General features: G+C 69.6%; 42 protein-coding genes and 2 tRNA genes (1 of these 44 running past the window's edge). 24 read left to right on the top strand and 20 right to left on the bottom strand.

All coding sequences use genetic code 11. The annotated features are described in order from the left end of the window. Positions 1–61 precede the first annotated feature (61 nt). The gene (locus FHT38_RS07085; RefSeq protein WP_310737355.1) at positions 62–2,002 is read left to right on the top strand and encodes a propionate--CoA ligase; all 1,941 of its coding nucleotides are present in this window, start codon (positions 62–64) and stop codon (positions 2,000–2,002) included. Positions 2,003–2,007: 5 nt separating this feature from the next. Here the strand turns inward: FHT38_RS07085 and FHT38_RS07090 are convergent, their stop codons facing one another. Further along, the gene (locus FHT38_RS07090) at positions 2,008–2,856 is read right to left on the bottom strand and encodes an HAD family hydrolase (RefSeq protein ID WP_183490928.1); all 849 of its coding nucleotides are present in this window, start codon (positions 2,854–2,856) and stop codon (positions 2,008–2,010) included. Between the two features lie 80 nt (positions 2,857–2,936). On the opposite strand from FHT38_RS07090, the gene mdtD reads away from it, so the two are divergent. Then, positions 2,937–4,400, top strand: coding sequence for a multidrug transporter subunit MdtD (gene mdtD / locus FHT38_RS07095; protein ID WP_183490930.1), 1,464 nt, complete (start codon positions 2,937–2,939; stop codon positions 4,398–4,400). 82 nt (positions 4,401–4,482) lie between these two features. Here mdtD and FHT38_RS07100 read toward each other — a convergent pair whose 3' ends face one another. The 3 genes from FHT38_RS07100 to FHT38_RS07110 form a co-directional block, all read right to left on the bottom strand. Then, positions 4,483–6,207 (bottom strand): PhoH family protein, encoded by a 1,725-nt coding sequence (locus tag FHT38_RS07100; RefSeq protein WP_183490932.1) that lies wholly within the window; start codon positions 6,205–6,207, stop codon positions 4,483–4,485. A 372-nt stretch (positions 6,208–6,579) separates the two neighbouring features. After that, positions 6,580–7,059, bottom strand: a complete 480-nt coding sequence (locus tag FHT38_RS07105; RefSeq protein WP_091723931.1) for a peroxiredoxin — start codon at positions 7,057–7,059, stop codon at positions 6,580–6,582. A gap of 156 nt (positions 7,060–7,215) precedes the next feature. Then, entirely contained in the window at positions 7,216–7,590 is a 375-nt protein-coding gene (locus tag FHT38_RS07110) for an Mth938-like domain-containing protein (RefSeq protein WP_091723934.1), read from the bottom strand. Positions 7,591–7,706: 116 nt separating this feature from the next. Here FHT38_RS07110 and FHT38_RS07115 point away from each other — a divergent pair, with 116 nt between their 5' ends. From FHT38_RS07115 to moaD, 5 genes are read left to right on the top strand one after another with little or no spacing between them, the layout of a single operon-like run. Further along, positions 7,707–8,933, top strand: coding sequence for a pyridoxal phosphate-dependent aminotransferase (locus FHT38_RS07115; RefSeq protein WP_147242076.1), 1,227 nt, complete (start codon positions 7,707–7,709; stop codon positions 8,931–8,933). Between the two features lie 29 nt (positions 8,934–8,962). Continuing rightward, positions 8,963–10,273: a homoserine dehydrogenase gene (locus tag FHT38_RS07120; RefSeq protein WP_183490934.1), complete on the top strand. Its 1,311-nt coding sequence runs from the start codon at positions 8,963–8,965 to the stop codon at positions 10,271–10,273. Next, on the top strand, positions 10,270–11,679 hold the full coding sequence (thrC, locus tag FHT38_RS07125) for a threonine synthase (RefSeq protein ID WP_183490935.1): 1,410 nt from the start codon (positions 10,270–10,272) through the stop codon (positions 11,677–11,679). The genes FHT38_RS07120 and thrC overlap by 4 nt, the downstream gene beginning before the upstream one ends. Further along, complete coding sequence (gene glp / locus FHT38_RS07130) at positions 11,672–12,955, top strand: gephyrin-like molybdotransferase Glp (RefSeq protein ID WP_255488624.1); 1,284 nt, start codon at positions 11,672–11,674, stop codon at positions 12,953–12,955. Before thrC ends, glp begins: the two co-directional genes overlap by 8 nt. A gap of 52 nt (positions 12,956–13,007) precedes the next feature. Beyond that, positions 13,008–13,259, top strand: coding sequence for a molybdopterin converting factor subunit 1 (gene moaD, locus FHT38_RS07135; protein ID WP_183490937.1), 252 nt, complete (start codon positions 13,008–13,010; stop codon positions 13,257–13,259). Positions 13,260–13,266: 7 nt separating this feature from the next. On the opposite strand, the gene FHT38_RS07140 is transcribed toward moaD, so the two are convergent. The 3 genes from FHT38_RS07140 to FHT38_RS07150 all read right to left on the bottom strand — a co-directional run bounded on the left by FHT38_RS07140 (position 13,267) and on the right by FHT38_RS07150 (position 17,097). After that, the gene (locus FHT38_RS07140) at positions 13,267–14,913 is read right to left on the bottom strand and encodes an FAD-dependent oxidoreductase (RefSeq protein WP_183490939.1); all 1,647 of its coding nucleotides are present in this window, start codon (positions 14,911–14,913) and stop codon (positions 13,267–13,269) included. Then, complete coding sequence (locus tag FHT38_RS07145) at positions 14,895–16,421, bottom strand: polyamine aminopropyltransferase (protein WP_255488755.1); 1,527 nt, start codon at positions 16,419–16,421, stop codon at positions 14,895–14,897. The genes FHT38_RS07140 and FHT38_RS07145 overlap by 19 nt, the downstream gene beginning before the upstream one ends. A gap of 169 nt (positions 16,422–16,590) precedes the next feature. Further along, positions 16,591–17,097, bottom strand: coding sequence for a GNAT family N-acetyltransferase (locus FHT38_RS07150; protein WP_183490943.1), 507 nt, complete (start codon positions 17,095–17,097; stop codon positions 16,591–16,593). 243 nt (positions 17,098–17,340) lie between these two features. Between FHT38_RS07150 and FHT38_RS07155 the strand changes: the two genes are divergently transcribed. Further along, positions 17,341–19,278, top strand: a complete 1,938-nt coding sequence (locus FHT38_RS07155; RefSeq protein WP_183490945.1) for a diguanylate cyclase domain-containing protein — start codon at positions 17,341–17,343, stop codon at positions 19,276–19,278. A 22-nt stretch (positions 19,279–19,300) separates the two neighbouring features. Here the strand turns inward: FHT38_RS07155 and FHT38_RS07160 are convergent, their stop codons facing one another. Beyond that, on the bottom strand, positions 19,301–20,161 hold the full coding sequence (locus FHT38_RS07160; RefSeq protein WP_183490947.1) for a metallophosphoesterase: 861 nt from the start codon (positions 20,159–20,161) through the stop codon (positions 19,301–19,303). 229 nt (positions 20,162–20,390) lie between these two features. Here FHT38_RS07160 and FHT38_RS07165 point away from each other — a divergent pair, with 229 nt between their 5' ends. The 5 genes from FHT38_RS07165 to FHT38_RS07185 all read left to right on the top strand — a co-directional run bounded on the left by FHT38_RS07165 (position 20,391) and on the right by FHT38_RS07185 (position 29,040). Beyond that, positions 20,391–22,499: a type VI secretion system Vgr family protein gene (locus tag FHT38_RS07165; RefSeq protein WP_183490949.1), complete on the top strand. Its 2,109-nt coding sequence runs from the start codon at positions 20,391–20,393 to the stop codon at positions 22,497–22,499. Between the two features lie 13 nt (positions 22,500–22,512). After that, entirely contained in the window at positions 22,513–24,054 is a 1,542-nt protein-coding gene (locus tag FHT38_RS07170) for a hypothetical protein (RefSeq protein WP_183490951.1), read from the top strand. Then, positions 24,051–28,157 carry an RHS repeat-associated core domain-containing protein gene (locus FHT38_RS07175; RefSeq protein WP_183490953.1) on the top strand — a complete coding sequence of 1,369 codons (4,107 nt, stop codon included), beginning with the start codon at positions 24,051–24,053 and terminating at the stop codon, positions 28,155–28,157. The genes FHT38_RS07170 and FHT38_RS07175 overlap by 4 nt, the downstream gene beginning before the upstream one ends. Before the next feature lie 7 nt (positions 28,158–28,164). Next, positions 28,165–28,644 carry a hypothetical protein gene (locus tag FHT38_RS07180; protein WP_183490955.1) on the top strand — a complete coding sequence of 160 codons (480 nt, stop codon included), beginning with the start codon at positions 28,165–28,167 and terminating at the stop codon, positions 28,642–28,644. A 99-nt stretch (positions 28,645–28,743) separates the two neighbouring features. Further along, positions 28,744–29,040: a hypothetical protein gene (locus tag FHT38_RS07185; RefSeq protein WP_183490957.1), complete on the top strand. Its 297-nt coding sequence runs from the start codon at positions 28,744–28,746 to the stop codon at positions 29,038–29,040. 42 nt (positions 29,041–29,082) lie between these two features. Here the strand turns inward: FHT38_RS07185 and FHT38_RS07190 are convergent, their stop codons facing one another. The 3 genes from FHT38_RS07190 to FHT38_RS07200 form a co-directional block, all read right to left on the bottom strand. Continuing rightward, the gene (locus FHT38_RS07190; protein ID WP_183490958.1) at positions 29,083–29,484 is read right to left on the bottom strand and encodes a response regulator; all 402 of its coding nucleotides are present in this window, start codon (positions 29,482–29,484) and stop codon (positions 29,083–29,085) included. A gap of 146 nt (positions 29,485–29,630) precedes the next feature. Next, positions 29,631–29,707, bottom strand: a tRNA-Arg gene (locus FHT38_RS07195). A 172-nt stretch (positions 29,708–29,879) separates the two neighbouring features. Continuing rightward, positions 29,880–31,865 (bottom strand): OPT family oligopeptide transporter, encoded by a 1,986-nt coding sequence (locus tag FHT38_RS07200; RefSeq protein ID WP_183490960.1) that lies wholly within the window; start codon positions 31,863–31,865, stop codon positions 29,880–29,882. Between the two features lie 376 nt (positions 31,866–32,241). On the opposite strand from FHT38_RS07200, the gene FHT38_RS07205 reads away from it, so the two are divergent. Beyond that, the gene (locus tag FHT38_RS07205; protein ID WP_221213984.1) at positions 32,242–33,687 is read left to right on the top strand and encodes a bifunctional diguanylate cyclase/phosphodiesterase; all 1,446 of its coding nucleotides are present in this window, start codon (positions 32,242–32,244) and stop codon (positions 33,685–33,687) included. Positions 33,688–33,774: 87 nt separating this feature from the next. On the opposite strand, the gene FHT38_RS07210 is transcribed toward FHT38_RS07205, so the two are convergent. From FHT38_RS07210 to FHT38_RS07220, 3 genes are all read right to left on the bottom strand, one after another. Next, positions 33,775–33,851, bottom strand: a tRNA-Pro gene (locus FHT38_RS07210). Positions 33,852–33,933: 82 nt separating this feature from the next. After that, complete coding sequence (locus FHT38_RS07215) at positions 33,934–35,016, bottom strand: phosphotransferase family protein (protein WP_091723979.1); 1,083 nt, start codon at positions 35,014–35,016, stop codon at positions 33,934–33,936. A 70-nt stretch (positions 35,017–35,086) separates the two neighbouring features. After that, on the bottom strand, positions 35,087–35,791 hold the full coding sequence (locus FHT38_RS07220; RefSeq protein ID WP_091723982.1) for a Crp/Fnr family transcriptional regulator: 705 nt from the start codon (positions 35,789–35,791) through the stop codon (positions 35,087–35,089). A gap of 237 nt (positions 35,792–36,028) precedes the next feature. On the opposite strand from FHT38_RS07220, the gene FHT38_RS07225 reads away from it, so the two are divergent. Further along, the gene (locus FHT38_RS07225) at positions 36,029–38,116 is read left to right on the top strand and encodes a FimV family protein (RefSeq protein WP_183490964.1); all 2,088 of its coding nucleotides are present in this window, start codon (positions 36,029–36,031) and stop codon (positions 38,114–38,116) included. 34 nt (positions 38,117–38,150) lie between these two features. On the opposite strand, the gene FHT38_RS07230 is transcribed toward FHT38_RS07225, so the two are convergent. From FHT38_RS07230 to lptF, 5 genes are all read right to left on the bottom strand, one after another. Then, positions 38,151–39,320 (bottom strand): pyridoxal phosphate-dependent aminotransferase, encoded by a 1,170-nt coding sequence (locus FHT38_RS07230; RefSeq protein WP_183490966.1) that lies wholly within the window; start codon positions 39,318–39,320, stop codon positions 38,151–38,153. A gap of 97 nt (positions 39,321–39,417) precedes the next feature. Further along, positions 39,418–40,362, bottom strand: a complete 945-nt coding sequence (locus FHT38_RS07235) for a CysB family HTH-type transcriptional regulator (RefSeq protein ID WP_091723991.1) — start codon at positions 40,360–40,362, stop codon at positions 39,418–39,420. A gap of 19 nt (positions 40,363–40,381) precedes the next feature. Further along, the gene (locus FHT38_RS07240; protein ID WP_183490968.1) at positions 40,382–40,807 is read right to left on the bottom strand and encodes a sirohydrochlorin chelatase; all 426 of its coding nucleotides are present in this window, start codon (positions 40,805–40,807) and stop codon (positions 40,382–40,384) included. Between the two features lie 88 nt (positions 40,808–40,895). Beyond that, a complete protein-coding gene (gene lptG / locus FHT38_RS07245) occupies positions 40,896–42,059 on the bottom strand; it encodes an LPS export ABC transporter permease LptG (protein WP_091723996.1) in 1,164 nt (387 codons plus the stop codon). Then, positions 42,056–43,255, bottom strand: a complete 1,200-nt coding sequence (lptF, locus tag FHT38_RS07250; RefSeq protein WP_091723999.1) for an LPS export ABC transporter permease LptF — start codon at positions 43,253–43,255, stop codon at positions 42,056–42,058. The genes lptG and lptF overlap by 4 nt, the downstream gene beginning before the upstream one ends. 28 nt (positions 43,256–43,283) lie before the next feature. Here lptF and FHT38_RS07255 point away from each other — a divergent pair, with 28 nt between their 5' ends. The 9 genes from FHT38_RS07255 (at position 43,284) to FHT38_RS07295 (ending at position 57,399) form a co-directional block, all read left to right on the top strand. Beyond that, entirely contained in the window at positions 43,284–44,744 is a 1,461-nt protein-coding gene (locus tag FHT38_RS07255; protein ID WP_183490970.1) for a leucyl aminopeptidase, read from the top strand. Positions 44,745–44,788: 44 nt separating this feature from the next. Further along, positions 44,789–45,217 carry a DNA polymerase III subunit chi gene (locus FHT38_RS07260; protein WP_183490972.1) on the top strand — a complete coding sequence of 143 codons (429 nt, stop codon included), beginning with the start codon at positions 44,789–44,791 and terminating at the stop codon, positions 45,215–45,217. Positions 45,218–45,559: 342 nt separating this feature from the next. Next, the gene (locus FHT38_RS07265) at positions 45,560–46,702 is read left to right on the top strand and encodes a branched-chain amino acid ABC transporter substrate-binding protein (RefSeq protein ID WP_091724007.1); all 1,143 of its coding nucleotides are present in this window, start codon (positions 45,560–45,562) and stop codon (positions 46,700–46,702) included. Positions 46,703–47,145: 443 nt separating this feature from the next. After that, positions 47,146–48,525 (top strand): TIGR03013 family XrtA/PEP-CTERM system glycosyltransferase, encoded by a 1,380-nt coding sequence (locus FHT38_RS07270; RefSeq protein ID WP_147241889.1) that lies wholly within the window; start codon positions 47,146–47,148, stop codon positions 48,523–48,525. Positions 48,526–48,608: 83 nt separating this feature from the next. Further along, positions 48,609–50,747, top strand: a complete 2,139-nt coding sequence (gene prsK / locus FHT38_RS07275) for an XrtA/PEP-CTERM system histidine kinase PrsK (protein WP_091724012.1) — start codon at positions 48,609–48,611, stop codon at positions 50,745–50,747. Positions 50,748–50,820: 73 nt separating this feature from the next. Then, positions 50,821–52,188: a PEP-CTERM-box response regulator transcription factor gene (prsR, locus tag FHT38_RS07280; protein ID WP_183490974.1), complete on the top strand. Its 1,368-nt coding sequence runs from the start codon at positions 50,821–50,823 to the stop codon at positions 52,186–52,188. A gap of 63 nt (positions 52,189–52,251) precedes the next feature. Then, positions 52,252–55,128 (top strand): XrtA/PEP-CTERM system TPR-repeat protein PrsT, encoded by a 2,877-nt coding sequence (gene prsT, locus FHT38_RS07285; protein ID WP_183490976.1) that lies wholly within the window; start codon positions 52,252–52,254, stop codon positions 55,126–55,128. A 76-nt stretch (positions 55,129–55,204) separates the two neighbouring features. Then, entirely contained in the window at positions 55,205–56,509 is a 1,305-nt protein-coding gene (locus tag FHT38_RS07290; protein WP_183478885.1) for a GNAT family N-acetyltransferase, read from the top strand. After that, positions 56,506–57,399, top strand: coding sequence for a serine protease (locus FHT38_RS07295; protein ID WP_091724022.1), 894 nt, complete (start codon positions 56,506–56,508; stop codon positions 57,397–57,399). Before FHT38_RS07290 ends, FHT38_RS07295 begins: the two co-directional genes overlap by 4 nt. A 4-nt stretch (positions 57,400–57,403) precedes the next feature. Here FHT38_RS07295 and FHT38_RS07300 read toward each other — a convergent pair whose 3' ends face one another. Further along, positions 57,404–57,671 carry the final stretch of an MFS transporter gene (locus FHT38_RS07300; protein ID WP_183490978.1) on the bottom strand. 1,178 nt of this gene lie beyond the right edge of the window, so the window shows 268 of its 1,446 coding nt (coding positions 1,179–1,446); the start codon falls outside the window, past its right edge; its stop codon occupies positions 57,404–57,406.

Here is a 57,671-nt window from a genome sequence, read left to right on the forward strand (position 1 = left end):
ACAGGCCCTCCGCCAAACGTTGTGAACGAAAGTTTCAGCAAAGCTCGCGGTGCGAGGATCCGTGCGGAAGTCGCGCATTCGACATGAGGAGACCCCGATGACTGACAGCTATGCGGCGATGTACCGGCGCTCGATCGACGATCCGGACGGCTTCTGGACCGAGCAGGCCAGGCGCATCGACTGGGAACGCCCGTTCGACCAGGTCTGCGACACCAGCCACCCGCCCTTCGCGCGCTGGTTCGTCGGCGGGCGGACCAACCTGTGCCACAACGCGGTCGATCGCCATGCCGCCACGCGGCCGGGCGACGCGGCGCTGATCTGGGTCTCCAGCGAGGTCGGTCAGGAGCGGGTCTACACCTTCTCCGAGCTCCAGGCCGAGGTCGAGGTGATGGCCGCGATCCTGGCCGGGCAGGGCGTGCGCGCCGGCGATCGGGTGCTGATCTACCTGCCGATGATTCCCGAGGCGGCGTTCGCGATGCTGGCCTGCGCCCGCCTCGGGGCGGTCCATTCGGTGGTGTTCGGCGGCTTCGCGAGTCATGCGCTGGCCAACCGCATCGACGACGCCGAGCCGGTGCTGATCGTCAGCGCCGACGCCGGCAGCCGCAACGGGCGCATCGTGCCCTACAAGCCGCTGCTGGACGAGGCGATCCGCCTGGCCGCGCACAAGCCGGCGAAGGTGCTGATGATCGACCGCGGCCTGAGCCCGTTCGAGCGCGTCGCGGACCGTGACCTGGATCACGCCGCGCTGCGGGAGCGCCTGTGGGGCACGCGCGTGGCCTGCGAGTGGCTGCCGTCGGACGCGATCAGCTACACGCTCTACACCAGCGGCACGACCGGGCGGCCCAAGGGCGTGCAGCGCGATGTCGGCGGCCATGCGGTCGCGCTGGCCACCAGCATGGCGCTCATCTACGACGGCCGCGCGGGCGAGACCTTCTTCTCGACCAGCGACATCGGCTGGGTCGTCGGCCACAGCTACATCGTCTACGGGCCCTTGATCGCCGGCATGGCGACGCTGATGTACGAGGGCACGCCGGTCAGTCCCGACGCGGCGGTCTGGTGGCGGCTGGTCGAGCAATACCGGGTGACGGTGATGTTCAGCGCGCCCACCGCGGTGCGGGTGCTCAAGAAACAGGACCCGGCCTGCCTGACGCGGCACGACCTGTCCTCGCTGCGGGCGCTGTTCCTGGCCGGTGAGCCGCTGGACGAGCCCACCGCGCGCTGGATCGCCGACGCCATCGGCAAGCCCGTCGTCGACAACTACTGGCAGACCGAGACCGGCTGGCCGATCCTGACGCTGGCGCGTGGCGTCGAGCCGGCGGCGCCGAAGTTCGGCTCGCCGGGCGTGCCGATGCCCGGCTACCGCGTGCAGCTGCTGGACGAGCAGACCGGCGCGGTGCTGGAGGCGCCGAATCAGAAGGGCCTGCTCGCGATCGCGTATCCGCTGCCGCCGGGCTGCATGCAGACCGTCTGGCGCGACGACGAGCGCTTCGTGCGCACCTACTGGTCGAGCGTGCCCGGCCGGCAGGTCTACTCGACCTTCGACTGGGCGCTGCGCGACGAGGACGGCTACTACTTCATCCTCGGCCGCAGCGACGACGTGATCAATGTCGCGGGCCATCGCCTCGGCACGCGCGAGATCGAGGAGTGCATCGCCGGCCATCCGGCGGTGGCCGAGGTCGCGGTGGTCGGGGTGGCCGATGCGCTCAAGGGCCAGGTCGCGATGGCCTTCGCGGTGCTGAAGGATCCGGCGCGCGCCGCGACGCCGCAGGCAGCGCTGGCCCTCGAGGGCGAGATCCTCAAGCGCGTCGACCAGCAGCTCGGCGCGGTGGCGCGGCCCTCGCGGGTGCGCTTCGTCCAGCTGCTGCCCAAGACCCGCTCGGGCAAGCTGCTGCGGCGCGCGATCCAGGCGGTGTGCGAGCAGCGCGATCCGGGCGACCTCATCACACTGGACGATCCCGCCGCCCTGCAACAGATCCGCGAGCTGGTCGCGGGCGCCGGCTGACCGCGTCAGCGGCCCGGCAGGGCGCGCCAGTCCTCGCGAATGAAATGCACCACGGCGTCCTCGTGATGCGCACCGATGATGCGGTGGGCGGCCAGCTTCACGTCGTCGCTGGCATTCGAGACCGCGATCGCATGGTGCGCTGATCGCAGCATCGTCAGGTCGTTGACCTGGTCGCCGAAGACCACCAGCTCGCGCTCATGCAGCGCGTAGCGCTGCGCCAGCGATGCGATCGCCTGGTCCTTGCTGGCGCGGCGGTCGTGCACGTTCAGCCAGGGCCAGCCCGGCATGTAGATGTCCTCGGCCAGGTGCGTCGTCACCAGGTCGCCGCAGGTGGCGAGGATCTCGGCCTGCAGCGCCTCCAGCGGCTCCGCGCGACCGACGACGAGCAGCGTCACCAGCGGGTCCGCCAACTGGTCCTGCAGCCGGTCCACATGGCGCAGCCGCGGGTCGGCGTTGCGCTGGCGCTCGGTGACGAAGCGCTGCTGGCCCTCGTTCTGGACCTCCTGCCAGAACAGCTGGTCGCCCTTGGCGCCGTGCGTCGCGATGAAGGGCATCAGGCCGTGGCGGCGCACCAGCGCGAAGATCGCCTGGCCGAGCGCCGGCTCCATCGCGTTGACCAGTTCATGGCGGCCGGTGCGCAGGTCGCTGATGTAGGCGCCGTTGGACGAGACCACCGGCAGCGAGATCGGCAGCCCCTCGAGGATGCGGGCGATCGAGACCACGTGCCGCGCGCTGGCGACGGTGAAGGCCAGGCCTTCGGCCAGCAGCTCGGTCAGGCCGGCCCGGGTGGTGTCGGAGAGCCGGGCCTGCGGATCGAGCAGGGTGCCGTCGAGATCGGAAACGTAGAAGCGCATGGGTCGTGGGCGGCCGGATGAGCGCCGCGATAGGCGCACATCCTACGCTGGCCCGGTTCGATACTTGCCGGATGCCGCCCATGCCTCCCACCTCGACGACACCGCTGGACGCGCTCGGCCGACCGGTCCTTGACGACGCCACGCGCCGCTGGCTGCCGTGGGTCGTCGCGCTCGCGTTCTTCATGCAGACGCTGGACACGACCATCCTCAACACCGCGTTGCCCGGCATGGCCCGCGACCTCGGCGAGGACCCGCTGCGGATGCAATCCGCCGTCGTGGCCTACCTGCTGACGGTGGCCCTGCTGATCCCCGCTTCGGGGTGGCTGGCGGACCGCTTCGGGACGAGGACGGTGTTCCTGTGGGCGATCGGGCTGTTCAGCCTGGGCTCGCTGGCCTGCGCGGTGTCGCCCAGCCTGCACGTGCTGGTCGCGGCGCGGGTGGTGCAGGGCGTCGGCGGCGCGCTGCTGGTGCCGGTGGGGCGGCTGGTGGTGCTGCGGGCCTTCCCGAAAGGCGAGTTCCTCGCGGTGATGACCTTCATCAGCCTGCCCGGGCTGGTGGGGCCGCTGCTGGGGCCGACGCTGGGCGGCGTGCTGACCCAGTACGCCAGCTGGCACTGGATCTTCCTGATCAACCTGCCGGTCGGCGTGGCGGGCGCCTGGGCCTGCCAGCGCTACATGCCGCAGATCAAGGGGCCGCTGGGCCGGCGCTTCGACTGGGGCGGCTACGGGCTGTTCAGCGTGGGGCTGATGCTGCTGTCGCTGGCGCTGCAGGGCTTCGGCGAGCACGTGGTCAGCGTGGCCGTGTGCTTCGTGATGCTGGTGGCGGGCGTGGCCTGCATGATGGCCTACTGGCTGCATGCGACGCGCGCCGACGAGCCGCTGTTCTCGCCCGCGCTCTTCGCCGTGCCGACCTTCCGCATCGGGCTGCTGGGCAATGTGTTCGCGCGGCTGGGCAGCGGTGCGACGCCCTTCCTGACGCCGCTGTTCCTGCAGGTGGGGCTGGGCTTCTCGCCCAGCGAGGCCGGCTTGTCGATGATCCCCTCGGTGCTGGGCGCGATGTTCACCAAGACGCTGGCCATCCGCCTGATCAAGCGCGCCGGCTACCGCCGCGTGCTGATCGTCAACACGCTGCTGCTGGGCGTGCTGATCGCCAGCTTCGCGCTGATTCCGCGCGGCGTGGGGCATGTCTGGCTGGCGATCCACCTGGGCCTGTTCGGCATGGTCAACAGCATGCAGTTCACCGCGATGAACACGCTGACGCTGGGCGACCTCGACGAGCGCACCGCCAGCGCGGGCAACAGCCTGCTGGCGGTGGTGATGCAGCTGTCGATGAGCCTGGGCGTGGCGACCTCCAGCGCCTTCCTGCTGCTGTTCTCGCACGGCCTGGCGCGCACCGAGGGCGCCGCCATCGTGCCGGCCTTCCACGGCACCTACCTGGCGCTGGGCGCGATGGCCGCGATGGCGGCGTTCATCTTCCACCAGTTGCGCCGCGACGAGGGCGCGGCCGAGGAGACCGCGCGGTCCAAGCTCACGCCCGAGGACTGATCGCGCGCCCTCCATCCCCGATTCGCGGGCAAGAAAAAGCCACCCCAAGGGGTGGCTTTGTCGTCATGAGGCAGGGAAGGGCTCAGAGCACCTCGGACGCGAAGTCCGCGAGTCTGGAGCGCTCGCCGCGGGCCAGCGTCACATGGCCGCTGTGGGCCCAGCCCTTGAACTTGTCGACCGCGAAGGTCAGGCCGGAGCTGCCTTCGGTGAGGTAGGGCGTGTCGATCTGCGCCAGGTTGCCCAGGCAGACGATCTTGGTGCCCGGACCCGCGCGCGTGATCAGCGTCTTCATCTGCTTGGGCGTCAGGTTCTGGGCCTCGTCGATGATCACGTACTTGTTGAGGAAGGTGCGCCCGCGCATGAAGTTCAGGCTCTTGATCTTGATCTTGCTGCGCACCAGGTCGTTGGTGGCCGCGCGACCCCACTCGCCGGCAGTGCTGTCGCCGCGCGCCAGCACTTCCAGGTTGTCGTCGAGCGCGCCCATCCACGGGCCCATCTTTTCCTCTTCCGTGCCCGGCAGGAAGCCGATGTCCTCACCGACCGGCACGGTCACGCGGGTGACGATGATCTCGCTGTAGCGGCGTTCGTCGAGCACCTGCGACAGGCCGGCGGCCAGCGTCATCAGCGTCTTGCCGGTGCCGGCCGAGCCGGTCAGCGTGACGAAGTCGCAGTCCGGATCCATCAGCAGGTTGAGCGCGAAGTTCTGCTCGCGATTGCGCGCGGTCACGCCCCACACCGAATGCTTCTGGTGGCCGTAGTCCTTCAGCGTGCGCAGCACCGCGGTCTTGCCGGTGATCTCCTGCACCTTGGCGTACAGCGGCGCGGCGCCGGGCGCCTCCAGGTAGATGAGCTGGTTCACCAGCAGCGTCGGCACCAGCGGGCCGCTGATCCGGTAGAAGGTGGTGCCGCCTTGCTGCCAGCTCTCCATCGTCTTGCCGTGGCGCTCCCAGAAGTCCGCCGGCAGCGCCTGCACGCCGGTGTAGAGGAGGTCGGAGTCCTCCAGCGTCTTGTCGTTGCGGTAGTCCTCCGCCGGCAGGCCCAGCGCGCGGGCCTTGATGCGCATGTTGATGTCCTTGGACACCAGCACCACCTCGCGGCCGGGTTGCTGCGCCTTGAGCGCCTGCACCACGCCCAGGATCTGGTTGTCCGCCTTGCCTTGCGGCAGGCCCTGGGGCAGTGGAGTGTCGAACAGCGTGGTCTGGAAGAAGAGCTTGCCGCCGGCCTCGCGGTGGCCGGTCTGGTCCAGCGGCAGGCCCTTGGACATCTCCTCGATCGAGCTCGACTTGAGCGAGGCGGCCAGCGCGTCCAGGTCGCGGCTGACCTGGCGCACGTTGCGGGCGACCTCGGTCATGCCCTTCTTGTGGCCGTCCAGTTCCTCGAGCGTGATCATCGGCAGGTAGATGTCGTGCTCCTCGAAACGGAACAGCGACATCGGGTCGTGCATCAGCACATTGGTGTCGAGCACGAAGAGCTTGGCCTCGCCCGCCGGCTTGCGCGCCTTGGCGCGGCCGGTGGCGGTCTTCCTGGCGGGGGCCTTGGCCGGCGCCGGCGGCACCAGCGCCAGCGACGGAGATCCGCCGCCGCGGGCCTCGACCGGCTCGGCGCGCGAGCGCGCGGCGGCGGGCGGCAGGGCCGGGGCGGCGGCCGGCAGGGCGGTCTCGGCGAGACTCGCCGCGCTGTGGGCGGCGATGGTGGCGGACGGTTTGGCCTCGAGCGCGGGAGGGCGTTTGCTGGGCGACAGGTCGGTCGCGTAGGCGTCGGAATCTAGGCGGCTGGCGCGCTTGGTCGGAGGCTTGGGCAGTGGCATGTGCGGGGGTGGCGGGCTGGCGTGATGAGCCTGGGTCCACGCGGACCAGGGGTCATGCCCCAGGCCTGACGGGCGGTGGCGATGCCGGAGGTATCGGCGGCATCGGGGGCCTCGAACTCGCCAGCGGGCCCCAGAAGACAAAAAGCCGCACCGGGGGCGGTGCGGCTCGTCCTTGGGGATTCAATCGCTGCGATCAGGCACAGGGGCATGCGGCCGATTATGCACAACTCGCCGCGCGTGCCCATGACGGACAGATGGCGGCGTTGCTGTCAGACGGCGCCTCGCGCGAGTCAGCGCAAACCCGGGATGCGAGGCAGCGGAATCGGTGGTCCGATGCGAGATTCCGCGACCCTGGCCGGCTCGCGGCGTCGATCAGGCGGCTTCCTTCTTCAGCGCCTTGACGGCCTTGAGCACTTCGTCGACGTGGCCGGCGACCTTGATGCCGCGCCATTCCTCGCGCAGGATGCCCTGGGCATCGATCAGGAAGGTCGAGCGCTCGATGCCCTTGACCTTCTTGCCGTACATGATCTTGTTCTTCACCACACCGAACATGTGGCAGAGCTTTTCCTCGGTGTCGGCGATCAGTTCGAAGGGCAGTTCCAGGTTCTGCTTGAACTTGTCATGCGAGGCCATGTTGTCGCGGGACACCCCCAGCACGACGGCGCCGGCCTTCACGAAGTCCTTGTGATGGTCGCGGAACTGCATCGCTTCGGTGGTGCAGCCCGGGGTGTTGTCCTTCGGGTAGAAGTACAGCACCACGACCTTGCCCAGAAAGGCTTGGGGTGTGAACTTCACGCCTCCCGTGGCAAGAGCTTCAATGTCCGGGAGGGGTTTGTTGAGCGCTGGCGTCATGTGGCGTTCTTCAGAGAGATGTGCCCGGGCGGGCATAGCCAGCGATTATACGTTGAAAGGGTCGTCTCTCTCCCCGGCTGACCTGGACGAGCCAATGCGCTCCCAGAGAGAGGGAGGTCGGATGGGGAGCCGCGGCCGGTCGCGGCCGGCACGCGCTCAAGGCTCGATGAGCAGCGCGGCCAACACGGCGCGGCCTTCGCTCGCCAGCACGTTGTAGGTGCGGCAGGCGGCGCCGATGTCCATGGTCTCCATGCCGATGCGGGCGTCGATCAGCGCGCGATACAGCGCCGGCCGCGCGAAGCGGATCTTCGATCCGCTGCCGAAGATCACCAGCTCGGGCTTGCGTTTGAGGATGCGCTCGAAGTGCGCTTCGGTCAGGTCCTCGAAGCGGGTGACGTCCCAGTCCTCGGGCTGCCCTTGCCAAGGGACGAGCACGCTGTGCGCCTGCTCGACACCATTGACCCACACGTGGTGCAGGTCGTGCTTGGAGATCATGTTGCCGCCCAGCGGCTGGTCGGGTTGAAATTTCATTGAGGCTGATTCTGGCAGCGACGGAGGGTGGCGCCGCGCGGCCGTGCGATTACCCGCGATAACCCTGTGTTTAAATCGACGGTCCCGATTTTCCCCTGTGTATTCCAGGAGCCATCTTGAGAACCGTCACCAAGTCCAGCAAATTGGCCAATGTCTGTTATGACATCCGCGGACCCGTGCTGGACAAGGCCCGGCAGATGGAGGAAGAGGGCCAGAAGATCATCAAGCTGAACATTGGCAATATCGCCGCCTTCGGCCTGATGCCGCCGGACGAAATTGTCCAGGACATGATCCGCAACCTGCCCGACGCGGCCGGCTACACGGATTCCAAGGGCCTGTTCGCGCCGCGCAAGGCGGTGGTCCATTACTGCCAGGAAAAGGGGATTCGCGGCGTCGCGGTCGACGACGTGTACCTGGGCAACGGCGCGTCCGAGCTGATCGTGATGGCGCTCAACGCGATGCTGGACAACGGCGACGAGGTGCTGCTGCCGGCGCCCGACTACCCGCTGTACACGGCGGCGGTCGCGCTCTCGGGCGGCAATCCGGTGCATTACGTCTGCGACGAATCCAGCGACTGGTTCCCCGACATCGCCGACATCAAGTCCAAGATCACGCCGCGCACGAAGGCGATCGTCGTGATCAATCCGAACAACCCGACCGGCGCGCTCTATCCGGAGCCCCTGCTGCGCGAGATCGTCGAGATCGCGCGCCAGCACCAGTTGATCATCCTGGCCGACGAGATCTACGACAAGACGCTGTACGACGGCAACGTGCACACCAGCATCGCGTCGCTGTCGGACGACGTGCTGACGCTGACCTTCAACGGGCTGTCCAAGAACTACCGCAGCTGCGGCTACCGCGCCGGCTGGATGGTGGTCTCCGGCGACAAGCGCCATGCGCTGGACTACATCACCGGCCTGAACATGCTGGCCTCGATGCGGCTGTGCGCCAACACGCCGGGCCAGCTCGCGATCCAGACCGCGCTGGGCGGCTACCAGTCGATCAAGGACCTGGTGGCGCCGGGCGGCCGCCTGGCGCGCCAGCGCGACCTCGCCTACGAGCTGCTGACGCAGATCCCGGGCGTGAGCGTCGTCAAGCCCAAGGCCGCGCTCTACATGTTCCCCCGCCTCGACCCCAAGATCTATCCGATCGAGGACGACCAGCAGTTCGCCTACGAGCTGCTGGCCGAGGAGAAGGTGCTGATCGTCCAGGGGACGGGCTTCAACTGGAAGTCTCCCGATCATTTCCGGCTCGTGTTCCTGCCCAACACCGACGACCTGCGTGAAGCCGTCGGCCGCATCGAGCGCTTCCTGGGCACCTATCGCAAACGCCACGGCCGCTGACCCCTCGACCTCCTGAAAGACACATGACGATGAACCCGATCAAAGTTGGCCTGCTGGGCATTGGTACCGTCGGCGGCGGCACGTTCCAGGTGCTGCGCCGCAACCAGGAAGAGATCCGCGGCCGCGCGGGTCGCGGCATCGAGATCGCGATGGTGGCCGACCTGGACGTCGAGCGCGCCAGGAGCATCGTCGGCGACGCCTGCACCGTGGTGGCGGATGCGCGTGAAGTGATCGCGAATCCGGAGATCGACATCGTCGTCGAGCTGATCGGCGGCTACGGCATCGCGCGCACGCTGGTGATGGATGCGATCAAGGCCGGCAAGCACGTGGTGACGGCCAACAAGGCGCTGCTGGCGGTGCATGGCAGCGAGATCTTCGCCGCCGCGCGGGAGCAGGGCGTGATGGTCGCCTTCGAGGCCGCGGTGGCCGGCGGCATTCCCATCATCAAGGCGCTGCGCGAGGGCCTGACCGCCAACCGCATCGAGTGGATCGCCGGGATCATCAACGGCACGACCAACTTCATCCTGTCGGAGATGCGCTCCAAGGGCCTGGACTTCGCGACGGTGCTGAAGGAGGCGCAGCGCCTGGGCTATGCCGAGGCCGATCCGACCTTCGACATCGAGGGCGTCGATGCCGCGCACAAGGCCACGATCATGAGCGCGATCGCGTTCGGCATTCCGGTGCAGTTCGAGCAGGCCCATGTCGAAGGCATCACCGCGCTGCAGGCGACCGACATCAAGTACGCCGAGCAGCTGGGCTACCGCATCAAGCTGCTGGGCATCGCGCGCCGCCGCGACCGTGGCATCGAGCTGCGCGTGCATCCGACGCTGATCCCGGCGAACCGCCTGATCGCCAACGTCGAGGGCGCGATGAACGCGGTGCTGGTGCAGGCCGATGCGGTCGGCACCACGCTGTACTACGGCAAGGGCGCGGGCGCGGAGCCGACCGCCTCGGCGGTGATCGCCGACCTGGTCGACATCACCCGCCTGGCCACGGCCGATCCGGACCACCGCGTGCCGCACCTGGCCTTCCAGCCGGACGCGATGAACGACACGCCGATCCTGCCGATGGAGCAGGTGCAGACCGCGTTCTACCTGCGCCTGCGCGTGGCGGACCAGGCGGGCGTGCTGTCGCGCATCACGACCATCCTGGCCGAGCACGAGATCAGCATCGATGCGGTGCTGCAGCGCGAATCGGCCGAAGGCGAGAGCCAGACCGACCTGATCATCCTGACGCACGACACGCAGGAAGGCCGCATGAGCGAGGCGCTGGCGAAGATGCAGGCGCTGGAGACGGTGCTCGCGCCGATCGTGAAGCTGCGCAAGGAAGAGCTGGCGTGAAGTACCTGAGCACCCGCGGCGACAAGACCGAGCGCCACTTCTGCGACATCCTGCTGGAAGGCCTCGCGCCCGATGGCGGGCTGTACCTGCCCACCGCCTATCCGCGGATCGACGCCGCGACGCTCGCGCGCTGGCGCGGGCTGTCGTATGCCGACCTGGCCTTCGAGATCCTGTCGCTCTACATCGACGACATCCCGGCCGCGGACCTGAAGGCGATCGTGCATCGCACCTACACCGAGGCCGTCTTCGGCACGCCGCAGATCACGCCGCTCAAGCCGCTGGCGCCGGGGCTGGCGCTGGTCGCGCTGTCCAACGGGCCGACGCTGGCCTTCAAGGACATGGCGATGCAGCTGCTGGGCCAGCTGTTCGAGTACGAACTGGGCCGCCGCGGCGAGACGCTGAACATCCTGGGCGCGACCTCGGGCGACACCGGCAGCGCCGCGGAGTACGCGATGCGCGGCAAGGCCGGCATCCAGGTCTTCATGCTCAGTCCGCACGGCCGCATGAGCCCGTTCCAGCAGGCGCAGATGTTCAGCCTGCAGGAACCCAACATCCACAACATCGCCGTGCAGGGCGTGTTCGACGACTGCCAGGACATCGTCAAGGCGGTCTCGAACGACCTCGCGTTCAAGCGCGGCCATCGCATCGGCACGGTCAACTCGATCAACTGGGCGCGGCTGCTGGCGCAGGTCGTCTACTACTTCGCGGCCTACTTCCAGGCGACGAAGACCGACGCGGAGCGGGTCAGCTTCACCGTGCCCTCGGGCAACTTCGGCAACGTCTGCGCGGGCCACGTGGCGCGCATGATGGGCCTGCCGGTCGAGCAACTGGTCGTCGCGACCAACGAGAACGACGTGCTCGACGAGTTCTTCCGCACCGGCGTCTACCGTCCGCGCGGCGCCGAGCACACGCTGGAGACCTCCAGCCCGTCGATGGACATCTCCAAGGCCAGCAACTTCGAGCGCTTCGTGTTCGACCTGCTGGATCGCGACGCGGCGCGCGTGAACCGCCTGTTCGGCGAGGAGCTGGCGGCCAAGGGCTGCTTCGAGATCACCGCCGAGGAGCGCGCGCGCATCGGCGAGCGCTACGGCTTCGTCTCGGGCCGCAGCACCCATGAAGACCGCGTCGCGACGATCCGCCAATGCCATGCGCAGTACGGCGTGATCATCGACACGCACACCGCCGACGGCCTGAAGGTGGCGCTCGACAAGCGCCAGACCGGCGTGCCGATGCTGGTGCTGGAGACGGCGCTGCCGGCCAAGTTCGCCGCGACCATCGAGGAAGCGCTGGGCCTGGTGCCGCCGCGGCCCGCCGCGCTGGACGACCTGGAGTCGCGCCCCAAGCGCGTGACCGTGCTGCCGGTCTCCGTCGACCAGGTCAAGCAGTTCATCGTCGACCATGTCTGACGCCAAGCCCGCTCCGACCGCTGGCGCCGTGGCGCAGCGCGCGCCGATGCTGCCGATGGAGGACGCGCTGCAGCGTCTGCTGTCGCAGGTGACGCCGCTGGGGCGGACCGAATCGGTGGCTACGCCGCTGGCGCGCGGGCGCGTGCTGGCGCAGGACCTGGTGTCGCCGCTGGACGTGCCGCCGTACGACAACAGCGCGATGGACGGCTACGCGATGCGCGCGGCCGACGTGGCCGCGCTCGGCGGCGAAGGCGCGGTGCTGCCGGTGTCGCAGCGCGTGGCGGCGGGCTCGGTGCCGTCACCGCTGCAGCCCGGCACGGCGGCGCGGATCTTCACCGGCGCGACAGTGCCGGAAGGCGCCGACGCGGTGCTGATGCAGGAGATGTGCGAGGCCTTGCCCGAGAGCGGCGCCGGCCTCGGCCGGGTGCGTATCAACGCGCCACTCGTCGCGGGCCTGCACATCCGCCGCCGTGGCGAGGACCTGCGCCTCGGCCAGCCGGTGCTGGGCGCCGGCATGCGGCTCAATGCCGCCTCGCTGGGCCTGGCCGCGACCGCCGGCGCGGCGGCGCTGACGGTGGCGTCCCGGCCGCGCGTCGCGCTGTTCTCCACCGGCGACGAGCTGGTGCTGCCCGGCGAGCCGCTCGGCCCCGGCCAGATCTACAACTCCAACCGCACGACGCTGCATGCGCTGCTGCTGGCGATGGGCTGCGAGGTTCGGGACCTGGGCATCGTGCCCGACACGCTGGACGCCACGCGCGCCGCGCTGCGCGACGCGGCGAAGGATGCGGACCTGATCCTCAGCTCGGGCGGCGTCTCCGTCGGCGAGGAAGACCACCTCAAGCCCGCGCTGGAGCGCGAAGGCCGGCTGGACCTCTGGCAGATCGCGATCAAGCCGGGCAAGCCGCTGGCCTTCGGCGAGGTGACCAGCCAGGGCGGCCGTACCTGGTTCATGGGCCTGCCCGGCAATCCGGTGTCGAGCTTCGTGACCTTCCTGCTGTTCGTGCGGCCGGTGCTCCTGCGCCTGCAGGGCGCGACGCAGCTGACGCCGCGCGGTTTCCTGCTGCCGGCCGAGTTCACCTGGACCAAGGCCGACAAGCGCCGCGAGTTCCTGCGCGCGAAGCTCAGCGACGCGGGCGGGTTGCAGTTGTTCGGCAACCAGAGCTCCGGCGTGATGAGTTCGGCCGCCTGGGCCGACGGTCTGATCGACCTGCCGCCGGGCAGCACCGTCGAGCCCGGACAGCTGCTGCGCTTCCTGCCGTTCAACGAGCTGTTCTGACCAACCGCGCTGCTGCGGCCGGACCGCGATTTCCTTCGACAAGCTGACCGAGATGACGATCACCGTGCGCTACTTCGCTTCGCTGCGCGAGGCCCTGGGGACCGACGAGCGCATCGCGCATCACGCCGGCGCGACGCTGGGCTCGATCCGCGATGCGCTGATCGCGAGCGACGCGGCGCATGCCGAGGCGCTGGCGCGCGGGCGGGCGATCCGCTGCGCGTTGAACCAGCAGATCCTGTCCGAGGACACGCCGGTGAAGGACGGGTCGGAGGTCGCGTTCTTCCCGCCGGTGACGGGCGGATGATCCGCGCTCAGCGCGACGCCCCGGCCTGGATCCGCGCCGCCACCGCCTCGCCCTGCGTGAACGCCTCTTCGAACACGGAGTAGCCGGCGAGGTCCGCATGCGCGAACTGCAGCCGGCCCTGCGCCCGCTCGCGCAGCGCGGCCAGCGCGGGTGAGCCGCGCAGGCCCGGATGCGGGATGCTCATCGCGTGGCCATAACGCATCAGCTCGATGCGCTGCAGCCGTTCCGGCAGGTCGGGGTGCAGCGGCGCGAGATCCGCCAGCACGCGACCGGCCCAGGCGCGCCAGTCGCCCTGCAGCAGGTCGCGGCGCTGCGACTCGCGCAGCGCGCGGTAGGCGGTCAGCACCAGCGGTCCGCGGCTGGGATCCAGGTCCTGCTGGCCGGCATTGACGTAGCCCAGCGCCTCGCCGCCATAAGCGACGTTGTCCCAGGACAGCGGCGCGCCCAGCCGCTCCAGCGGCGGCGCGTCGAGCAGCAGGTTGGCGACCAGCCACGGCGCGTAGCGCATGCCGCGCGCGGCCTCGGTCAGCACGGCCGGCGGCTGCTCCACCAGCCGCGCGGCGATGAACAGCGGCATCGCCATCACGACCTGGTCGGCCTCCCACCGCTCCGCGCGTCGCGCCGCCTCGTTCCAGGCCAGCACCTGCACGCCATGCCGTTCCTCGCGCACGCGCAGCGCCGTCCGGCCGCCGTGGAAGGCCTCGGCCAGCGGCGCGGCCAGGCGCTCCGACAACCAGCCGTTGCCTTGCGGCCAGGTCAGCACGGCCTCGCGCTCCTCGCCGCTCATGAAGCCATGGCGGCTGCCGAAGTAATGCAGGCCGGCCCAGGCCGACACCTGCGTGGCGTCCGCGCCGTAGTCGTCGCGGCAGCAGTAGTCGAGGTACCAGCGCAGCGGCGCCGCGGTCAGCTGGTGTTCGTCGAGCCACGTGGCGAAGGTCCTGGCATCCAGCGACTGGTGCGCCGCGGTCCAGGCGTGATGCGTGCTGGGCATCGCGAAGCCGACCTCGCGCCGCGCCTGCTCGACCAGCTCGCCGAAGCGGCGGTACTGCGCCTGCACCTCGGGCGACTCCGCGGGGGGCAGCAGGCCGTCGACCCATTGGTCCCGCCACCACAGCCGCTCCTGCGGGCTGTGGCACAGCCAGCGCTCCTCATAGACCCAGCGGCCGTGTTCCTCGCGCGCGAGGCCCAGGTCCTCCAGCAGCGCCCGCACCTCGACGGCCTCGGGCCCGGGCGTGGGCAGGTAGTGCGCGCCGAGCGGGCAGCGCAGGCCCTCGCCGAGCGCCGCTCCGGCGCCGATGCGGTGGCCGCGGCTGTTGCCGCCGGGGACGTCCTCCACGTCGAGCAGCGCGACGTCAACGCCGCGCAGTCGCAGCCGCCGCGCGCAGGCCAGGCCGGCGATGCCGGCGCCCAGCACCAGCACCTGCGCGCGCCGGGGCGGCGCGGTGGCGGTCGACCAGTCGGGCAGGGCGCCGCGCAGCCGATGACCGCGCTCCCAGTTCGCGCCGGTCCAGCCGCCGGGCAGCCCGGCCAGCCGCTCGGCCAGGCGATCGGCGACGGGGCGCGCATCGCGCCCGCAGGCGGACAGCATCGGCAGCAGCGCGGCCGCCGTCGCGCGCACGAGCAGGTCGCGCCGCTTCAATGCAGCTTGCCCCATTCGCGTTCGAACTCGTGGACCAGCACCTGGTTGGACAGCCGGTTCACCTCCAGGCCCGAGGGGCGCGCCATGTCCGGCGGGAAGCTCATCAGCGCGGGCAGGCTCTCCAGGCTCAGGAAGCGCAGGCCCGGCGGCAGTTGCCGGGGCATGGACCACGGCCGGCGGCTCGCCAGCACATAGCCCCATTCGCCGAAGCTCGGCACATGCGCGTGGTACGGCGTCGCCGTCAGGCCCACCGACTCCACCGTGGTCACCACGGTCCAGTAGGCGCGCGGCGCCACCAGCGGCGAGGTCGCCTGGATCACCGCATAGCCGGAGGCCGCGAGGTGCTGGTCCACCAGCCGGTAGAAGCTGGCCGTGTACAGCTTGCCCAGCGCGAAGTTGCTGGGGTCGGGGAAGTCGATGACGATGACGTCGAAGCTCGCCTGCGAGGCCTCGAGCCAGCCGAAGGCGTCGGCGTTGACGATCTCCAGCTTGGGGCTGCGCAGCGCATCCTGGTTGAGCTGGCGCAGCAGCGGCATCGTCGAGAACAGCGTGGTCATGTGCGGGTCCAGCTCGACCAGCGTGACGTGCTCGACGCTCGGGTAGCGCAGGATCTCGCGCACCGCCATGCCGTCGCCGCCGCCCAGCACCAGCACGCGGCGGGGCGCGCCCTGCGCGGCCATCGCGGGATGGACCAGGGCCTCGTGATAGCGGTACTCGTCGCGCGAGTGGAACTGCAGGTTGCCGTTGAGGAACAGCCGCGTGCCGCCGGCGCCCTGCGTCACGACGATGCGCTGGTAGCTGCTGCTTTCCTTGAACACGATCTGCTCGCCGTAGAAGCGGTCTTCGGCCCAGGTGCTGAGGCGGTCGGCGCCGGCCATCGCGGCGGCCAGCAGCGCGATGGCCACGGCGCAGGTCAGCGCATGGGAGCGCCAGGCGCGCAGCTCGGCGCGGAACAGCCACAGCGCCCACACCGCCACGGCGACGTTGAGCAGCCCGAAGAACAGGCCGGTGCGCACCAGGCCCAGCTGCGGTACCAGCAGCAGCGGGAAGGCGACGGCCACCAGCAGCGCGCCGAGGTAGTCGAAGGTGAGCACCTGCGAGACCAGTTCCTTGAGCGCGTAGCGCTGGCGGAAGTGGCGCTTGAGGATGCGCATGACCAGCGGGATCTCCAGCCCGACCAGCGTGCCCACCAGCAGCACCAGGCCGTAGAGCAGCACGCGGAAGGCCAGCGCCTGCGAGGGCGGCAGCAGGCTGTGCACCGTGAACAGCGCCGCCGGCATCAGGCCGCCGATGACGCCCACCAGCAGCTCCAGGCGCAGGAAGTGCGCGACCAGCTGGCGGTCGATGTAGCGCGACAGCCAGGAGCCCAGGCCCATCGCGAAGAGGTAGGCGCCGATGATGGTTGAGAACTGCAGCACCGAGTCGCCGAGCAGGTAGCTGGCGAGCGCGCCGGCGGCGAGCTCGTAGACCAGCCCGCAGGCGGCGATGACGAAGACGCTGGCCAGCAGCAGGACCTCGGCCATCGAGGCGCGGGCGCGCGTGCTGCCGGGGAGCTCGGTGTCGCCGGCGGCGTCCGTCGGGGACGCTGCGTCGACAGTGGGGTCTTGGGACATGGGGCGCGAGGCTATCACGCGCCCGAGGGGCGCCCGGCCTCGGCGTGCGGTGCCGTTCGGCGAGGGGCAGGGCTCGCGTTCAGGCGGCGGGAGGGATCTCGAAGAGATCGCGCCTCTCGCCATCGGGGAAGGCGCGTCGCTCGACCAGGCGTCCGCCCAGACGGGCCACCAGGGCGCGGGCGGCGTGGTTGTCGTCGCGCATGTAGGTCTGCACCGAAGGCCACTGCCAGACGCGATGGGCGTGGGCGACGACCAGCCGGGAAGCCTCCAGCGCGAGTCCTTGTCCACGCGCCTCGGGCAGCAGCCACCAGGTGAGCTCGACCGGCCATCCCTGCCCCTGCCAGAAACCGCACATGCCGAGCACCGCGTCCTCGTCGCGGCGGCGGATCGCCCACACGCCGAAGCCCTGCAGCGTCCAGACGCCGATGTCGAAGGCCAGCCGCGACCAGATGGCCGCCGGCGCCAGCGGGCCGCCGTAGGCGCCCGACGCGTCGGCATCGGCATAGAAGCGCCGGTAGGCGTCCTCGCAGCGGCGGTCCGGGGGCGACAGGACCAGGCGTTCCGATTCGAGGGTGGGAATGTGCATCGTGAGTTTTCTCCTGGTGCTCCGTGGCCGCCGGCGCTCGGGACGGGACAGGGGCGGAAGCGGGGGAGGGAGAGGGCGGAAATGGACAGCGAACGGAGGCGAAAGGGTAACGCCCGTCGTGGATCGCCCTACACGAGGTTCATCCGGTGCTGGATGGCGCACCGATCGAGGCGCCCGTACAACGGCGATACGGACCCGCCGGCCTGGATCGCCATGCCCGGGGCTCCGCCCCAAAGGACCCCCATGCTCGATCGACGCACGATTGGAACGACTTCCCCGGCCCGGCTGCGCCGCTGGCTGGTGGCGGGCAACCTGGCGTTGGCGCTGACCCTGAGCGCGGCCGCCTGGCTGAGCTTGCGCAATGCCCGGGAAGGCGACGAAAGTGCGGCGCAGCGGACCGCGGAGAACCTGGCCGCGAGCATGAGCGGCGAGGTCGCCGCCGAGCTGCGCTTGATCGACAACGCGCTGGCCACGATGGCCGAGCGTTATGCGAAGACGGCGCACGCCGCCGACCGGACCCGCGTCCTGGCGCAGATGCTCGACGAGCAGCGCGAGCTGCTCAGGCACGTCAGCGCCCTACGGGTGGCGGATGCGACGGGCGAGGTGCTGGTCCACGACGAGGCGCCGTCCGCGACGCCGATCCGCCTGGGCGACCGCAACTACTTCGATCGGGCGCGCGCCCGGGACGCCACCGTCGTGTCCGAGCCGCTGCGCTGCCGCGTCACCGGCGAGTGGTGCATCGTGGCCGCCCGTCGCCTGATCAACGCGGACGGCCAGTTCGACGGCATCGTGCTGACCGAGCTGACCTCGGCCCACTTCGCCCAGCTTTTCTCCGGCATGGAACTCGGCCGCTCGGGCGCGATGGCGATGCGCACGAACGACAGCTTCCTGCTGGTCGCGCGCCACTCCGTGTCCGAGCCCGGCTCGGTCAAGGGCCTGGGCGAGGCCATCGTCTCCGACGCCCTGCGCGCCAACCTCAAGCGCAGTCCCGACCGCGGCTGGTACGTGACGCCCACCGCGCTGGATCGCGTCGAGCGCATCACCGCCTACCGCCGCGTGCCGGGCTACGCGTTCACGATGTACGCCGGCCTGAGCACCGGGGAGTACCTCGGCGCCTGGTACCGGCAATGCGCGGAACTCGCCGGGCTGGTCGCGCTGATGGTGGGTCTGATCGGCGGCATCTCGGTGCTGCTCTACCGCGGCCAGAAGCGCGAGCATGACGGCCGGCTGGCCGCCGACCGCACCGCCCGCGAGCAGGCGCTGATGCTCGAGAACGACCTGATCGGCATGGCGCGGCTGAGGGATCGCGTGGTGCTCTGGGACAACCGGGCGCTGGGCCGGATCCTGGGCTATGCGCCGGGCGAGCTGCGCGGCCAGTCGATGCGCGAGCTCTACCTGGACGAGGCCACTTTCGACCACATCGGCCGGGTCGGCTACGCGGCGCTGCGGGCCGGCGGCCGCTTCCGCACGCAGGTGCAGATGCGCCGCAAGGACGGCACGCCGCTGTGGATCGACCTGAGCGGCAGCCTGGTCTCCGAGGACGAGAGCCTGTGGATGCTGGTCGACATCGACGCGCTCAAGCAGAGCGAGGAGAAGGCCTACGGCATGGCCTTCCGCGATGCGCTGACCGGGCTGCCGAACCGGCGGCTCTTCGAGGAGAAGCTCGTGGACGCCCAGGCCGCCGCGCTGCGGGCGGACCGGGGACTGGCGGTCTGCTACCTCGACCTGGACGGCTTCAAGCCGGTCAACGACCGCCATGGGCACGAGGCCGGCGACGAGGTGCTCCGGCAGGTGGCCGAGCGGCTGCAGCAGACGCTGCGCGCCAACGACATCGTGGCCCGCCTGGGCGGCGACGAGTTCGCGATCGTGCTGCCCGCCAGCGGCGACGCGGCCGGCGCGCGCGCGGTGCTGCAGCGTTGCCTGGCGGAGATCGAGCGGCCGATCGCGATCGGCGGCGGACACCGGGTGACCATCAGCGCCAGTATCGGCATCGTGCTGGCGCTCGGCACCTGCGACACGGCGGCGGTGATGCGCGGCGCGGACGAGGCGATGTATGCCGCCAAGCGCGCCGGCAAGGGCCGTCTCCATTTCGGCGTGGCCGCAGGGCCGGCGGGCGGGCCCCCGCGCGGCGCGTCGGCATCAGCGCCGGCGCCGGCCGCCCGCGCGCTGTGGGTGGCATAGCGGCTCGTCGACGCGTGACGCGTCAACGCGCCTTCGCGCCGGTCGAGCCCATCGTGAACATCACCCACTCCGGCCGCACGTTGATCCGGATCGGGTAGATGCTCACGCCCAGGCCGCTGGTGATGTAGACCGGCTGCCGGCCGACGTCGACCCAGCCCCGCGTCTTGTCCTTCGGCCACCCGTGGGGCGCGACGACGGAGCCGTAGAACGGCACGCGCACCTGACCCCCGTGCGTGTGAGCCGCCACGGTGAGCCCGGGGAGGGGCGGCAGGTCCAGCGCGCTGGCCGGGTCGTGCATCAGGACCAGGGCCTGCGCGCCGCGCGGCAGGCCGCGCACGGCGCGACGCGGGTCGCTGTGTCCGGACATGCGGTCGCCGACACCCACCACCCACACCGCCGTGCCCGGCAGCGGCACGGCCTCGTTGAGCAGCACCCGGATGCCGACGGCGCGCAGCGCGCGCGTGAAGCGCGGGCCGTCGGTCCACCAGTCGTGGTTGCCGAGCACCGCGTACACGCCATGCCGGGCGCGTAGCCGTCCAAGGATCGCGGCGATCTGCTCCGGCGTGGTGCCGTCCTCGCCGCGGCCGTGGATGAAGTCGCCGGGCAGCAGCACGACGTCCGGCGCCGCGGCATTGATCGCGTCGACCACCGCCTGGGCGCGCGCCATCGTCATGACGTGGCGGAACTCGTGAGCGATGTGCCAGTCCGAGGCGACGGCGACTTTCAGCCCCGGAGGGCCTTGCCAATCGGGCACCGCAACCTGGACTTCCCGGGCGGCCACCCAGCGGGGTTCGATCAACAGGCCCCAGGCGGCCAGCAGCGCGGCGGCGAGAAGCAGGGACAGCAGCAAGGTCAGGAACTGGCGCAGCGCGGACAACAGCATCGAGGGGCTTGGAAGCGGCGGACGGTGGCGAGTATGCGGTGCAAACGACGGAAAGAATCGCAACGCGTCGCAACGCGTGGAAGGTCCGCGGGCGCCGCGGCGCGCCCATGCGGAAGGTCACCCCTTGGCGGTGCCGTTGCGCTGGCGTGCCGGCCGCTGGTGACTTTCGTCGCTTTACCCCCTCGGGGGCCGCTGCCTCTAATGCAGGCCCCACCGAGCACCGCGCGACATGACCGCTTCCCTCCGGCTTGAATCCCCCTTGCCCGACGGCACCTTCCGCGTGCACGAGTGCCACGCCACCGAGGCCTTGAGCGAGCTCGGCGAGATCCAGCTCCGCCTGCTCAGCGAGCGGCTGGACATCGCCGCCGGCGACCTGCTCGGCAAGCCGGTGGCCGTCGTCATCGCGCTGCGCGATGCGGCGCCACGCCGGCTGAGCGGGCATGTCGCGCGCTTCGCGCAGGGCGGCTTCGAGGGCCGCCACGCCGTCTACGAAATGACGCTCAGGCCCTGGCCGTGGCTGCTCACGCGCACCGCGGACTGCCGCATCTTCCAGGACATGAGCGTGCCCGACATCGTGGCCGCGGTGTTCCAGGACCATGCGGCGGCGCGCTTCGAGTTCAAGCTGATGCGGCCGTACCGCCCCTGGACCTATTGCGTGCAGTACCGCGAGACGGACTTCAACTTCGTCGCGCGGCTGCTGGAGCACGAAGGCATCTACTGGCACGTCGAGCACGACGAGCGCGGCCACAAGCTGGTGCTCTGCGACGCGGCCAGCGCGCACGACAGCGCGCCGGGGTGCGAGTCGCTGCCGTTCTACGGCAACGTGGAGCAGGCGCCGCCGCTGCTGGAGCACATCGGCCGCTGGACCAGCGAGCAGCGCATGCAGCCCGGCAAGGTCGTCCTCACCGACTACGACTTCGAGCGGCCCTCGACCTCGCTGCTGACCGAGCAGTCGCGGGCCCATGCGCACGACCTGGCCGACGGCGAGATCTTCGACTTCCCGGGCGGCTACCTGCAGTCCGCCGACGGCGCGCAGTACGCGGAAGACCGCCTGGACGAACTGCACAGCGCCTTCAGCCTGCTCGCGGGCAGCACCAATGCGCAGGGCGTGTGCGTCGGCCGGCTGCTGGCGATGACGCGGCATCCGCGCGATGACCAGAACGGCCAGTACCTGATCACGTCGACCCGCCTGATCGTCCGGCAGGCAGCGAGCGAATCGGGCAGTGGCGAAACCGACCTGCGCTGCGAGTTCGCCGCGATCCCGGCGGCGCAGCAGTTCCGGCCGGCGCGCCGCACGCCCAAGCCGATCGTGCCGGGGCCGCAGACCGCCACCGTGACCGGGCCGGGCGGCGAGGAGATCCACACCGATGCCTATGGCCGGGTGAAGGTGCAGTTCCACTGGGACCGGCGCGGCCGCCGCGACGAGCGCAGCTCGTGCTGGATCCGCGTGTCGCAGCCCTGGGCCGGCAAGGGCTGGGGCGGCGTCTCCATCCCGCGCATCGGGCAGGAGGTCGTCGTCGACTTCCTCGAGGGCGACCCGGACCAGCCGCTCATCGTCGGCCGCCTCTACAACGCCGAGCAGATGCCGCCCTACACCCTGCCCGAGGGCGCGGTGGTCAGCGGCATCAAGTCCAGGACGCACAAGGGCGCCGGCTACAACGAGCTGTCGATGAACGACACCGCCGGACAGGAGCAGATGACCCTGCATGCGCAGTACGACATGTCCACGACGGTGCTGCACGACCAGACCAACACGGTCAACAACAACCGCACGACGACCGTGTCGGTCAACGACACCCTGACCGTCAATGCCGACCGCACGATGAGCGTGGTGGGCAAGCTGGCCGAGACGGTGAACGCCGGGCATGAGATGACGGTCACCGCGGGCGGCTACACGCAGACGATCACCGGCGTGACCGCGCGCACCGTGCATGGCGATGTCACCAACACCGTCAATGGCAAGCGCGAGAACACCGTCAACGGCCAGTTCGTCGAGACGGTCACCGCGGGCGAGGAAAAGACGGTGAGCGCGGGCAAGCGCCTGACCGTGACCGGCGGCTACACGCAGTCCGTCACCGGCGGCTACAGCCAGGCCGTCACCGGCCCGCTCGCGGTCCAGGCGAGCGGCCCGCTGACGCAGGGCGCCACCGAGACCATGGCCCTGCATGCGACCGGCGCGGGCAGCTACACCTCGGCCAGCGCGCTGACCCTGGGCGTGGGCTCGTCGACCGTCGTCATCGACGCCGGCAGCATCACGATCAGCGCCGGCGGCTCCGTCATCAAGGTCGACGCCAGTGGCGTGTCGGTCAACGGGACGGAAATCTCCCTGAACTGCTGAAGAAAGGATGGCCATGGCCATCAATCCGGTGCAGCGCCGGCTCGCCGAGTTGCTGCAGCACTGGCAGGCGTTCGTCGACCAGCCCGACAAGCGCCTGCTGCTGTGGCAGGTGCCGGACGGCGGCAGGCGCCTGCTCGACGCCTTCCTCGAGATGCAGCGGCATGCGCCCGCGGGCGACGCCACCGGCGGCGTCGGCGGCGACACCTTCGTCGTCTTCGATGCGCCGTTCGAGCAGTCCATCGCCTATTCGCGCGCGCTCAAGGAAGCGCTGGCCGGCCAGTACGCCGCGAGCCACGACGAGTTGCGCCAGGCCGGGCAGACGCCCGATTGGCGCTTCGAGCCGGACGAGGTCCCCGACACCGCCGCGGCCTTCATGCGCGCGCTGGCCGCGCTGGCCGGGCATCACCCGGTGTTCGGGCAGCTCGTCGCCGTGCTCTCGCCCGCGAGCGTGACCGACGACGAGGCCTGGGCCGCCTGGGTGACCCGCGCGCTCGACGCCGGCGTGCCCGATGGCGTGCGCCTGCTGGTGCCCGATGCCGATGGCGCGCCGCGCCTGGAGCGGCTGGCGCGCGAGGATCGTCCTGATGTGCTGGTGCAGCCGCTGGCGCTCGATGCGTGGGCGGTGGCGCAGGAAACCTTCGCGCAGGAGCCCGCGGTGGGACCGGGCGGCGTGTTCCGCAGCCTGCTCACGGGACTGTTCGCGCTCGCGGAGAAGGGCTCCGCCGACCAGGTGCAGCTCAAGGCACGGGATGCGCTGGCCTTCGCGCGCCAGCAGGGTTGGTCCGACCAGGAGGTGGCGGTGCGGCTGCTCACCGCCGGCGTGATGCTCAAGGAGCGGCGCTGCGACGAGGCCGTCAACCATTACCGCCATGCGCGCTCTGCCGCCGAAGCCGCTCGCGAGGCGGGGCATCCGGCGGGCGGTCAGCTGGTGCTGCAGTCCTGGTTCGGCGAGGCCGCGGCGCTGATCGCGGCCGGCGAGCCGCGCGCGGCGGTGCCGTGCTACCAGGCCGCCGAGCAACTGGCCGCCGCGCTGCCCAATCCCTTGATGCGCCTGGAGGCGCTGCGCATGGGCAGCTTCTGCCTGGCGCGTGCCGGCGATGCTGACGCGGCGCTGGCCTTCGGGCGTCCGGCGCTGGCCGTCGGCGAGGGGCTGCGGCCCGCCTCGCGGCCGATGACGACGCTGCCGCTGCATTGCTTCGAGCTGCTGCGGCTCGTCGATCCGGAGCGCGCTGGCCGCATCGAGGCGATCCGGCGCGACCTCGACCGCGAGCAGCTGAGCCGGCGAGGGCGTCTGGACCAGCAGGCCGCGGCGCTGGAGTCGTCCGCCGATGTGGCCGAGTTGCGCCGGGTCGAGCGCGAGCACCTCGACGGGGAGCAGGCGCTGCAGCATGCGGCGCAGGCGAGGGCGGACGGCGAGGCGGCCGGCGGCAGCGCCGCCTTCCTCGAGCTGTTCGAACAGGCGCGAGGCCTGTTCGGTCCGTCCTGGCCGATCGCGATGCCAGGCGCCATCAGCCCCGCCGCGGCGCCGTCGACCGCCCAAGGATCCGCCGCATGAATCTCTCCGCCAAGCACGGTGACCCGCAGCTGGGCATCGACATCCATCTGTGCACCACGCCGGCCGGACCGGTGCCGCTGCCGACGCCGCATCTGTCGGTGGTGTTCGATCCCTTCGACTACCTGCCTTTCATCGGCGCGACCGTCAAGGTGATGGGCATGAAGCGCGCGACGGCCGGCACCTCGGCGATCGTGGTGCACATCCCGCCCGGCTTCCCGTTCGCGCCGATGATTCCGGACAAGGACGACGAGCTGTTCATGGGCAGCGCCACCGTGGTGGCCGACGGCGATCCGCTGTCCTACCTCGCGCTGCCGGTGCTGGGCTGCCAGATCGCGGGCATGCCCAGCCCGCCGCGGCCGAAGAAGAAAAAGCTCAAGCTGCCCAACCTGCTGCCCACCAGCTTCAACCTGGCGATCCCCAACACGGTGAAGGTGGGCGGCGCGCCGACGATCTCGATGGCCGGCATGATCGCGCGCGGCGCCTTCGCGGGCCTGGGCAAGCTGGCCAAGTCCCGGCTCGGCAAGGCGATGGGCGCGGGCTTCAAGAAGTTCCGGCAGAAGCTCTTCAAGAACATGGACCCCGGCTTCCTGAAGTGCAAGGTGCTGCGCGCGGAGCCGGTGAACATCCTGACCGGCGAGGTCAGCGTCGAGCAGGTGGACTTCAGCCTGCCCTGGCGCGTCCCGATGGACTGGGTGCGCAACTACGCCTCGGGCCGCGAGCGGGTGGGGGCGTGCGGCGTCGGCTGGGAGAGCCCGGCCGATGCGCGGCTGGAGATCGATGCGGCCGACGGCAGCGTGGTGTTCTTCCATCCGGATGCCGGGCCGGCACTCTTCCCCGCGCTGCCGGCCGCGCAGGGCGACGCGGCGGCGGTGCTGGAGCTGATGGATGGCGCGCGGCTCAGCGACCACGGTGACGAGTGGCGGGTGCGCACCAAGGGCGATCTGACCTATCACTTCCCGAAGTCGCTGACGGTCCCCGTGACCGGGCAGCTGCGGGAAGTGCCGCTGGGCCGCGTCAGCGACCTGTGCGGCAACTGGCTGCTCTACGAATGGGTGGAGGGCCGGCTGAGCGCGATCCGCGAATCGGGCGGACGACATCTGCTGGTCGAGTACGCCGGGCGCTTCATCCGGTCGCTCTCGCTGTACGTGGCCGAGGCCGAGTTCAGCCACACCTTCGTCAGCTACGAGCACGATGCGCAGGGCTGCCTGACGGCGGTCCGCGATGAACTGGATCATCCCTACCGATTCGCCTACGACGGCCGCCACATGGTGCGGCACACCAACCGGACGGGGCTGTCCTTCCATTACGAGTACGACAAGCGCGGCGAGGAGGGCGAAGGCGGCGAGGAGTGGCAGGTCGTGCGCGCGTGGGGCGACGGCGGGCTGTACGACTACCAGTTCGCTTACTGGCCCGCGATCCGCGAGGTGCGGATCACCGATTCGCTGGGGCATGTGTCCACGGTCCAGTGCGACGAGCACGGCCTGCCGATCCTGGAGATCGATCCGCTGGGCGGCCGCACGATCTTCGAGTACGACGAGGTGGGCCGCACGACGGCGGTGGTGGACGCGGCGAATCACCGGACCGAATACGCCTATGACGAGCGCGGCAACCTGCTGAAGCTCACGCGGCCGGACGGCAGCGCGATGTCGATCGAGGTCGACGCGCGCGACAAGCCGGTGGCGATCACCGATCCCAATGGCGCGAGCTGGCGTCAGCGATGGGATGAACGTGGGCTGCTGGCCGAGCAGACGAGTCCGCTCGGCGCGGTGACGGCCTACGAGTACAGCGCGGACGGCTTGCTGCTCAGCGTGAGCGACGCGCTGAAGGCGACGACGCGGCTGGGCTATGACACCGATGGCCAGCTGGTCAGCGTGAGGAATGCGCTGGGACATGTCTCCCGGCTCCAGCGCGACCTGCTGGGCAATGTGCTCGAGCGCTCGGATCCCCTGGGCCGTGCCACGCGTTATCGCTACGACCGCAAGGGGCGGCTCGTCGAGGCGACCCTGCCCACGGGCGCGCGCATCCGTTGCGCCTACGACGCCCAGGGCAACCTGACGCATCACGAGGACGAGAACGGGGCGCGCACGGGCTTCGAGTACTTCGGTCAGGGACTCATCGCCAAGCGCCATCAGCCTGACGGCCACGTGGTGCATTACCACTACGACACGGAAGAGCAGCTCATCGGCGTGAGCAACCAGCGCGGTGAGATGTATGAGCTCAGGCGCGATGCGCTCGGGCGCGTGGTCGAGGAAGTGGACTACTGGGGGCAGGCGACGCGGTATGTCTTCGATGTGGCCGGGCATCTGAAGCAGAGCGTCGATCCGCTGGGGCGTGTCATCGACTTCACGACCGACAAGCTTGGCCGGGTCCGGCGCAAGCGCTTCGAGCATCCATTCGCGGCGGGACGCCAGTTCGAAGAGACCTTCGACTTCGACGCGAATGGCAACCTCACCGGTTGCGCCAATGAGCATGTGACGGTGAAGCGGGTGCTCGATGTCGAGGGGCGCTTGCTCGAAGAGCAGCAGGGCGACTTCGTCATCAAGAACGGCTTCGATCTGCTGGGCCGTCGCATCCGGCGCGAGACCAGCGCCGGCAACACGGTGGTCTACGAGTACGACGCGCTCGGACAGCCCACGGCCATCCGCATCAACGACGAACCGCCGATCACGATCGAGCGGGACGAGAACGGGCAGGTGGTGAAGGAGACGCTGGCACCGGGCCTCGAGCGGCAGTACCAGTACGACGCCGAGGGCCGGCTCACCGGTCAGGGCGTGCGGCGCGAGTCGGAGTGGCTCTTCAGCACGCAGTACGCCTACGACGCGGCCGGCAATCTCACGCACCGCAAGGACAGCCAGTACGGCCTGGACCAGTTCCGCTACGACCCGCTCGGACAGATCGTCGAGCACATCGATCCGCAGGGGAGGCTGAAGAAGTTCTTCCAGGACCCGGCCGGGGATCGGTTGACGACGGGCGTGAAGCGGGACGGCACCTGGCGGCGCGAGGGCTGGTGCGAGGGCGTGCATTACCGCTTCGATGCGGCGGGCAACCTGATCGAGCGCCGCGATGAGCGGCAGTTGGACGGCGAGGAGCCGAAGACGCTGGCGCTGGCGTGGGATGCGAATCAGCGGCTGGTGCGCAGTCGCAGACGAGCGACCTTCGGTGACGCGGAGCCGGACGAGGCCGAGACCGTCTACGGCTACGACCCGATGGGGCGGCGGGTGTTCAAGCGGAGTGGAACCAACGAAAGCTGGTTCGGGTGGGAGGGGGACGGACTTGTCGCTGAAGGGAAGGTGGGGGAGCGGCGCGAATACCTCTACTACCCAGGCAGCTTTGTGCCGTTGGCGATGGTCGACAAGCAGGTCAGCTATCGCTATCACACCGATCCGAATGGCAGCCCGAACCGATTGACCGATGACAAGGGGCGCGTGGTTTGGGCAGCGCGATACGAGGCGTGGGGCCGGGCTGAGCTCCTACTGGGCGACGTGGCCAATCCAATCCGCCTGCAAGGGCAGTACGAGGATGTGGAAACCGGGCTGCACTACAACCTCTGCCGCTATTTCGATCCGCTGAGCGGCGCCTTTGTCTCGCCGGACCTGCTCAAGCTCTCAGCCGGCTCCAACCTGTACAGGTTGGCCGCCAATTCCTTGGGCTGGATCGATCCGCTTGGTCTTTCCCCGTTGGAAATAGGGCAGATTGGCAAGCACGGCCATCCGATCAACTCCCGGATCGAGTATGGCGACAATATTGCCTATCTGGTGGAGGGGTCGAAACCCTCGACGAAAGGCCGCTTGGTCGGCTGGCACTATTACGAAAATCCTGGGCATCACGATCCCAATAGAAAATCGCCTCTTCGCGGCAACGTGGATTACAATCCCGGCAAAAGCGTCTTGCCACCGAATCACGTGGAGCTTTTTCAGAATAGCGTGTACTTCGAAGGAAACCGCTGGGCGAAGGACAGTGCTGGAAACTTCCACCAGTTTCAGGACAGCGGGGACTTTCATTTCCATTGGGCCGGGTCGACCAATGGTGAGACGAACAAGGGCAAGAAGCTCGGAAAGGTCGTGGACCCGAAGGTCAAGGCGCTGTTTTCCGGTTGTGGATGATTTGCAAATGAAGATGATTGGCGACGCTGCGCGATTCGCGATGGAGATCGGACCGGCGGAGACGTCCAGTCGGCCGATGCGTATCGTGAATATTTATATTGGTGGGAAGAATATCAGTGAGGTCGATAACGCCGCCTATGTGCCGCAGTTCGTTACTTCGCTTCGAAGGGCGGCCGATGCGCTGAAACGTAAGATCGATTACGCGAAATACGAGCCGCTGTTCCTCCAACATTCATTGGAGGAGGCTTATCAGCGGCTGGCGGCCGATGAAGGCGAGTTGTTCGGTGCATGTCGCGTGCTGGATTTGGGTGCGACTACCGACAGTTCGCTCAGTTTTCTGATTCCGTATCGCAATCGGCTCTATCTGGCCTCCCGGACGATTGATGAGGACGAGGCGGTCACATCGCCGTTGGCCATCGTGGAGATCACTGCATACGACATCGTTCGGGTGTTGGAGTCAACAATTGAAGTTTTGGAGAACGCTTGAGCCGGTTGCCTCGAGTCCGATCTTTCGATTGGTTTCTGCCAGCCAGTGCGGCTGACGAGCACGCTGCTGCTGTGAGGGCTTGATTGCCGGAGAAAAGCGATGGCGGCGCTTTCTGAATATTCGAATGTCTACAACACCGCATTGAATGTGTTGAAGCAGAAGGGATTTCGTCTCTGGCGCGATGTCGATACCGACATGTACTGCGCCGAGAAGAATGGCTGGGACTTCATGGCCGACAACCCTTGCTCCCTGCTCGGTCTGATCGCCATTCACGAGTGGAAGGCACCAGCTCAGTACACCGAATATTGGTGGAAGGACGATAGCGAAAGGCTGTACGGGAAGCTGGATTCCGCAGCGCCCGAGTTCACTCCCGTCTACGACAAGCCGCGCGGCTAAGGGAGCGCAACGCGCCAGCAGCCCTTTCGAAGGGGGCGGTTGCTAGATCTGGCTGGCTGCGCGCGAGGCAGGCGTGACCAGCGCCTCGGTCATGTAGGCCACGAGGTCGTCCGCTCTGACGGGATTCGCGAAAGCGGCATCGAAGTCGGTCAGCAACATCACCTGCGCTGCTGCCTGCGTTCGAACCAGGCAGACGAACTTCGTCGTGTGGTCGCAGGTTTCGGTGCCCAGCAGAACGCCGCGGAGACTTCTCAAGCGCGAAACGCCGAACTGGTCATCCACCATGACGACCTTCGGTCCGAGCACCGATGCGATCGGCACTGCGCTCTCGAGCGTTGGAGCGGTGGCCACCTCACAGCCGTGGCGCTGCAGGTGAAGCGAAAGACGAGTCGCGGCGTCGACGTTGGCGTCGACGATGAGAATGCGGTGGCCCACGAGGGTCATGATCAGCCTTGACGCTGACAGCCCTTTACCGAGAAGCAAAGCCAGAAGCAGCGGGGGCAGTGTGCTTGCCCGCGAATGCCCGCATCAGTCGCACATCCAGGAATGCGGCGTAGTGGCTTTGCCTACGCAATGCTCTGACGCATGGCTGGCCTGCCCGGAGGGACTCGAACCCCCGACCTGCTGCTTAGAAGGCAGCTGCTCTATCCAGTTGAGCTACGGGCAGACGGAAATCGGTAGACCGATCGATGCCTTCGTCCAGAACGGACTTCGGGCCCCGGGAGGGCGTTCCCACGCCTCCGAAGGGCCCGGATTGTGCCATGCGAACCGCCGTTACCGGCGGCCGGGGAACGGTTCGAAGTCGATCCATGGTCGATCGACTCTCGACAAGCTGAAGATCAGATCAGCACGTTCACGATCGCGTTGCCGATGCCCATCAGCGCCGCGCCCGAGATCAGGCCCGCGCAGATCGGCTCGCAGCCGTCCACCCAGCGCTTCCACCCCGCCGTGCCCGGCGTCTTGTGGACCTTGGCCATCACGAAGAAGATCATCGCGCCGACCCACATCGCGAAGGTCGACTCCGGCGGCAGCACCACGCCCAGGCCGATCGCCACCGACGACAGCGGGAACTTGCCCTTGGTCGCCATCTTGATCAGCTCGATCACCACCGCGCACACCGCCGCGATCGCCATCGTGATCAGCGCCGACGCCGGCAGGCTGTGCAGCCCGTTGGCGATGATCTCCGCCACGCCGCGCCATTGCACCGCCGCCGGCATCGAGAACTGCTCGGAAATGATGGTCGACGTCGAACGCAGGCCCTCGGCGTTCTTCGGCACGAACAGCAGGAAGAACAGCGGCACGCAGAACAGCACCCCCGCCACCACGCCGATCACGTGACCGATCGCCTGGTGACGCGGCTTGCCGCCCAGCATGTAGCCCGGCTTGATGTCGCTCAGCAGGTTCGCCGCGTTCGACGAGATCTCCGAGGTCATGCCCGCCGGGATCAGGTTGGACGCCGGATTGGTCCGGTCGATCGCGCCCATCGTGAACTGCGTGATCTTGGACAGCGCGCCCGTCGGCGTCCACGAGGTCAGCGCCATCGAGTTCGTGCAGATCACCGTCAGCACCAGGATCAGCGGCAGCGAGATCAGCGCCATGCCCACCGGCACGCCGAAGAACAGGTGCGCGATGTAGGCCGTCAGCACGCCCATCACCGGCACGCCGACGAAGGAGATCCACAGCGGCACCTCGATGTCCTTGAGCAGGTCGCTGCCGCCGCCGGCCTGGCCTGGCTTGCGGCGGAAGGACTTGAACACCGCCACGAACAGGTCGGGCTTGGCCAGCAGCGTCGTCAGCGAGCCCGCGACCATCATCGCCACGCCCCACCACATCGACCACTGGTTGACGATCTCCGCCCGCGAGATCGGGATCGGCGCGCCGTTGGGCGCCACGCGCTGCACGATGTCGCCGGCCTGGATCATGATCGGCGCCAGCACCACGAAGTTCACGAACGCGCCCAGCAGGCAGCTTGTCGCCACCGCGATGCCCATCAGCCCGCCCACGCCCAGCATGGCCGCGTCCAGCGTCAGGCGCAGCCCCAGCGCGCGGATGTCGGTGCCCAGGATCTTCGGGATCCAGATCTCTGCCTTGGCCGCCATGCCGTAGTAGTACTGGTCCAGCCGCTCATGGAAGGTCCAGGGCTCGGTCATGCCGGCCCACTTGTCCATGCGCAGCAGCTTGAACTGCAGCAGCTTCATCCAGCCATCGCTGATCAGCGCCTGGTAGATCGCGGCGCCCGCCGCCACCTTGGCCAGCAGCTTGGCCTTGTACATGCCTTCGCCGCCCTCGCCGGTGTAGAGCGAGTCCAGCACCACGCCGCAGGCGCGACCCTCGGGGAAGGGGAGCTGGTCCTCGTTGATGAAGCGCCGCTTCATCGGGAACGCCACCAGCACGCCCAGCACCGCGATGACGATCATCCAGATCATCATCTGCCACCACGGCACGATGTGGTCGACGAACAGCATGTACGCCGCCAGCGACGAGAACAGCGGCGAGACCACGTAGCCCGCGGCCGTGGCGATCGACTGGGTGCAGTTGTTCTCCAGGATCGTGTAGTCCTTGGCCCAGCCCAGCGACGCGAAGATGCGGAACATCGCGAAGGCCAGGATCACCGAGGTCAGCCCCACGCCGACGCTGATGCCGGTCTTGCCGCCGATGTACAGCGAGGTCGCGGCCAGGATGCCGCCCAGCATGAAGCCGGTGAAGCCCGAACGCAGCGAGAGCTGCGCCATGTCGCCGCGGAAGACGTTCTTGAACCACCACTCGTCCTTCTGCGCGCGCGACCAGGTCTGCACCTGCTCGTCGGTCAAATGCTGTAGCGCCATGCTGTGCTCGATCCTCTTCCGGGGTTGCCCGTTGCCGCGCCCGGCTCCAGGCTCGTGACCAGGAAGGACGCTCTTTTGAAACAAAAAAACAGCGCGCATTGTCCCTGCCTGACATCGCGCTGACACGAGCCCTCGCATGGGGTTTCCCCTGATCGCCACCCGCCTATCGCCCTGACGGGTGGGGTGTCGCGCTGAGGCTGCGAACCCCGTGTCCGTCGGCGCGGACGACGCCCGCGCCACGCCGAGTTCTTCACGCCCGGACCGCGCGCCGATCGGACGGGCCCCCGCATTCCGGTGCTGCCGCCGCACGAAAGTGCGTTCAGCGCCTAGCATCCCCACTTCCTCCTTGCTGCATCTGGAGCCGCTGTTGACGCTGATGTGGGTTCTCCTGGGCGTCCTGCTGGGCGTGGCCCTGACCTTGGTCCTGCTGATGGCGGTCCAGGGAAGGTTGGGCCGCGCGTCCGGTGCCCGGCGTCGGGACCGGCTCACCGGGCTGCTGCCGGCGCGCCGCTTCGAGGACGAGTTCGCCGCGCTGCTGGACGCGCTGCAGCGCCGCGGCGGCGAGGGCAGCCTGCTCTACATCGGCCTGGATGGCTTCCGGTTGATCAACGAAGAGCACGGCAAGGACCACGGCGACCACCTGCTGGTGCGCACCGCCGAGCGGCTGCGGCAGCTCGCCAGCAAGCGGTCCCTCGTCGGGCGGCTCGCGGGGGATGAATTCGCCCTGTGGAGCGAGGTCCCGGCATCGCAGACCGACGCCCTGGTGCGGCAGGTGCTGGAGGCGCTGGGCGAGCCGGTCCTGGTCGGCGCGACACCGCTGACGGTGAGCCTGTCGGTAGGCGTGGCGATGTCGCCCGAGCACGGCCACTCGATCCGGTTGATCCGCCGCGCGCAGACGGCGATGCGCTCGGTCAAGCGCCTGGGCGGCAACGGCCACGCCTTCTTCGACGCGGTCCAGGAGGAGGAGCTGCGCGAGGAGCTCACGATGGCGCGCGAGCTGCGGGAGTCGATCAAGAACCGGGAGCTGGAGCTGGTCTACCAGCCGAAGATGGATGCGCGCACGCTGCAGGTGACCGGCGTGGAAGCGCTGCTGCGCTGGCGGCATTCGACGCTCGGCATGGTGAGTCCGTCGCGTTTCATCCCGATCGCGGAGCGCTACGGCCTGATCGATCCGATCGGCGACTGGGTGGCCGACACCGCGCTGACGCAGGCGGCGCGCTGGCGCGAGATGGGCCTGCGCATGCGTGTCGCGATCAACGTGTCGGGCTACCAGATGCGCTCGGACGAATTCATCGGGCGCCTCGAGAAAGGCCTGCGGCGCCATCGCCTGCGGCCCGAGCGCTTCACCTGCGAGATCACCGAATCGGTCGCGATGGAGCACGCCACGGTCACCGGCCGCGCGTTCAAGCGCCTGGGCGCGCTGGGCGTGCATGTGTCGATCGACGACTTCGGCACCGGCTACTCGAGCCTGGCCGCGCTGCGCCAGCTACCGGCGCAGGAGCTCAAGATCGACCGGGCCTTCGTGGCCGATGTCGCCACCAGCGTCCAGGCGCAGGCCATCGTGCGCGCGGTCATCGAGATGGCCCGCGTGCTGCACTTGAAGGTCGTGGCCGAGGGCGTGGAGACGGCGGCGCAGCGCGACCAGCTCGTGGCCATGGGCTGCGACGAGCTGCAGGGCTACCTGTTCGCGAAGCCGATGACGGCGCTCGCGATCGAGGTGCTGGCGGCCGAGCCGGACAAGTCGACGGAGGGGCGCGCGGAGGGCTTCCGGCCGTCGATCTTCGTGGAGACCGCGGCGGTGCCGCTGGATGCGAGGCGCTGATCCAGAGCGCCAGAGCGCGGCCGCGCGTCGCCACTCTGAAAAAACGAAGAGCCGCGAGGATTGCTCCTTGCGGCTCTTCTGGAGAAATGGTCGGGGCGGCGGGATTCGAACTCGCGACCCTCTGCTCCCAAAGCAGATGCGCTACCAGACTGCGCTACGCCCCGACGAAGCCGCAGATTGTAGCCTGGAAATTCGCCTGCCCGGGAACTCGCGATCCTCTGCTCCCAAAGCAGAAGGTCGGGGGCCTCAGCGCGACAGCTTCTGCGCGATCTCCCAGCCCAGCTCCGCCATCGGTTTGGCGCCCGCCGCGGCCTCGCGGGCCTGCGCGCTCGAGGCGGTGCCGTCCTCCACCCGCTTGGCGATGCCCTGCAGGATGGCGCAGATGCGGAACAGGTTGTAGGCCAGGTAGAAGTTCCAGTCCTTCATCACCAGCTGCGGATCGGCGCGGCCGGTGCGCTCGCAATAGCGGCGCACGTAGTCGAGCTCACCCGGGATGCCCAGTGGCGCCAAGTCCACGCCGCCCAGACCGCGCGCGGCGCCGGTCTTGCGGATGTGCCAGGACATGCAGTGATAGCTGAAGTCCGCCAGCGGGTGGCCCAGCGTCGACAGCTCCCAGTCCAGCACCGCCAGCACGCGGGGCTCGGTCGGATGGAAGACGAGGTTGTCCAGCCGGTAGTCGCCGTGCACGATCGAGACCTCGCGCTCGTCGCGCGCCGATTCGGGGATGTGCGCGGGCAGCCAGTCGATCAGGCGGTCCATCGCCTCGTTCGGGCCGGTGATCGTGGCCTGGTACTGCTTGCTCCAGCGGCCGATCTGGCGCTCGAAGTAGTTGCCCGGCTTGCCGTAGCCTTCCAGGCCCAGCGCGCGGAAGTCGACGCGATGCAGCGCCGCGATGACCCGGTTCATCTCCTCGTAGATCGCGGCGCGTTCCGCGTTCGACGCGCCGGGCAGCGTCTGGTCCCACAGCACGCGGCCCTGCACGAAGGCCATGACGTAGAAGGCGCGGCCGATGACGGACTCGTCCTCGCACAGCGCGAGCATTTGCGGCACCGGCACGTCGGTGCCGGCCAGCGCCCGCATCACGGTGAATTCGCGCTCGATCGCGTGCGCGGAGGGCAGCAGTTTCGCCACCGGCGCGGGCTTGGCCCGCATCACGTAGCTGCCGCCGGGCGTGATCAACTGGTAGGTGGGGTTGGACTGGCCGCCCTTGAACTGCTCGATCGTCAGCGGGCCGGTGAAGCCGGGAATCTCGCGCGCCAGCCAGGCGGCGAGCGCCTGGGCGTCGATCGGATGCGTCGGGGCGCGGGTGCCGGTGAATGCGTCGTCCACAAGGTCTCCTGGAGTTGTCGTGAGATGCGAAACACGCGCTCCGGGGACCGGGGGATCGGTCGCCGGGCGCTCAGCGGTTGGCGATGGCCAACAGCTTCTCCTTGCTCAATACCACCAGCCGCGTCGGCTCGACGCGCACCGCGCCTTCGCGCTCGAAGCCCTTGAGCTCCTGGTTCACGCGCTGGCGCGACGCGCCCAGCAACTGCGCGAGGTCTTCCTGCGCCAGCTGCAGGCCGATGCGGACCTCCTCGCCCTGCGACACGCCGTAGCTGCGCGCCAGCAGCAGGATCTGCTTGGCCAGCCGCGAGGCCAGGGGTCGGGTGTTGAGGTCCTCGACCTGGTCGAACATCAGCCGCAGCCGCCGGCAGTTCAGGCGCAGCAGCGCCTCGTACAGCTCGGTGTGGCGTTGCAGCAGGTCCTTGAAGTCGGGCTTGCGGATCACCAGCAGCGTGGTCTCGCCATGGGCGCTGGCGTCGTGCGTGCGGGGCAGGCCGTCGAAGAGGGCGATGTCGCCGAACCAGATGCCGGGCTCGACATAGGTCAGCGTCACCTGCTTGCCTGACAGCGACACCGAACTGACGCGCACCGCGCCCTTGGCCACGCCGATCCATTCCTCGGCCGGTTCGCCGCGCACCGACATCAGCGCGCCGTCGGCGAGGCGACGCACGGTGGCGCGCGCCAGAATGTCGCTGCGCAACGGCAGTGACAGCTTGGAGAACCACGGCCCCGACTCGATGTTGTTGCGTTCGGAAATTGTAAGAACCGAGCTGTTCATGCTTTGTCGCTGGCGTGACAGGCCAGCCGTCTCCTGAAAGATGCGGACGGGCCGCGTGTGTCGCGACCTCATCCGGCCTATTGTGAGGGACCCGCGGCGCGCCCCATGGCGCCGCGCCGATGCGCGCATGATGCGCGGGCGATGCGCGTCGCGGGCGAAGGAGGGGCGCTTTTCCGGGTTTGTCCCGGGGAGCGCCGTGCTAGAGTGAAACGCACTCCAACAGCAATGACAGCGGGCATGGATCGAGATCATCACGACCCGCGCGGCGTGTTGCCGTCGCATAGCGTTCTCGTGCTGGCCATCCTCGTGATGTCGGCGCCCGCGTGGAGTCTCGGCGTGGGCCGACCGCAGGCGGCCTCGTCGCTGGGGCAGCCCTTGAACCTGCTGTTCCCCGTCCAGCTCAATCCCGGCGAGAGCCTCACGCCCGACTGCGTGCGCGCCGAGGTCAGCGCGGGCGAGAACCCGTTGTCCGCCTCGGGCCTGCACTGGCAGATCGAGGGCGACCCCGGACGTCCCACCGGCGTGCGGCTGCGCAGCGTTCAGCGCATTGACGAGCCCATCGTCTCGGTGCAGCTGAGCGTGGGCTGCAGCGCGCGGCTCACGCGCCAGTACACCGCCTTCATCGATCCGCCCGGCCTGAATGCCGAACCGATGGCCGACACCGGCGCGACGACCGTGCCGCTGGTGTCGCCGGCGCTGCAGGCGCAGCGGGAAGGGCAGCCCGCCCGCGTGACCGAGGCGCCCCGTGTCTCGGCGCCCGTCAGTGCGGGCGAACCGGCATTGGCCGCGGCCGCGACGCCCAGGCCTTCAGTGGCCGAGCGCCCGCGCCGCGCCGCGCGTCGCGTCGCGCAGGCAAGTCCTGGCCCCGAGCGCGACGGTCGCGCCGCGGCGCCGGCCGCCGTTCGCCGCGAGGATCGCGCGACACGGCCGTCCACGCCCCGATTGAGCCTCGAACCCGCCGAGGCCTTGCAGTCGCCCGCGCCCGCGCTGCTGGCGGCCGAGGCCGCCGCCAGCGCGGCCAGCGCCGCCGAGGAGGCCCGTCAGCAGGTGCTGGCGATGCAGAAGCAGATCGCCGACCTGCAGGCGGAGCAGAAGCGCACGCTCGCCGCGATGAACACGCTGCGCCAGGACCTGCAGGCCGCGCGCGAGCGGGCCGCCGAGACGGGTGGATCGTCCTCGACCTGGGTGCTGGGGCTGAGCCTGCTGAGCCTGGCGCTGGCCGCGAGCAGCCTGCTGCTGTGGCGCAGCAACCGCATGCAGCGGCGCGAGGCGGAACAGCACTGGCTGACCGATTCGCGTCAGGACGCCGAGGCGGAGATGCGAGGCGTCGCGACGGTGCCGCCGCCGATGCCCACGGGGCCGTCGCCTTTCACGCCGACCGATCCGCACAGTTCGCCGGCCCCGTTGATGTCGCACCTGTCGACCGACGGGCCGCCCGCCTCGTCGGCGCCAACGACGATCCCGATGCCGCTCACCGCCGTCGAGGAACCGACCCGGCCCGGCCCGCTGACGCCGCCACCGGCGCGCGCCTCGACGCGGGCGCCGACCACCGCCGCCGACGACGCGCTGGAGGCGCTGGCCGCGCTCGAGGCCATGGAGGCGGTCGAGCCGCTGAGCCTGCAGTTCGATCGCGACGACACGCGGCCCGCGCCGTTCACCGCCGACCTGGGCGGCGTCGGCAGCCTGGTGACCGTCGAGGAACTGATCGACCTGGAGCAGCAGGTCGATTTCTTCATGGTCCTGGGCCAGGACGACGCGGCCATCGAGCTGCTGTCCTCGCGCCTGAACCAGCGCGACGCGGCCAGCGGCCTGCCCTTCCTCAAGCTGATGGAGCTCTACCAGCGCCGCGGCGACCGCGAGGCCTTCGATCGCGTCGGTACGCGTTTCGCGGAGCAGTTCCATGCGCGCGCGCCGTCGTGGAGCGACGACCTGAACGAGGGCGAGGGGCTGGAGGCCCATGACGAACTGATCGATCGGCTCGAGGCCGCCTGGGTGGACGCCGAGGGCAGCATGAGCCTGCTGCAGGACCTGCTGTCCAAGCATCAGGAGTACAGCGGCGACCTGGGCCTGCCGGCCTACCGCGACCTGCTGCTGCTGTACGCCGTGGCCCGGGACCGCGCGGAGCACGAGGTCGACGGGCAGTCGATCGATGTCGTGCTGCCGCTGGATGCGACGGCGCACGCGGACCAGATGGCGACCATGGTCTGGCAGTCGCCACCGCCGCCGCCGGGCGTGCCGGCCCCGCGGTCGGTGCTCACGCAGTCGGTCGACCTGGACCTGTCTCTGGTGGACGACGAGCCGCCGAGAGACGCCAAGGGCCGCTGACGCGCGTTGCGGGCCGCCAGCGGCCGGCCCGGCCTCAGATCCGCTTCAGGCGGTCGAGCGCGAGGTCCAGCGTCTCGTCCTTCTTCGCGAAGCAGAAGCGGATGACCTTCGCGTCGCTGCCGCCGCCGTAGAAGGCCGACAGCGGAATCGCCGCGACGCCGATCTCGCGGGTCAGCCACTGGCACATCGCCATGTCGTCGAGCGCGGCCAGCTCGGGCCGCAGGCCGCCGTAGTCCACGCACTGGAAATAGCTGCCCGGGCAGGGACGCAGCACGAAACCCGAGTCCGCCAGTCCGGCGCGGAAGCGGTCGCGCTTGCGCTGGTAGAAGTCGCTCAGGCCGAGGTAGGGCGCCGGATCGCGCATGTAGGCGGCGATGCCGTGCTGCATCGCCGAATTGACGGTGAACACGTTGTACTGGTGCACCTTGCGGAACTCCGCCGTGAGCGCTGCCGGCGCCGCCACGTAACCCACCTTCCAGCCGGTCACGTGGTAGGTCTTGCCGAAGCTGGAGACGACGAGGCTGCGCGCCGCCAGCTCCGGCAGGCGCGACACGCTCTGGTGCGTGTGGCCGTCGTAGACCATGTGCTCGTAGACCTCGTCGCTGATCACCAGCACCTCGGTGCCGTCGAGCAGCTCGGCCAGCTGCCGCAGTTCGTCCGCGCTCCAGACCGCGCCGCTGGGGTTGTGCGGGCTGTTGATCATGATCGCCCGCGTGCGCGGCGTGAGCGCGGCGCGCAGCCGGTCGAAGTCGGGGCGGAAGGTCTGCGGATCCAGCGGCACCGCCACCCGCACGCCGCCGGCCAGCGCGATGTTGGGCGCATAGCTGTCGTAGGCGGGCTCCAGCACGATCACCTCGTCGCCGGGATGCACCACCGCCAGCAGCGCCGTCAGGATCGCCTGCGTCGCGCCGGCGGTGACGGTGATCTCGCTGTCCGGGTCATACGCATGGCCGTAGAGCGTCTCGATCTTGGCGGCGATCGCCTGGCGCAGCGCCGGCACGCCGGGCATCGGCGGGTACTGGTTGTGGCCGGCGCGCATCGCGGCGTCGACGGCGTCCAGCAAGGCCGGATCGCCGTCGAAGTCCGGGAAGCCCTGGCCCAGGTTGACGGCCTGGTGCTGCTGCGCCAGCGCCGACATGACGCTGAAGACCGTCACCCCCAGTTGGGGCAGGCGGCTCGCGGGAACGGGGGTGTGAACACGCATGGTGGGATCGATGAAGGGGCGGGTCGGAAGCGGGGGAGGCGCTGGAGGTGGCCGTGATCGGATCGGGGGAAGGCGTCGGGTGGGCGCTTGTTGCGCGTCAGAGGTCGTAGTCGCTGGCCTCGCCGCTCATCGCGCGCTGCAGCAGCGTGCGGTTGAGCCGGTCGGACAGCAGCTCGGCGAAGCTGTAGACGTAGTTGCGCAGGTAGGCGCCGCGCTTGAAGGCGATGCGCGCGACGTTCTGGCCCAGCAGGTGGCCCAGCGGCCGCGAGACCAGCTCGCCGCCAGGCGGGTCCTCGCGCACCGCCATCTCGGCGACGATGCCGATGCCCAGTCCCAGCCGGACATAGGTCTTGATGACGTCCGAATCGATCGCCTCGAGCACGATGTTGGGCGTCAGATGCCGCTGCGCGAAGGCCCGGTCGATGCGGGTGCGGCCGGTGAAGCTGGGGTGGTAGGACACCAGCGGCTGCTGGGCGAGCTGCTCCAGGTCGATGCGCTCGACCTGCGCGAGCGGATGCTCGGCGCGCATCACCAGCACGTGCTGCCATTCGTAGGCGGGCAGGGTGACGAGCTCCTCGAACTGCGACAGCGACTCGGTGGCCAGGCCGACGTCGGCGGTCTCGTCGATCAGCATCCGGGCGACCTGGTCCGGGCTGCCCTGGTGCAGGCCGATGTTGACCTGCGGGAACTGCCGGCGCAGCTGGGTGACGGGGCCCGGCAGCACATAGCGGGCCTGGGTGTGGGTGGTGGCGATCGAGAGCGTGCCGACGTCCTGCTTGGAGTACTCCTCGCCGATGCGCTTGAGGTTGCCGACCTCGCGCATGATGATCTCGATCGACTTCAGCACCTGGCGCCCCGGCTCGGTGATGCTGCGCAGCCGCTTGCCATGGCGCGAGAAGATGTCGACGCCGAGCTCCTCCTCGAGCTCCAGGATCGCCTTGGAGACGCCTGGCTGCGAGGTGTAGAGCGCCTTGGCCGTCTCGGTCAGGTTGAGGTTGCGGCGCGCGGCCTCTTGGACGAAGCGGAACTGGTGCAGGTTCATGGCGTGGTCATCGCAGGCGTCAGGCCTGGGGCAGCACGGTCGGGGTGGAAGGGTCGAGCGGATCGGCGGGCAGGGTGACGCCGGAGATGAGGTCCAGCGTCGCGCCCGCCATCGCGCGGATGACGGAGGGCTGTTCGCCGATCGCGTCGTGCAGCACGAACAGCACCCGAGGGTGCGTCGCGCGCAGCGACTCGACCAGCGGCGGCACGTCCCGCCGCACATGGCCGCTGGCGCCCAGGAACATCGGCACGATCTGGATGCGGCTGCAGCCGCGCGCGGCCAGGGCGCCGGCGGCGGTGGCGATATCCGGGGCCATCAGCTCCAGGTAGGCCAGCGCGATCGGCAGGTCCGGCCGCCGCGTCTGCAGCTCGGCGGCGATGGCCTGGAACGGGGCGGCCCAGGCCGGATCCCGGGCGCCGTGGGCGAAGAGCAGCAGACCGTCCATCAGCAGTCCTCCGTCGGTTGAAGCGGCCGGGTCGCGGCCGGGGGAAGGGGCCGGCGGGTGCCGGACCGGCGGGCGTCGCTCCCGCCCTTCATCGATAGCGCACCAGCCAGTAGAACGCCGCCATCGAGATGCCCAGGTAGAGCAGGCTGGGCGCGGACGCCACCAGCCAGGGGGTCCAGTCGCGCAGCAGCCCGAGGTGGCCGGTGATCGCGTTCAGCACCACGAAGCTGATGCCCAGCATGATGCCGCCGAAGACCTTGACGCTGATGCCGCCCGAGCGGAAGTGCAGGTAGGCGAAGGGCAGCGCCAGCGCCACCATCACCATGCAGGCGAACGGATAGAAGGCCTTGCGCCAGAACTGGATCTCCGGCTGCGCCGAGGACTGCTCCTGCGAGGACAGGTGGCGGGTGTAGCGGTAGAGCTCCAGCGTGGACATGTTCCAGGTCGGCTGCACCGCCGCGGACACCACGCCCGCCGGCAACTGGCTCTGCCAGTCGAAGCGCGGCAGCAGGACCTCGTGGATGGCGGGGTTCTCGGACAGCTTGTCCTGCGGCGCCGCGGGGTCCTTGGGCTGCGGCGCGTTGGCGGCCGGCTGGCTCAGCGGGGTCGCCACGCGCGACCACTGCGTCAGCCGCACCTCGTTCATCTGCCAGCGGCCGGTGGCGTCGACGGTGGCGCTCTTGGCCGTCAGCCGGGTCGCCATCGCACCCTTGCTGTCGAACTCGAAGACCAGCACGTCCTCCATCGTCCCGTTCGAGCGGGCCCGCCCGACGTGCACGGCGTAGCTGAAGTCGCCGATGCGGTCCTTCATCCACGCGCCCTGCGCGTTCGTGACGCCGCCGCTGGCGGTGGACTTGAGCAGCTGCGCCTGGCGGTCCGCCCAGGGGTTGACGAAGTCGCCCACCACGAAGGCCAGCACCGCGAAGGCCAGCGCCATCACGCTCAGCAGGCCCAGCGCGCGCTGCGGCCCCAGGCCGCCGGTGCGCAGGATGGTGAATTCGCTGGACTGCGCCAGCCGCGCCATGCTGAAGATGGTGCCGATCAGCACCGCGATCGGCATCAGTTCGTAGAAACGGCCCGGCAGCTTCAGCACGCTGGACCACACCGCCAGTCCCAGGCCCAGGCCCAGGCGCTGGAAGCGGTCCAGGTCGTCGATGAAGTCCAGGAAGAAGAACAGCGCCAGGAACCCGGCCATGACCAGGGTGAAGGAACTGAGGATGTCGCGGTACAGCAGCCGCCGCACGGTTCTCATGTGGGCACTCCCGGCGTGGACGAGGACATCGAGGCCGGCGCGATGACCACGCCCGCCGGGACGGGGCCCAGCACGGTCTCGGCATAGGCCGGGTTCTCCGGCGGTGCCGGCAGCACGCCACTGCGCGGGGCGCCCAGGCGCGCGCCCTGTTCGCGCCAGAGCAGCAGCAGCATGGTCACGACGAAGGCGCCGCCATGCAGCGCCAGCATCGCGGGCCCCAGCTTCATCTTGTTGCCCACCACCCAGGTCTGGGTCAGGTTGATCAGGTTGAAGTAGACGATGAAGGCCAGCAGTGCGAACAGCAGGTTCCAGTTGCTGGCGCGGCGCGGGTTGGTCGCCGAGATGCCGATGCCCAGCAGCACCAGGTTGACGCAGCCCAGGATCATGCCGAAGCGCCAGGCCAGCTCGCCGTCGTTCTGCGGCGAGCGGTCGACCAGCAGGTCCAGCGTCGGACGCGTCTTCGGCGCGCGCTTGCCGTCGGCGCGCATCACCTCGTCGTCGACCACCACCTGGTATTGCTGGAAGCGCGCGACCGACTTGTCGCCGTTGCGCAGGTCCACGTCATTGCGTTGGCCGTGCTCCAGCACGAGGACGCGCTGGTTGTTCTTGTATTGCAGCGCGCCGCGCGCCGAGGTCGTCACCGACTCCAGGTGCTCGGTGTTGTTCATGATGAAGACGTTGCGCGCTGCAGCCTCGTCGGCCGGGTCGCGTTCAATGAAGAACACCCGCGAGCCGTCGTTGGAGCTCTGGAACTGCCCCGGCGCGACCCGGGACAGGTCGCTGCGCTGCTCGAACTGCTCGCGCAGCTGGGCGCTGTTCTCGTTGCTCCACGGCCAGACGATGGTCATCAAGACCGTCACCACCACCAGCACCGGCGAGGCCATCGTCAGCACCGGCCGCACGAAGCGCGTCAGGCCCAGGCCGCTGGCGAACCAGATGGTCATCTCCGATTCCTTGTACATGCGCCCCAGCGACATGACGACGGCGACGAACAGCGACAGGCTCAGCATCACCGGCAGCTGGGCCAGGGCCAGGTAGCCCAGCGACAGCAGCACATGCTGCGGTGCCACCGTGCCCTTGGCCGCCATGCCGAGGGAGCGCACCAGCAGCATCGTCACGACGATGGTCAGGATGACCACGAAGGCCAATCCGAAACTGCGGGCGAGTTCTTTGCGTACTGATGAATCGAATAACATCCGGGCACTTTATCTACTTCTCGGTATTATGGACTTTCGCTCTCAGCTCGCGTCCCTCGACGCCCTGTCGTCGCACGGCGCCGACGCCCTGGTGCTGATCGTCGCCGGCGACAGCCTGCCGGCGTCGCTCGACAAGACCGCCTCCGCCCTGGTCAAGGACGCCATCAAGCTCGGCGACTTCGAGCTGAAGGCGGGTCAGGTCTTGTCCCTGGTCCGTCCCGCCGGCCTGAAGGCCCCGCGCCTGATCGTGGCCGCCAGCGGTTCGACGCTCAAGGCGGCGCGTTCCGCGCTGACCGCGGCGCTGGGCCAGCTCAAGGGCAAGGGCGCGACCGGCGCCTCGGTGGCCTATGCCGGCTTCGGCGCCGAGCTGACCGAGTCCCTGGCCGAGCAGACCGTGCTGGCCGCCCAGGACGCCGTCTATGTCTACCGCGAAACCAAGCCCAGCGCGCCCGCCGCGTCCAAGCTGACGAAGATCGCGCTGCTGCACGGCAAGGACGAGGCCAAGGCGGTCAAGGCCGGCCTGACGCGCGGCCAGGCCATCGGCGCCGGCATCGCGGCGGCGCGTGAATGCGCCAACCTGCCGCCCAACGTCGCCACGCCGGCCTACCTGGCGGACCAGACCAAGGCGCTGGCCAAGAGCCACGGCATCAAGGTCGAGGTGCTGGACCAGAAGGGCATCGAGAAGCTGGGCATGGGCTCCTTCCTGTCGGTGGCCAAGGGCTCCGACGTGCCGCCGCGCTTCATCGTCGCCAAGTACGAAGGCGCCGCCAGAACGCAGGCGCCCATCGTGCTGGTGGGCAAGGGCATCACCTTCGATTCGGGCGGCATCTCGCTCAAGCCGGGCGCCGGCATGGACGAGATGAAGTTCGACATGGGCGGCGCCGCCTCCGTGCTGGGCACGCTGCGCGCGGTGGCCGAGCTCAAGCCCAAGATCAACCTGGTCGTGCTGATCGCCGCCTGCGAGAACATGCCCAGCGGCCGCGCGGTCAAGCCGGGCGACGTGGTGACCTCGATGTCGGGCCAGACCATCGAGATCCTGAACACCGACGCCGAAGGACGCCTGATCCTGTGCGACGCGCTGACCTATGCCGAGCGCTTCAAGCCCGCGGCCGTGGTCGACGTCGCGACGCTGACCGGCGCCTGCGTGATCGCGCTGGGCGGCGTGCGCTCCGGCATGTACGCGAGCGACGACGAACTGGCGGCCGCGCTGTCGGCCGCCGGCGAGACGGCGCTGGATCCGTGCTGGCGCCTGCCGCTGGACGACGACTACGCCGACGGCCTGAAGACCAACTTCGCCGACGTCGCGAACGTGGCCGGCCGCGAGGGCGGTTCCATCACCGCGGCCAAGTTCCTGCAGCGCTTCGCCTCGAAGTACCGCTGGGGCCACCTGGACATCGCCGGCACGGCCTGGAAGGGCGGCGGCGCCAAGGGCGCCACCGGCCGTCCGGTCGGCCTGCTGACGCACTTCGTGCTGTCGCAGGTCCGCTGAGCGCGCCGCGTTCCTCGGAAGCTGAACAGGGAAGGGCGGGTCCGGTGACGGAGGTCAACTTCTATACCGGCGTGCCCGACCGACAGGTCTACGCCTGCCGCCTGCTGCGCAAGACGCAGGCGGCCGGGCTGACCGTCGGGGTCTGGGGACCGATGCGGCTGCTCGAGCGACTCGACCAGACGCTCTGGACCTTCGATCCCGGCGAGTTCCTGCCCCACCTGCTGCTGCGCGGCGACACGCCGGAACTGCTGCGCGAGCGCACCCCCATCCTGCTCTCGGACCAGCTCGACGCGCTGGCCACATGCCGGGTGCTGCTGAATTTCGAGCCAGGCGTGCCGCCGGGGCTCGAGCGCTTCGAGCGCGTGCTGGAGCTGGTCTCCACCGATGCCGAACAGGTCGCCGCGGGACGCGCGCGATTCAAGGCCTACAAGGCCCTCGGCCTGACGCTGAATCATCACGTGATGTCGGCTTGAACGCCGGCGTCGATCACCACGAACGTTCACCGCGACCGATCGCGCCGCGGTGGTGCCGCCGCGCGCGGGCGTGGTGCCGTGACGCCCATGGACAGGGCGCTGGCGGGGCTTGTCGGGCGTCGAGTGGGCGGAATTCCGCACTCTTCGCGCAGGGGCTGTGTGCGCCTTCGCACTCCTGTGAAAACCATCCGGGTTTGCCCCGGTGACAGGGGCGCGACAACGCCTGCGCCGTGACCGCGTTCACAGCATTTTCACTATGGAAACGGCTCCGCCTTTCGGGGTATGGTCGCTCGCGTTGAGAACTCAACGTCATTCCACATATCCCGAGTCGGAGGTTCCTAGATGCAATCCAAGCTGAATGTGATCGTGGGCGCAATCGCCATTGCCGCGAGCGGCGCCGCGATGGCGCAGGATGCGGTGGTCAAGATCGGCCACGTGGGTCCGACCAGCGGCGCGATCGCGCACCTGGGCAAGGACAACGAACTGGGCGCCAAGATGGCCATCGACGAGCTGAACGCCAAGGGCGTGACGATCGGCGGCAAGAAGGTCAAGTTCGAACTGCTGGCCGAAGACGACGCCGGCGATCCCAAGCAAGGCACCGCCGCCGCCCAGAAGCTGGTCGACTCCAAGGTCAACGGCGTGGTCGGCCACCTGAACTCGGGCACGACCATCCCCGCGTCCAAGATCTACAGCGACGCCGGCATCCCGCAGATCTCGCCGTCGGCGACCAACCCCAAGTACACCCGCAACGGCTACAAGACCGCGTTCCGCGTCGTGGCTGACGACGTGCACCTGGGTGGCACGCTGGGCAAGTACGCGGTGACGCAGCTCAAGGGCAAGTCCATCGCCGTCATCGACGACCGCACCGCCTACGGCCAGGGCGTCGCCGACGAATTCGAGAAGGGCGTCAAGGCCGCCGGCGGCAAGGTCGTCGGCCGTGAATTCACCAACGACAAGGCCACGGACTTCACCGCCATCCTGACCTCCCTGAAGGGCAAGAAGCCCGACGTCGTCTTCTTCGGCGGCATGGACGCCGTGGCCGGCCCGATGCTGCGCCAGATGAAGCAGCTGGGCATCGAAGCCAAGTTCATGGGCGGCGACGGCATCTGCACGGCCGAACTGCCCAAGCTGTCCGCCGGCACCATCAGCGACAGCCAGGTCGTCTGCGCGGAAGCGGGCGGCGTGGAAGGCGAATCGAAGAAGTCGCTGGACGCCTTCAAGACCAAGTTCAAGGACAAGTACAAGGTCGACGTCCAGATCTACGCTCCGTACGTCTATGACGCGGTCAACGTGATGGTCGACGCCATGGTCAAGGCCAAGTCCGCCGACCCCAAGGTCTACCTGCCCGTGCTGGCCAAGACCTCGGACTACAAGGGCGTGACCGGCACGATCGCCTTCGACGCCAAGGGCGACATCAAGAACGGCGCGCTGACCCTGTACACCTACAAGGGTGGCAACCGCGAGCAGATCGCCGTGGTGCGCTGATCCTCCAAGCGCTGCAAGGTTGAAGGACGCCCACTTCGGTGGGCGTTTTTTTTCGTCCGTGGCCATGCGACATGGCGCTGTCCCCTGATCGAGGGATCACCCCCTCACTCGCGTGCATTCCCGCACGAGAGCCCCCCAAAGCATTCAGTCAGGGGGTTTGCGCCTCCGAGGCGCTACCGACAATGGCCTGCGTCAGCGTGCCGAGGGATCGATTCGGGGATCCGGCGGCGGTCGACGGGAGACGGGTTCAACCGGGTCGGATTGCAAGGCGGACGCCCCTGCAAACAGGGGGCTTTCAAGCCTGGGGGGCGCAGGCATGATGCCCCCCGCAGCGAACAGGGTCCTCCTCTGGAGGAGGCGTTCGCGACGAGCGGTCCAGAGAGGTTCACCCGGGTCGGCGACAGCGTCCCAAGAGGATGCCGTGACCAGCTTTGGGGACGGGCATGATTCGAATTTTTAACCACTACCTCCATCGTCGTACCCTGATCCAGGTGCTGTTCGACCTGGGCCTGATCGTCGCGGCGGTGTTCGCGGTCGCGCTGAGCCACGGCAGCGGCGAGCACATGATGAGCTTCGCGGCGTCCTATGGCCTGTCACTGGCCGGCGGCATGTTCGTCATCAACTCCGCGTCCGGCCTCTACTCCCAATCCCACAAGCGCTCGCTGACGCAGTCCTGCGCCCGCGCGCTGTTCGCGCTGCTGATCGGCCTGCCGCTGGCCTACGGCCTGTTCAGCCTGATCCCCGCCACCGTCTCCCACCGCGACCTGCTGACCACGACCGCCATGCTGGCCGTCGCGCTGGTGATGGTGCACCGCGTCTACGCGGCGCATTCCGGCGTGCAGGGCGCGGGCCGGACCAAGATCCTGATCTTCGGCAGCGGCCACGCCGCGCTGGCCGTCAGCGAGAGCCTGCGTGCCGCCGATCCGCATGCGCAGATCGTCGGTTTCCTGCCGGGCCCCAACGAGATCGATCCGCAGGTGCCCGCCCACCAGCTGCTGGCCGCCGGCGAGACCCTGACCGACGCCGCGATGCGCCTGGGCGTGGACGAGATCGTCGTGGCGCTGTCCGAGCGCCGCGGCGGCTCCATGCCGCTGCGCCAGCTGCTGGACTGCAAGCTCTACGGCATCCGCGTCGTGGACCTGGCCACCTACTTCGAGAAGACGCTGGCGCAGATCAAGATCAGCCACGTCCACGCCGGCTGGCTGATCTTCGGCGACGGCTTCAACCAGGGCGTGCTGCGCAGCGCCGTCAAGCGCGCCTTCGACCTGGTGTCCTCGCTGGTGCTGCTGGTGGCGACGGCGCCGATCATGGCGGTCACCGCGCTGCTCATCAAGCTGGAATCGCCCGGCAGCATCTTCTACACGCAGGAGCGCGTGGGCCTGAACGGCGCCACCTTCAAGGTGATCAAGTTCCGCAGCATGCGCAACGACGCCGAGAAGGACGGCCGCCCCCAGTGGGCGACCAAGAACGATGCCCGCGTGACCCGCGTCGGCAACTTCATCCGCAAGGTCCGCATCGACGAACTGCCGCAGCTGATCAACGTGCTGCGCGGCCAGATGAGCATGGTGGGCCCGCGTCCCGAGCGGCCCTTCTTCGTCGACGAGCTGGTCGCGCAGATTCCGTACTACGCGGTGCGCCACAGCGTGAAGCCGGGCGTGACCGGCTGGGCGCAGGTGCGCTACGAATACGGCTCCACCATCGAGGACTCGCTGGAGAAGCTCCAGTACGACCTGTACTACGTCAAGAACCACACGCTGTTCCTCGATCTGCTGATCATGCTGGAGACGGTGGCGGTGGTCCTGACGGGCCGGGGGGCGCGCTGAGCGCGACGGCGGAGCGACCCGCTCCCGGCGTCCCGTTCCCGCGCCCGCCTCGGAACGCGGCCCGCGCGCCGGGACCCTGATCCATGTGGGCAGACACCCTGAACCTCGGCACCGCGTCCGGGATCGTCGCGGTATTGGCGCACCTGGCCCTGGCGGTCGTGGTGCTGCCGCAGTTCGGCCAGCACCGGCGCCGCGCGCTGCGGCTCGAGGCCGCGCTGCTGCTCAGCGCCGTCTGGGCGGGGCTGGACGCGGCGGTCGAGCAGGGCTGGCTCGGGTCCCACCAGTGGCCCGCGCTGGTGCTGCTGCCCATCTGCGACGCGCTGCGCTACGGCGCGTGGTTCTCCTTCATCCTGGCGCTGATCGAATCGCGCGGTGACGACGGCCAGGCGCGCAGCGCCGGCGTCGCGCGGCCGCTGCAGTGGCTGGCCTGGGCCGGCGTGGCGGCCGCGGTCGCGCTGCCGCTGTGGCGCTACTGGGGCGACGCGCCGCTGGCCCAGATGCAGCGTCCGATGACGATGGCCTGGCTGGGCCTGGGCGTCTTCGGCCTGGTGCTGCTCGAGCAGATGCTGCGCAACATCCACAGCGACGCGCGCTGGAATGCCAAGCCGGTCTGCCTGGGCCTGGGCGCGGTCTTCGCGTTCGACGTGTTCGTGTTCTCGCAGGCCTCGCTCTTCCAGCAGTTCGACGGCGACGCGCTGAGCGTGCGCGCCGCCGTGCACAGCCTGGCCGTGCCGCTGCTGTGGCTGGCCAGCCGGCGCCACAAGAAGTGGCTGGACAAGCTCCATGTCTCGCGCACCGCGGCCTTCCATTCGGCCACGCTGCTGATCGTGGGCGTCTACCTGCTGGGCGTCTCGGGCATCGGCTACTACGTGCGCTACACCGGCGGCGAGTGGGGCCGCGCGCTGCAGCAGGTGCTGCTCGCAGTGGGCGTGCTGGCGCTGCTGACGATGGGCCTGTCGGGCTCGCTGCGCGCCAAGCTGCGCGTCTACATCAGCAAGCATTTCTTCAGCTACCGCTACGACTACCGCCAGGAGTGGCTGCGCTTCACCGCGATGCTGTCGGCCAGCGCCTCGCCGGCGGAGCTGGGCGAGTCGGTGATCCGCGGGCTGGCGCACCTGGTGGAGAGCCCCTCGGGCGCGCTGTGGCTGCGTCGCGCGCCCGCGGCCGGCGCCGACGGCGAATACCAGCAGGCCGCGCGCTGGAACCTCAACGACGACCGCCAGCCGCTGGCCGCCGACGCCGCGCTGCTGCACCTGCTGCAGGAGCGCGCCTGGATCGTCGACCTGGACGAATGGCGTCGCGACCCCGGCGCCTACGAGCACGCGCCGCTGCCGGCCGCGCTGGCCGGCGATGCGCGCCACTGGCTGCTGGTGCCGCTGATCAACGCGGGCACGCTGACCGGCTGGGTGATCCTGGGGCAGCCGCGCACGCGGCTGGAGCTGAACTGGGAAGTGCGCGACCTGCTGCGCACCGCCGCCCAGCAGGCCGCCAGTTACCTGGCGCAGATGCAGGCGGCCGAGGCGCTGCTGGAGGCGCGCAAGTTCGAGGCCTTCAACCGCATGTCGGCCTTCGTCGTGCACGACCTCAAGAACATCGTCACGCAGCTGTCGCTGATGATGAAGAACGCCAAGCGGCTGCGCGACAACCCGGAGTTCCAGCAGGACATGCTGGACACGGTGGAGAACTCGCTGGACAAGATGCGCCAGCTGATGCTGCAGCTGCGCGAGGGCGACAAGCCGCATCACGGCAGCGCCGGCGGCGTGGCGCTGACGGCGATCGCGCGGCGGCTGGCCGCGGCGGCGGTCGGCAAGGGCCGCGGCCTGGAACTGGAGCTGCGCGACGAGGTCAGCGCGCGCGGCCATGAGGAACGGATCGAGCGCGTGCTCGGCCACGTGGTGCAGAACGCGCTGGACGCGACGCCGATCGACGGCCGCGTCACGCTGCGGCTGCAGCGCGTGGGCAGCCACGCGCAGGTGGAAGTGGAAGATACTGGCTGCGGCATGTCGCAGGAGTTCATCGATCAACGGCTGTTCAAGCCGTTCCAGACGACGAAGGCGGCGGGCATGGGCATCGGCGCCTACGAGAGCTACCAGTACCTGCAGGAACTAGGGGGGAAGATCAACGTGGAAAGCGCGCCCGGACGAGGCACCAAGGTCACCATCTTGCTGCCGCTGTTTTTCGCCCAGTCGGGCAGCGACGCCGGCCTGGTGGAGGCGCGATGAGCCCCGCCGCAGCGCCGTTCGCCGGCCCCACCGCGTCCCTCCCGCAAGGCCCCGCGCGGCGGAGGGAGCGAGCATGAGCGCCCAGCCCCCTTCGCTGCTCATCGTCGAGGACGACCTCGCGCTGCAGAAGCAGCTCAAGTGGTCGATGGACCGCTTCGAGTCGGTCACGGCCGACGACGTCGCCAGCGCCGTGCTGCAGTTCCGCCGCCACAAGCCGCCGGTGGTCACGATGGACCTGGGCCTGCCGCCGGACCAGGACTCCACCTCCGAGGGCTTCCGCCTGCTCGAGAAGCTGATCGAGCTGGAGCCCGGCACCAAGGTCATCGTGCTCACCGGCCAGAACGACCAGAGCAACGCGCTGCGGGCCATCCGCATGGGCGCCTACGACTTCCTGGCCAAGCCGGTCGATCCCGACGTGCTGGTGCTGACCGTCGAGCGCGCGATGCGCCTGCACGAGCTGCAGCAGGAGAACCAGCGCCTGCTGACGCAGCAGGACGGCGAGCCCACCGGCCGGCTGCTCACGCGCGATCCGCAGATGCAGCGCATCTGCCGCACCGTCGAGCGGGTGGCCGGCAGCGACGCCACCGTGCTGCTGCTGGGCGAGAGCGGCACCGGCAAGGAGGTGCTGGCGCAATCGCTGCACGATGCCTCCAAGCGCAAGGGCCGCTTCGTCGCGATCAACTGCGCGGCCATCCCCGAGGCGCTGCTCGAGAGCGAGCTCTTCGGCTACGAGCGCGGCGCCTTCACCGGCGCGACCAAGACCACCGTCGGCAAGATCGAGACCGCGCATGGCGGCACGCTGATGCTGGATGAGATTGGCGACCTGCCGATGCCGCTGCAGGCCAAGCTGCTGCGCTTCCTGCAGGAGCGCAGCATCGAGCGGCTGGGCGGGCGCCAGGAGATCGCGGTGGACGTGCGCATCGTCGGCGCGACGCACCAGGACCTGAAGGCCAAGATCGCGCAGGGCCTGTTCCGCGAGGACCTGTTCTACCGCCTGGCCGAGATCGTGGTCGACATCCCGCCGCTGCGCGACCGCGTCGGCGACGCGGTGCTGCTCAGCCATGCCTTCCTGCGCCGCTTCTCGTCGGAGCAGCGCCGCCCCATCCTGCGCCTGGCCGATGACGCGATCCGCGCCGTCGAGGGCCACCGCTGGCCGGGCAACGTGCGCGAGCTGCAGAACGTGATGAAGCGCGCGTCCATCATGGCCGACGGCGACCGCATCACCGCCGACGACCTCAACCTGCCGCTGCCCACCGGCGGCGAGGCCGCCGCCGAGGAGCCCGAACTCGACCTGCGCGCCGTGCGCGAGCGCGCCGAGCGCCAGGCCGTGGTGGCCGCGCTGGCCCGCACCGACGGCAACATCGCCAAGGCCGCCGACCTGCTGGGGGTCAGCCGGCCGACCTTGTACGACCTGATGTCCCGTCTCGGCGTGAAAGCATGAAGCCATGAAGGCCTGAGCACCGCACCGATCCTCCGACACCCACCGACAGCGAAAGAGACACGCATGTCCCGCAAGCCCGCGCACCGCGCACCGACCGCTTCCATCCCTGGCTCCTCCCGCATCGCGCAGGCCGGCCTGCCGCGGGCCCTGCAGCGCGGCGCGACCGCGCTGGCGCTGGGTTCGGCGCTGCTGCTGTCGGCCTGCCTCGGCGAATCCGCGCAGGACCTGGTGAATTCCGCCAAGACGCACCTGGAGAAGAAGGACCACAAGGCCGCGATCATCCAGCTCAAGAACGCACTGCAGAAGGACGGGTCGCTGGCGGAGGCCCGCTACCTGCTGGCCAAGGCGCTGCTGGACAGCGGCGACGTCGCCGGCGCGGCGATCGAGGCGGAGAAGGCGCGCTCGCAGGGCTTCGGCGGCGATGCGCTGATCGCGCTGCAGGCCCGGCTGCTGCTGATGCAGGGCAAGGTCGACGAGCTGATCGGCCAGTACGGCAGCCGTCACCTGCAGACCGCCGCCGACGAGGCCGACCTGCAGACCACGCTGGTCGGCGCCTACGTCGCCCGCCAGAAGCTGGCCGACGCCCGCAAGGCCGCCGACGCCGCCGTGCGCGCGGCGCCCGACAGCGTGGCGGTGCGGCTGGTCAACGTGCGGCTGCTCACCAGCGAGGGCAAGCTGCCCGAGGCGCGCGAGGAGGTCGAGCGCGTGCTGGCCAAGTCGCCGCAGGCGGCCGAGGCCTGGCAGCTCAAGGGCGAGCTGCAGGTGCTGGCCGACGCGCCGGCGGCCGAATCGATCGCCAGCTTCCGCAAGGCGCTGGAGTTCGACAAGAAGCTGGTCGGCGCCCATGCCGGCCTGATCAATCAGCTGATGCGCACCGGCGACAAGGCCGGGGCCAAGGACGCGGTGGCCGCGATGAAGGCGGCCGCGCCGCAGCATGCGCAGACCTTCTACTACGCGGCCGTCTTCGCGATGGACGCGGGCCAGGTGAAGGAGGCGACCGCGCTGGCTCAGGCGCTGCTGAAGGTCGCGCCGAACAACGAGCGCGCGCTGTTCCTGGCCGGTCGCGTCGCGCAGGCCAACGGCGACCTGCGCCAGGCCGAGGCGAACTACGGCAAGCTGATCCAGGCCTCGCCCGAGGCGCAGTCGGCCCGCGTCGCGCTGGCCCAGCTGCAGCTGCGCGGCGGCGACGCCGAGCAGGCGATGACGACGCTGCAACCGGCGCTCGACGGCAAGGCGCCGTCGGCCGAGGTGCTGGCGCTGGCCGCCGAGATCCGCCTCAAGCAGGGGCAGGGCGCCGAGGCCGAGCGCTTCCTCGCCCGCGCCGCGGAGGTCAATCCGAACGACGTGCGCAGCCGTGTCGGCCTGGCGCTGGGCCAGATCCAGAAGGGCCAGGAAGCTGCCGGCGTGGCGGCGCTGCGCAAGCTCTCGGCCGAGGACAAGGGCACCTCCGCCGACATCGCGCTGATCAGCGTGCTGGCGCGCAAGAAGGACTACGAGGGCGCGACGCAGGCGATCGCCGCGCTGGAGAAGAAGGATCCCAAGTCCTCGACCGCGCCCGAGCTGCGCGGCCGCATGGCGCTGCTGCGCGGCGACCGCGCCGGCGCGCGCGCAGCCTTCGACGAGGCGGTCCGGCGCGAGCCCACCTCGATGACCGCGGCCAACAGCCTGTCCACCATGGACCTGCAGGACCGCAAGGCCGAGGACGCCGTCAAGCGCTACGAGGTGGTGCTCAAGGCCGATCCGAAGAACCTGCGCGCCGAGATGGCCACCATGGGGCTGAAGCTGGCGCACAAGCTGGTCGAGAAGGACGTGGCGATCAAGCGCCTGACCGAACTCGCCCGGCAGCATCCGGACGACCCGACGCCGCGCCAGGCGGCGGTCGGCCTGCTGATGGAGCAGAAGGACTTCAAGACCGCGCTGTCGCTGGCCCAGGAAGGCGTCACCGCCAGCCCGGACAATCCGGCGCTGATCGACCTGCTGGGCCAGGTGCAGGCCGCCACCGGCGACCGCCAGCAGGCCATCAGCAGCTTCAACAAGGTCGCGACGCTGCAACCGCGCTCGCCGCTGGGGCCGCTGCGCCTGGCCGACCTGCACCTGCTGGCCGGCGACAAGGAGGCCGCGGCCGCGGCGCTCAAGCGGGCCCAGGCGATCGGGCCCGGCGACGGCGAGCTGGCGCGCAAGGTGGTCGAGAAGGCCTTGCAGATGGGCCGCCCGGACCTGGCGCTCGTCGCGGTCAAGGGCCTGCAGCAGGCGCAGCCCAAGTTCGGCCTGGGCTGGAAGCTCGAGGGCGACGTGGCGCGCAGCCGGCGCGACTTCCCCGCCGCGGTGACCGCCTACCGCAAGGCCGACCAGCTGGCCGCCGAGGCCGGCGCCACCACCGCCAACACCGAGCTGGCGATCGTGCTGCACAGCACGCTGATCGAGTCCGGCCGCAAGGACGAGGCCGAGCGTTACGCCGCCGCCTACCTGGCCAAGTACAAGACCGACGAGCTGTTCCAGTACCACCTGGGCGACGTGGCGCTCAACAGCGGCCGCTATCCCGAGGCGGAGCAGCGCTATCAGGCGGTGCTGGCCGCCAATCCGATGAACGCGGCGGCGGCCAACAACATCGCCTGGCTGCGCCTGCGGGCCGGCAAGGCGGACGAGGGCTTGAAATTTGCCGAGCAAGCGAACAAGCTCCGCCCCAACGTGCCGCCTTACATGGACACGCTGGCGGAGGCCCTCGCCGCCAAGGGCCAGAACGCCAAGGCCGTCGAGGTGCAGAAGGAAGCCGTGAAGCAGGCGCCGTCGGTGCCCGCGTACCGCCTGCGCCTGGCGCAGCTGTACGTGGCCGGCGGCAACAAGGGCGATGCCGAGGCGGAACTCAAGCGCCTGGCGGACCTGGGACCGAATTTCGAGCAACAAGCCGAGGTGCGAAAGCTGCAGGCCGCGATCCGCTGAGGCGGTCGACCACGAGGTCGGACGCCCGCGCGGGCCGAGAGGCGGCGGAGACACCGCACCCGGGGAGGGGACGGTCATGAGCCAGATTCGACGATCCAGTCTTCGCAAGCGGTTCCACCAGGGGCTGCGGCGGATCTTCTCCTCGCTGCCGAAGCCGATGCGCTTCGCGATCTACCGCCGCATGGTGGATTGCGACCCGTCGCCCTCGGAGCGCCTGGAGCTCAAGGTGGCGGACACGCAGGAGGAACTCGACGCCTGCTTCCGCATCCTGCACGACGCCTACGTCGGCAGCGGCTTCATGAAACCCGACCCGAGCGGCCTGCGCGTGACGGTCTATCACGCCCTCCCGACCACGACGACGCTGTGCGCCAAGTACGACGGCGTCGTGGTGGGCACCATCTCGATGGTGCGCGAGGGCGTGTTCGGCTTCCCGCTGCAGTCGGTCTTCGACCTCGAGGGCGTGCGGGCCAAGGGCGGCAAGATCGCTGAGATCTCGGCCCTGGCGGTGGCGCCGGCTTTCCGCAAGACCGGCGGCGCGATCCTGTTCCCGCTGATGAAGTTCATGCACCAGTACTGCACCGAGTACTTCGATACCCGGCACCTGGTGATCGCGGTGAACCCCGACAAGATCGAGCTGTACGAGGCGCTGCTGTTCTTCCGGCGGCTCAAGGAGCAGACGGTGGCGGAGTACGACTTTGCCAACGGCGCGCCGGCGGTCGGGGCGACGCTGGACCTGCACGAGGCCGATGCGCTGTTCGAGCGCCATTACCGCGGCCGCAAGCCGGTGAAGAACCTGCACCACTACTTCTTCCGCCACCGGCTGCCCAACATCCGCTTGCCCGAGCGCCGCTTCCACACCACCAACGACCCGGTCATGACGCCGGCGCTGCTGGACCATTTCTTCAACCGCGTGGTGCCGGTGTTCGCGCAGATGGACGACCGCAAGAAGGCGCTGCTGTGGTCGGTGTACCGCGAGGATGCGCAGTTCCGCGCGGTGCTGCCGATGCTCAGCGGCGGCGGGCAGGACCTGGGGCGCTCGCTGCGACAGTACCCGCGCTACTCGATCCGCTGCCCCGGCCACCTGGACATCCGCGCCGCCAACGACAGCGAGATGGGCCACTTCGACCTCGACGTGATCGAGGTCTCGGCCCACGGCTTCCAGGCCGAGTGCGACCATGAACTCCCGCTGCAGGTGGACGGCACGGTCGAGATCGAGCTGGGCCACAGCGAGACGGCCCATGTGACCTGCCGCGCCGTGCGCCGCAAGGACACGGACCAGGGCAGCTTCTACGGCTTCCGCATCGACGAACCCGACCGCCACTGGCGCAGCTTCGTCTCCACGCTGGAGATGGGCATCACTTCGAAGGACCTTGCCGCATGACCCGCAGTACCGACCGGATCCCCTCGACGACGCCCCCGAACGCGACCGATGCCGCACGGGCTCCCGGACGCGCCCGCGTCGTGGCGCGCCGCGAGCTGCTGGCCTGGGGCGCGGGTGGCGCGCTCGGCGCCTGGGGCCTGGCCGGCACGGGCACGGCCCGGGCGCAGGAGATGTCCAACACCCTGCCGGACCTGATCGACCGCAGCCGCCAGGCGGTGGTGGCGGTGGGCACCTTCGCGGCGACGGACAACCCGCGCTTCGGCTTCCGCGGCACCGGCTTCGCGGTGGGGGACGGGCGCCGCATCGTGACCTGCGCGCATGTGGTCCCGAACCCGGTCGAGAAGGACCTGATGATCACCGTGCCGGCGGCCGGCAATGCGTCGGGGCAGCCGCAGCTGCGGGCGGTGAAGCTGCTGCGCCGCGACGCGGCGCGCGACCTGGCGATTCTGGAGCTGGCCGACGACAAGGGCGCGCTGGTGGACGTGCTGTCGCTGGCGGAGGTCGATGGCGACCGGCCGGTGGTCCGGGAGGGCGCGGCGGTGGCGCTGATGGGGTATCCGATCGGCACCGCGCTGGGCGTGACGATGGCGACGCACCGCGGCAGCATCGCCGCGATCACCCGGGCCGCGCTGCCGGCGCCCAGTTCCAATGCGCTGTCCGAGCGCGCGGTGCGCCAGCTGAGGGAAGGCGCGCTGGAGTTCCTGCAGCTGGACGCCACGGCCTATCCGGGCAACAGCGGCGGGCCGCTGCTGGACATCCGCACCGGCAAGGTGGTGGGCGTGGTCAACATGGTGGCCCTCAAGGGCACCCGCGAATCGGCGCTCAGCGCGCCCAGCGGCATCAGCTACGCGGTGCCGGTGAAGTACGTCTGGCCGCTGCTGGACAAGTGAGGCCTCAGCCCGCGTGGCCGGCCGGCGCCGCCATGCCCGGTTGCGGCGCGGGCTCGCGCAGCAGCAGGGCCAGCAGCCCGCCCGAGGCCGCGAAGACCGCGCCGACCGCGAAGGCGACGCGGTAGCCGCCCGCCAGCGCCGCTGGCAGCGCGGCGCCCAGCGCGCCGAGTTCGGCCGTCTTCCACGCCGCCAGGCTGGCCAGCACCGCCAGCCCCAGCGAACCGCCCATCATGAAGGACGTGTTCACCATGCCCGAGGCCAGGCCCGATTCG

Origin of the sequence: Mitsuaria sp. BK041 (assembly GCF_014193085.1) — a bacterium.
In the GTDB taxonomy this organism is placed as follows: Bacteria; Pseudomonadota; Gammaproteobacteria; order Burkholderiales; family Burkholderiaceae_C; genus Roseateles.

Excerpts from the sequence above, each read along its gene's own strand:
- FHT38_RS07090 (WP_183490928.1), bottom strand. The coding sequence starts at position 2,856 with ATGCGCTTCTACGTTTCCGATCTCGACGGCACCCTGCTCGATCCGCAG.
- mdtD (WP_183490930.1), top strand. The coding sequence starts at position 2,937 with ATGCCTCCCACCTCGACGACACCGCTGGACGCGCTCGGCCGACCGGTC.
- FHT38_RS07100 (WP_183490932.1), bottom strand. The coding sequence starts at position 6,207 with ATGCCACTGCCCAAGCCTCCGACCAAGCGCGCCAGCCGCCTAGATTCC.
- FHT38_RS07105 (WP_091723931.1), bottom strand. The coding sequence starts at position 7,059 with ATGACGCCAGCGCTCAACAAACCCCTCCCGGACATTGAAGCTCTTGCC.
- FHT38_RS07110 (WP_091723934.1), bottom strand. The coding sequence starts at position 7,590 with ATGAAATTTCAACCCGACCAGCCGCTGGGCGGCAACATGATCTCCAAG.
- FHT38_RS07120 (WP_183490934.1), top strand. The coding sequence starts at position 8,963 with ATGAACCCGATCAAAGTTGGCCTGCTGGGCATTGGTACCGTCGGCGGC.
- glp (WP_255488624.1), top strand. The coding sequence starts at position 11,672 with ATGTCTGACGCCAAGCCCGCTCCGACCGCTGGCGCCGTGGCGCAGCGC.
- moaD (WP_183490937.1), top strand. The coding sequence starts at position 13,008 with ATGACGATCACCGTGCGCTACTTCGCTTCGCTGCGCGAGGCCCTGGGG.
- FHT38_RS07140 (WP_183490939.1), bottom strand. The coding sequence starts at position 14,913 with ATGGGGCAAGCTGCATTGAAGCGGCGCGACCTGCTCGTGCGCGCGACG.
- FHT38_RS07145 (WP_255488755.1), bottom strand. The coding sequence starts at position 16,421 with ATGGCCGAGGTCCTGCTGCTGGCCAGCGTCTTCGTCATCGCCGCCTGC.
- FHT38_RS07150 (WP_183490943.1), bottom strand. The coding sequence starts at position 17,097 with ATGCACATTCCCACCCTCGAATCGGAACGCCTGGTCCTGTCGCCCCCG.
- FHT38_RS07155 (WP_183490945.1), top strand. The coding sequence starts at position 17,341 with ATGCTCGATCGACGCACGATTGGAACGACTTCCCCGGCCCGGCTGCGC.
- FHT38_RS07160 (WP_183490947.1), bottom strand. The coding sequence starts at position 20,161 with ATGCTGTTGTCCGCGCTGCGCCAGTTCCTGACCTTGCTGCTGTCCCTG.
- FHT38_RS07165 (WP_183490949.1), top strand. The coding sequence starts at position 20,391 with ATGACCGCTTCCCTCCGGCTTGAATCCCCCTTGCCCGACGGCACCTTC.
- FHT38_RS07170 (WP_183490951.1), top strand. The coding sequence starts at position 22,513 with ATGGCCATCAATCCGGTGCAGCGCCGGCTCGCCGAGTTGCTGCAGCAC.
- FHT38_RS07175 (WP_183490953.1), top strand. The coding sequence starts at position 24,051 with ATGAATCTCTCCGCCAAGCACGGTGACCCGCAGCTGGGCATCGACATC.
- FHT38_RS07180 (WP_183490955.1), top strand. The coding sequence starts at position 28,165 with ATGAAGATGATTGGCGACGCTGCGCGATTCGCGATGGAGATCGGACCG.
- FHT38_RS07185 (WP_183490957.1), top strand. The coding sequence starts at position 28,744 with ATGGCGGCGCTTTCTGAATATTCGAATGTCTACAACACCGCATTGAAT.
- FHT38_RS07190 (WP_183490958.1), bottom strand. The coding sequence starts at position 29,484 with ATGACCCTCGTGGGCCACCGCATTCTCATCGTCGACGCCAACGTCGAC.
- FHT38_RS07200 (WP_183490960.1), bottom strand. The coding sequence starts at position 31,865 with ATGGCGCTACAGCATTTGACCGACGAGCAGGTGCAGACCTGGTCGCGC.
- FHT38_RS07205 (WP_221213984.1), top strand. The coding sequence starts at position 32,242 with ATGTGGGTTCTCCTGGGCGTCCTGCTGGGCGTGGCCCTGACCTTGGTC.
- FHT38_RS07220 (WP_091723982.1), bottom strand. The coding sequence starts at position 35,791 with ATGAACAGCTCGGTTCTTACAATTTCCGAACGCAACAACATCGAGTCG.
- FHT38_RS07225 (WP_183490964.1), top strand. The coding sequence starts at position 36,029 with ATGGATCGAGATCATCACGACCCGCGCGGCGTGTTGCCGTCGCATAGC.
- FHT38_RS07230 (WP_183490966.1), bottom strand. The coding sequence starts at position 39,320 with ATGCGTGTTCACACCCCCGTTCCCGCGAGCCGCCTGCCCCAACTGGGG.
- FHT38_RS07235 (WP_091723991.1), bottom strand. The coding sequence starts at position 40,362 with ATGAACCTGCACCAGTTCCGCTTCGTCCAAGAGGCCGCGCGCCGCAAC.
- FHT38_RS07240 (WP_183490968.1), bottom strand. The coding sequence starts at position 40,807 with ATGGACGGTCTGCTGCTCTTCGCCCACGGCGCCCGGGATCCGGCCTGG.
- lptG (WP_091723996.1), bottom strand. The coding sequence starts at position 42,059 with ATGAGAACCGTGCGGCGGCTGCTGTACCGCGACATCCTCAGTTCCTTC.
- lptF (WP_091723999.1), bottom strand. The coding sequence starts at position 43,255 with ATGTTATTCGATTCATCAGTACGCAAAGAACTCGCCCGCAGTTTCGGA.
- FHT38_RS07255 (WP_183490970.1), top strand. The coding sequence starts at position 43,284 with ATGGACTTTCGCTCTCAGCTCGCGTCCCTCGACGCCCTGTCGTCGCAC.
- FHT38_RS07265 (WP_091724007.1), top strand. The coding sequence starts at position 45,560 with ATGCAATCCAAGCTGAATGTGATCGTGGGCGCAATCGCCATTGCCGCG.
- FHT38_RS07270 (WP_147241889.1), top strand. The coding sequence starts at position 47,146 with ATGATTCGAATTTTTAACCACTACCTCCATCGTCGTACCCTGATCCAG.
- prsK (WP_091724012.1), top strand. The coding sequence starts at position 48,609 with ATGTGGGCAGACACCCTGAACCTCGGCACCGCGTCCGGGATCGTCGCG.
- prsR (WP_183490974.1), top strand. The coding sequence starts at position 50,821 with ATGAGCGCCCAGCCCCCTTCGCTGCTCATCGTCGAGGACGACCTCGCG.
- prsT (WP_183490976.1), top strand. The coding sequence starts at position 52,252 with ATGTCCCGCAAGCCCGCGCACCGCGCACCGACCGCTTCCATCCCTGGC.
- FHT38_RS07290 (WP_183478885.1), top strand. The coding sequence starts at position 55,205 with ATGAGCCAGATTCGACGATCCAGTCTTCGCAAGCGGTTCCACCAGGGG.
- FHT38_RS07295 (WP_091724022.1), top strand. The coding sequence starts at position 56,506 with ATGACCCGCAGTACCGACCGGATCCCCTCGACGACGCCCCCGAACGCG.